Below are 50,576 nucleotides of genomic sequence, written 5' to 3' on the forward strand. Positions count from 1 at the left end.
GTCTGACGCCGTCGCGGGCCCGGACTCGGCTGTGCCCGATGTACCGGTCGTGTCTGAGGCGTCCGCTGCCTCTGCGGGGCTCGCTGCGTCCGGGGTGCCTGTCGTCCGAGCTGCGTCTGACGCTGTGGTGGGTGGGGATTCGGCTGTGCCCGATGTACCGGTCGTGTCTGAGGCGTCCGCTGCCTCTGCGGGGCTCGCTGCGTCCGGGGTGCCTGCCGTCCGAGCTGCGTCTGACGCCGTCGCGGGCCCGGACTCGGCTGTGCCCGATGTACCGGTCGTGTCTGAGGCGTCCGCTGCCTCTGCGGGGCTCGCTGCGTCCGGGGCGCCTGCCGTCCATGCCGCGCCCGGTGCCGCGGGTCGGGGATCCGACGTGGTCGGCGTGCCTGCGACTTCGCGTCCCTCGTGTCGGCGTCGCTGGGTGCGTCGGGCTGTCGGTGGGGTGGTTCTTGTGGTGCTCGCGGTGGTGCTGGCCCTGCTGGCCGCCGGGATCGCGCTGCGGGTGAACTACGCGGGGGAGCCGTCCGACGGTACGTACACGCGGAACCAGGACGCGATCTGGCTCGGGCACGCCTGGGTGGACGGGCGGAAGGGCGACGCCGATGTCGCGGCGCTCGCGCGGCGGCTGCACGGTACCGGCATCCGTGATCTGTATGTGCACTCCGGGCCGCTGGAGCACGACGGCACGCTGCCCAAGTCGGCCCATCCGAGGGCGAGTTGGCTGATCGACGCCGTGCACCGCGCACTCCCCGGTGTCCGCGTCCAGGCATGGCTGGGCGATGTACTGGCCACCGAGGGCCCCGACGGGCTGCGCCTGGAGCGCGCCGAGACCCGAGCGGCGGTCGTCAGCAGCACCCGGCGGATCCTCGCCGCCGGGTTCGACGGCGCCCACTTCGACCTGGAGCCGCTGCACTCCGGCGACCGCGACTACCTCTCCCTGCTGGACGACCTGCGCCGCGTCACCCGCCGGCACGGCGCCGTGCTCTCCGTCGCCGCCCACCAGATCGACCCGCTGCCCGCCCTGCACTCCGTCTTCGGCGCGGTCGCCGGCCACCCCAAGTGGTGGTCGCAGGCGTACTTCGGTCAGGTGGCGCGCCGCGTCGACCAGATCGCCGTGATGTCGTACGACACCATGCAGCCGCTGGAGAGCCTGTACGGCGGCTATGTCGCCCAGCAGACCGCCCTGGCGCTGGAGGTCACCCCGGACTCCACCGACCTGCTGATGGGGCTGCCCTTCTTCCGGGAGAACCGCTTCGGCCACTGGGCGCACGCCGAGACCGTCCCGGCCGCCGTCCGGGGCGTCCGGCTGGGCCTGTCCCGCACGGACGCCGACCGGGTCCGCTTCGGCGTCGCCCTGTACGTGGACTTCGCCGCGACGGAGGCGGACTGGGCGGCCTACCGGTCGGACTGGGTGCGCTGACTCCCGGCGCTCCAGCGCTCCAGCGCTCCGGCGCTCCGGCGCTCCGGCCGAGCGAAGTCCGCTTCGGCCGCGCCCGAAGGGGCGCGGGGTTGTATAGATGTGCGGCTCCGCCGCGTGGGCTCGACCGGCCACGATGCTGCCGCGGCCGACCGACGGCGCCTCCCGGCCCTTGCTAGCCCTTCCCAGCCCTTCCCGTGGCGGGCTCAGCTCGCGCCGGTCCGCCGCCTGATCTTCGAGCCCAGCCACACCAGCGGGTCGTACTTGCGGTCGACGGCCCGCTCCTTCATCGGAATCAGCGCGTTGTCGGTGATCCTGATGCCCTCGGGGCACACCTCGGTGCAGCACTTGGTGATGTTGCAGTAGCCGAGGCCGTGCTCGTCCTGGGCCGTGGCCCGGCGGTCCAGGCCGGCCTCGGCGGCGGCGTCCAGCGGGTGCATGTCCAGCTCGGCGACGCGCATCAGATAGCGCGGACCCGCGAACGCCTTCTTGTTCTCCTCGTGGTCGCGTACGACATGGCAGGTGTCCTGGCACAGGAAGCACTCGATGCACTTGCGGAACTCCTGCGGGCGGTCCACGTCCTCCTGCATCATCCGGTACTCGCCCGGACCGAGGTCCGCGGGCGGCACGAACGACGGAACCTCCCTGGCCTTCTGGTAGTTGAAGCCGACGTCGGTCACCAGGTCGCGGATCACCGGGAAGGCACGCAGCGGGGTGATGGTGATCGTCTCGTCGCGGCCGAAGACCGACATGCGGGTCATGCACAGCAGGCGGGGCTGCCCATTGATCTCGGCGGAGCACGAACCGCACTTGCCCGCCTTGCAGTTCCAGCGCACCGCCAGATCGGGCGCCTGGGTGGCCTGGAGGCGGTGGACGATGTCCAGGACCACTTCGCCGTCGTTGACCTCGACCCGGAAGTCCTCCAGGCCGCCGCCCTCGGCATCGCCCCGCCACACCTTGAAACGGGCCTCGTAGCTGCTCACTCGTACAGCTCCTCTTCGGCGAGGTACTTGACCAGCTCCTCCTTCTCGAAGAGGGCGAGCAGGTCGGGGCGGATGGGCTCGGTGGTCTCGCGGGTCAGGGCGATCCGGCCGCGCGCCGGGTCCGGGTCCGGGTCCGCGAGCCCGTCGGCGGGGCGGGCGAGCGCGCACAGCAGGTTGACGTTGCGCCACGCCCGGTCCATCGCCGGACGGTCCTCGCGGGTGTGCCCGCCGCGCGACTCCGTGCGCTCCAGCGCCGCGCGTGCCACGCACTCGCTGACCAGCAGCATGTTCCGCAGGTCGAGGGCGAGGTGCCAGCCCGGGTTGAACTGCCGGTGCCCCTCGACGCCGGCCCGCCGCGCCCGCGTCCGCAGCTCGGCCAGCTTCTTCAGGGCCTGCTCCATCTCCTGCTCGCGGCGGATGATGCCGACCAGGTCGTTCATCGTCTGCTGCAGTTCCTGGTGCAGGGTGTACGGATTCTCCGGCGGGCCGTCCGCCGCCTCGCCGTCCGCCGCCATCGCGCCGCCGCCCGCGGAGAACGGCCGCAGCGCCTCCGCCGCCGCCGCGTCGACCTGCTCGTCGGACACCCGCGGGCGGTCGTCCGCCGACGCCGCCGCGTGCTCCGCCGCGTGCAGGCCGGCCCGGCGCCCGAAGACCAGCAGGTCGGAGAGCGAGTTGCCGCCGAGCCGGTTGGAGCCGTGCATGCCGCCGGCCACCTCACCGGCCGCGTACAGGCCGGGCACGCCGCGTGCCGCCGCCGTGTCGGAGTCGACCGCGATGCCGCCCATCACGTAGTGGCAGGTCGGCCCGACCTCCATCGGCTCCGCGGTGATGTCGACGTCGGCCAGTTCCTTGAACTGGTGATACATGGACGGCAGTCGGCGCCGGATCACCTCGGCGGGCATCCGGGTCGACACATCCAGGAACACCCCGCCGTGCGGGGAGCCGCGGCCCGCCTTGACCTCGGCGTTGATGGCGCGGGCGACCTCGTCGCGGGGGAGCAGCTCGGGGGGACGCCGGTTGTGGTCCGGATCGTCGTACCAGCGGTCGCCCTCCTCCTCGGACTCGGCGTACTTCTCCTTGAAGACATCGGGGATGTAGTCGAACATGAACCGCTTGCCGTCGGAGTTGCGCAGCACGCCGCCGTCGCCGCGCACCGACTCGGTGACGAGGATGCCCTTCACGGACGGCGGCCAGACCATGCCCGTCGGGTGGAACTGCACGAACTCCATGTTCAGCAGCGGCGCCCCGGCGAGCAGCGCGAGCGCGTGCCCGTCGCCGGTGTACTCCCACGAGTTCGACGTGACCTTGAAGGACTTGCCGATGCCGCCGGTGGCGATCACCACGGCGGGCGCCTTCAGGACGAAGAAGCGGCCGGTCTCGCGGTCGTAGGCGAAGACGCCCGAAACCTCCCCCCGGCCTTCGGCCGGGGGGACCCCCATCTCGCTTCGCTCCCCGTCCTTGAGAATCCTGGTGACCGTGCACTCCTGGAAGATCTTCAGCCGGGACTCGTAGTCGCCGGTGACGCGGTGGTCCTCCTGCTGGAGGGCGACGACCTTCTGCTGGAGGGTGCGGATCAGCTCCAGGCCGGTGCGGTCGCCGACGTGCGCGAGGCGCGGGTACTCGTGGCCGCCGAAGTTGCGCTGCGAGATCTTCCCGTCCTTCGTACGGTCGAACAGCGCGCCCCAGGTCTCCAGCTCCCACACCCGGTCCGGGGCCTCCCGCGCGTGCAGCTCGGCCATCCGCCACTGGTTGAGGAACTTGCCGCCGCGCATGGTGTCGCGGAAGTGCACCTGCCAGGTGTCGTTCTCGTTGACGTTGGCCATCGCCGCCGCGATGCCGCCCTCGGCCATCACCGTGTGCGCCTTGCCGAACAGCGACTTGCAGATCACCGCCGTACGGGCGCCGCGCTCCCGCGCCTCGATCGCGGCGCGCAGCCCGGCACCGCCGGCGCCGATCACGACGACGTCCCACTCCTGTCGGTCGACCACGGACATCAGTAGGCCCTACCCCAATCTAGAAGAAGCGCGGATCGTCGAAGGCGCCGGAGGCGAGCAGGTACACATAGAAGTCGGCGAGCGCCACGCTCATCAGCGACGCCCAGGCCAGCTGCATGTGACGGGCGTTGAGCCGGCCGACGAACTGCCACGCCCGATAGCGCACCGGGTGCTGGGAGAAGTGTCTGAGCTTGCCGCCGACGATGTGCCGGCAGGAGTGGCAGGACAGGGTGTACGCCCAGATCAGCACGATGTTGGCCAGGAACACCAGGGTGCCGAGACCCATGTGGCCCCACCGGTAGTGCGCGTCGCGGAAGGACAGCACGGTGTCGTAGGTGAGGACCCCGGCGACCAGGAGCGCGGCGTAGAAGAAGTACCGGTGGAGGTTCTGCAGGATCAGCGGGAAGCGGGTCTCGCCGGTGTACTTCTTGTGCGGCTCGGCGACCGCGCAGGCCGGCGGGGACGCCCAGAAACCGCGGTAGTACGCCTTGCGGTAGTAGTAGCAGGTCAGGCGGAAGCCGAGCGGGAAGATCAGGATGATGATCGCGGGGGAGATCGCCCACCAGCTGCCGAAGAGGTCGGCGTTCGGGCCGGCGTGCATCGTCGTGCAGTTCTCCGCCAGGCAGGGCGAGTAGAACGGCGAGACATACGGCGCCGCGTAGTAGTCCGCGTTGGCGAAGGCCCGCCAGGTCGAGTACACGATGAAGGCGAGCAGGCCGGCCGCGGTGCCGGCCGGGGCCAGCCACCAGCGGTCGGTCCGCAGATGCGGTGCGGCGATCGCGGCGCGCGTACGGGTGCGTACGCCGCCGCCGGTGCTGGGAGGTTCCGTACCAGTGGCCAATGGATGACTCCGGTCGGGTTCGGATGGCGGGGCCCGCGGTTGCCTCCCGGGGGAGGCGGTGGCGGTCGCGCCTAGGGGGCGTGGCGGTCGCGGGCGCCGAGACCTTCGTCGTCCGAGTCCGTCCACAGGCTGACGTCGTACGGTGCGTCGGAGATGGTGACGAGATCGGGGCGGCGCGGCTGGGAGCGCCCGGGGGCCGCCTCCCGCAGCAGTGCCACGCTCTCGCGCAGGTGATCGGCGTCGGCGCGGACGCGGCGCATCTCCAGTCCGCCGCGCCCGAGCTGCTGCTCCAGGCGGCCGACGGACCGGAACAGCTCGTCGAGGCAGCGCTGGACCGACGTCAGGTCGTCGTTCATGGACATGACGTGACCTCACTTCCACGGACCTCTCGGTCCCAGGCGGCAACGTTCATGCGCCTGCGAGTGTTGCGCGTCACACCTGCCGATGTGAAGGCGTGTGCAGCGATTGGCGAATCGTGGCCCATCACCGCACGCCCGCACGCGCTCTGTGCGCCGGGGCGCGTGTTGCGCCGCACGGGTGGCTTGGCAGCCCGCGCCGCCGTGTCGCCCCCGGCCGACGAACCCTTTCCTCTTCAGTGGGTCCATAGATCTGATCAGCTCCAAAATACCGCCAAACGTGATCAGAACCCACCTTTGTCACCGGGCTCCCCGGAGGTAGCACGATGTCCCATGTCGGCGTCGGACCGCACGCGATCATGCGCTCGGCCGCCTTCCTCACCGCGGGCACGCTCGTGGTGTCCGTCCTCGCCGGTTGCGGCTCCGACGACGAGGCGAGCAGTCCACTGGCCGCACAGGACATCGCCGCCGTCTCCCGCGACAAGGTCACCGACGGCGGCACCCTGCGCTGGGCCGTGGACGCGCTGCCCGAGACCCTGAACACCTTCCAGGCCGACGCCGACACGGGCACCAACCGGGTCGCCCAGGCCGTCCTGCCGTCGATGTTCCGCCTCGACGCGAACGGCAGCCCGGTCCGCAACCCCGACTACCTGGAGTCCGCCAAGGTCATCGAGACCGAGCCCCGCCAGGTCGTCCTCTACAAGCTGGACCAGCAGGCCGTGTGGAGCGACGGCCGGGAGATCGGCGCCGCCGACTTCGCCGCCCAGTGGCGCGCCCTGTCCGGCAAGGACACCGCCTACTGGACCGCCCGCAACGCCGGGTACGACCGCATCGAGAAGATCGAACGCGGCGCCAACGACCTGGAGGTCCGGGTCACCTTCAGCCGCCCGTACGCCGACTGGAAGTCACTGTTCTCGCCGCTGTACCCGAAGGACGTCATGGGCACCCCCGACGCCTTCAACGACGGCGCGCGCCGCGGGCTCAAGGTCACCGCCGGGCCGTTCCGGCTGGACAAGGTCGACACCCAGGCCCGGGACATCGTCCTCACCCGCAACCCGCGCTGGTGGGGGCACCCCGCGAAGCTGTCCGAGATCGTGCTCCATACCGTGCCCCACGACCAGCGGGCCACCGCGCTGGCCAACGGCACCGTGGACCTCGCCGACATCGACCCCGCGGACGTCGAGCGGATCAGAAGCGCCGGGCAGGGCAGCGGCGGCGCCCCCCTCCAGGGCGCCGGACGCACCTCCGCGAAGAAGCTGCGCGAGCAGGACGCCCTGATGAGCGACATCGAGGTCCGCAAGTCCCTGGAGCCCGCCTACACCCAACTCGCCCTCAACGGCTCCGAGGGTCCCCTCGCGGACGAGCGGGTGCGCCGTGCCGTCGCCCGCGCCCTCGACCGCAAGGGGCTCGCCAAGGTGGTGCTCGGCCCCCTCGGCCTGCCCGCCGTCCCGGTCGGCAGCCACCTCGCCCTGTCCGGCCAGCCCGCCTACGCCGACGGCAGCGGCTCCCTGGGCAGCCAGGACACCGCGGAGGCGCAGTCCCTGCTCGCGGACGCCGGGTGGGTGCCCGGCGGTCCGATCACGGAGAAGAAACCGGACAAGGCGGCCGGCGCCCAGGCGGACAAGGAGTCCGAGGGCGGCGAGGAGGGCACCTACGTCGTCGGCGATGACGACAAGCCGCCGCACGGGGCCACGGGCGACAACAAGCCACCACACCGGGCCGCAGGGGACGACGCGAAGGACCCCGAGGTCCCCCAGGTCCCCGCGGAGCGTGCGGAGAAGCGCAGCGTGACGGAGCCGGGCGGCGAGGGCGGCGAGCGCCTCGTCCAGGACGGCGGACAGCACCCCGACAAGCACCCGCCGCAGGGCGGGGCGCCCGGTGCGTACGCCCCGCGGGGCACCGCCGCGCCGGCCGCCGCGTCCGGGCCGCTCGCCAAGGACGGCAAGGCGCTCACGCTCCGCTTCGTGCTCCCCTCGGGCCCCGGCTCGGAGTCCCTGCGGGCCGTCGCCGACCGGATCTCGCAGATGCTGGACAAGGTCGGCATCGTCACGGAGATCACCAAGGTCCCGGACGAGAGCTACTTCAAGGATCACATTGCCTCCGGCCAGTACGACCTCGCCCTGTACTCCTGGCCGTCCTCCGCCTTCCCCGCCACCGACGCCCGCCCGATCTACGCCAAGCCGGTCCCGGCCGCCGACGGCTCGGTGAACGTCGAGCAGAACTACACCCGGATCGGCACCGACCAGGTCGACCAGCTCTTCGACCAGGCCGTCGCCACGCTCGACGAGGACGAGTCGCGCTCGCTGATCCACAAGGCCGACTCCCACATCTGGGCCGCGGCCGGTTCCATCCCGCTCTACCAGCGCCCGCAGCTCACCGCCGTACGCAAGAACCTGGTCAACGCGGGTTCCTTCGGGTTCCAGACGCCCCTCTACGAGGACATGGGATTCCTGAAGAAGGGGGCGAAGGCGGCGCCCGGACCGTCCGGTGACTGAGACCCCCGGGGCTGAGGAGGTCCCCGCCCGCGGCGGCACGTAACATGGGGTGAGGCCGTGGCGTGTCAAGCCCGGCAGGGCCCGCGCCGCACCAACCGGCGCGAGGGCCTTCCTCACACCCCGGGAGTACGCCGCACTATGGCTGTGACCACGACGCGTCACGACATCCGCAACGTCGCCATCGTCGCCCACGTCGACCACGGCAAGACCACCATCGTCGACGGCATGCTCAAGCAGGCCGGCGCCTTCGCCGCCCACCAGCTCGACCAGGTCGACGATCGCGTCATGGACTCGAACGACCTGGAGCGTGAGAAGGGCATCACGATCCTCGCCAAGAACACGGCGGTGAAGTATCACCCCAAGGACGGCGGGGACCTGATCACCATCAACATCATCGACACCCCCGGCCACGCCGACTTCGGCGGCGAGGTCGAGCGCGGTCTGTCGATGGTCGACGGTGTCGTGCTGCTCGTGGACGCCTCCGAGGGCCCGCTGCCGCAGACCCGCTTCGTGCTGCGCAAGGCGCTCCAGGCCCGGCTGCCCGTCATCCTGTGCATCAACAAGACGGACCGGCCCGACGCCCGCATCGACGAGGTCGTCAACGAGACCTACGACCTGTTCCTGGACCTGGACGCGGACGAGGAGCAGATCGAGTTCCCGATCGTCTACGCCTGCGGCCGCGACGGCATCGCCTCGCTGACCAAGCCGGACAACGGCACCGTCCCCACCGACTCCACCAGCCTGGAGCCGTTCTTCTCCACGATCCTGGAGCACATCCCGGCCCCCACCTATGACGAGGAGGCCCCGCTCCAGGCCCATGTCACCAACCTGGACGCGGACAACTTCCTCGGCCGTATCGCGCTGCTCCGGGTCGAGCAGGGCGAGCTGCGCAAGGGCCAGACGGTCGCCTGGATCAAGCGCGACGGCTCGATCGGCAACGTGCGCATCAGCGAGCTGATGATGACTGAGGCGCTCACCCGCAAGCCCGCCGAGAAGGCCGGGCCGGGCGACATCTGTGCCGTCGCCGGCATCCCCGACATCATGATCGGCGAGACCCTGGCGGACCCGGAGAACCCGGTCGCGCTGCCGCTGATCACGGTGGACGAGCCCGCGATCTCCATGGTCATCGGCACCAACACCTCTCCGCTGGTCGGCCGCGGCGGCACCGGCAAGGGCGCCGAGAACAAGGCGGCCGTCAAGGACCGCAAGGTCACCGCCCGCCAGGTCAAGGACCGCCTCGACCGCGAGCTGATCGGCAATGTCTCGCTGCGTGTGCTGGAGACCGAGCGTCCGGACGCCTGGGAGGTGCAGGGCCGCGGTGAGCTGGCGCTGGCCATCCTGGTCGAGCAGATGCGCCGCGAGGGCTACGAGCTGACGGTCGGCAAGCCGCAGGTCGTCACCAAGGACGTCGAGGGCAAGGTCTACGAGCCGGTCGAGCGCATGACGATCGACGTGCCCGAGGAGCACATGGGCGCGGTCACCCAGCTCATGGGCGTCCGCAAGGGCCGGATGGACAACATGTCCAACCACGGCTCGGGCTGGGTCCGTATGGAGTTCGTGGTGCCCTCGCGCGGCCTGATCGGCTTCCGTACGGAGTTTCTGACCCAGACCCGCGGCACGGGCATCGGCCACTCCATCCACGAGGGCCACGAGCCCTGGTTCGGCCCGCTGCAGACCCGTAACAACGGCTCGCTGGTCGCCGACCGGGCCGGTGCCGTCACCGCGTTCGCCATGACCAACCTCCAGGAGCGCGGCGTGCTGTTCATCGAGCCGGGCACCGAGGTGTACGAGGGCATGATCGTCGGCGAGAATTCGCGCTCCGACGACATGGACGTGAACATCACCAAGGAGAAGAAGCTCACCAACATGCGGTCGTCGACGGCCGACGTGGCCGAGTCGATCGTGCCGCCGCGCAAGCTGTCGCTGGAGCAGTCGCTGGAGTTCTGCCGCGACGACGAGTGCGTCGAGGTGACCCCGGAGGCGGTCCGCATCCGCAAGGTGAACCTGGACGCCCGCGAGCGGGCCCGCGCCGCGAGCCGCGCCAAGCACGGCTGAGTCCGGACGCGGTCCACGGGTCCTGAGCCACGAGAGGGCCGGGCCTCCCTCGGGGAGCGCCGGGCCCTCTCGCCATGTCCTGACCTTCTACGGCCCCCTGGTGTCCCCGTTGTCCTCTGTTGCGCTCTGTTGTGCTCTAGGGAAAACCCTTGGATCCGCTCGGGAGTCGGCACGGCGTGACCGACTCCCACTAGTCTTTGGCCGCTGTGCCTCCGGCGCGCGCCGGACGGCCTCGGGGCCTCGGCGTCATGCCCGTTGTCCGATTCGCACGGTGTGCGGGTACGCCGGATGGACCCCGCACGAAGCAGAGTCTCACCGCAACCGGATTTCCGGTCCGAGCGTCCGGAATGCGGACACTCGGAGCCGATAGATGTGTAACAAGTCCGTTTCGCAGGGATCTTTCAGCAAACCCTTTGTCCGGATTTTGGAAGATGTTCGCGCCAGGTGTGATCGAACCGAGACCTTACGGATGTGGTTCGGTCTTCGCCCATGGCAGATAGTTAGGCGCGTAGAGCTCGAATCAACGGGTCATGCGCTGGAGGCGGCGCCGACCTGCGAGCGCGGGGAGTGCACCTCATGGTTTCAGGCGCCGGTGACGGCGAAGTGTCGTGTGCTTCCTTCTGCGGTGAATCAATGGACTCATGAGGAGGAGCCCCATGCGTGGTGCCAAGAGCGCCAAGTGGGTTGCGATAGCCGCCGTTGTGGCGCTGGGCGCGACGGCCTGTGGCGGTGGCGGGGACGACGGCAGCTCGGGCAGTGGCAAGGGCAAGGGCAACGGCGTCGTGTCGGTGGAGATCGGCGAACCGCAGAACAGCCTGGTCCCCACCAACACGTACGAGACCGAGGGCGGCCAGGTCATCAACGCCCTCTTCACGGGTCTGACCAAGCTTGGCGCCGACAACAAGGTCGCCAACGCCATGGCGGAGTCGATCGAGTCCAAGGACAACAAGGTCTGGGTGATCAAGCTCAAGTCGGGCTACACGTTCCACAACGGCGAGAAGGTCACCGCCCAGTCCTTCGCCGACGCCTGGAACTACGGCGCCAACCAGACGAACGCTCAGCAGACCAACCCGCTGTTCAGCCACATCCAGGGCTATGCGGACCTGAACCCGGGCGAGGGCAAGAAGCCCAGGACCGACAAGCTGTCCGGTCTGAAGGTCGTCGACGACAACACCCTCCAGGTCACCCTGAACGGTGCGTTCTCGGCGTTCCCGGCGCAGCTGTCGTTCTCCGGGTTCGTGCCGCTGCCCAAGGCGTTCTTCAAGGACCCGAAGGGCTTCGGCGAGGCCCCGATCGGCAACGGTCCCTTCAAGATCAAGGGCACGTTCAAGCACAACGAAGGGATCGACACCGCGAAGTACGACAAGTACCCGGACGCCTCGAAGATCGAGGTCAAGGGTGTCCACTTCAAGATCTATTCGAACCTGGACACCTCCTACAAGGACCTCGTCGCCGGTAACCTCGACGTCCAGATCGTCATCCCCAACTCGGGCCTGCCGACGTACCACAAGGACCTGCCGGGCCGTTACATCGACGAGGCCGACTCCGGTGTCGGTTACATCGGCTTCCCGATCAAGTACAACAAGGCCTTCCAGAACGCGGACCTCCGCAAGGCCATCTCCATGTCGATCGACCGCAAGACGATCACCTCGAAGATCTTCCTCGGCGCCCGTACGCCCGCGGACGACTACATCAGCCCGATCGTCGACGGCTACCGCAAGGGCGCCTGCGGCGACGCCTGCACGCTGAACCCGGCCAAGGCCAAGGAGCTCTACAAGGCGAGCGGGGGCCTGCCGGGCAACACGCTGGAGATCGGTTACAACGCGGACGGTGACCACAAGGCGTGGGTCGAGGCGGTCGCCAACCAGATCCAGCAGAACCTGGGCATCAAGGTCACGGCCAAGCCGTTCGAGCAGTTCCAGACCATCCTGAACGACCTGGACGCCAAGAAGTACCAGGGCGCGTTCCGTATGGCATGGAACATGGACTACCCGGACGCGGAGAACTACCTCCGCCCGATCTTCTCGAAGGAGGCCATCGCCAACGGCTCCAACTACTCGGGTTACATCAACGAGGACTTCGAGAAGCTGCTCGTCCAGGGCGACCAGGCTCCGACGCACGAGGAAGCGGTGAAGAAGTACCAGGAGGCGGACGACATCCTGTTCAAGGACATGCCGTACATCCCGGTGTACTTCTACACCCTGAACTCCGGCTTCAGCGACAAGATCAAGTCGATGAAGATCGCCGGCCACAACATCTTGTGGGACACGGTAAAGCTCAGCTGACCAGGATCTGAGCATTCCTGACACAGCGTCACGGGGTGAGCAGGGGGAGGAATGGCCTTCCGCTGCTCACTCCTGCTGCCGTCTCCCGTCCGACCGTGCCGATCCCCTCCGGCTGCGGTCGGGCCGAGTCCCCCCTCTGGAGTACCCATGGGCCGATACGTCGTGCGCCGCCTCCTGCAGGTGATCCCTGTGGTGATAGGCGTCACGTTCATCATCTTCTGCCTGGTCTTCGCTCTGCCCGGCGACCCGATCCAGGCACTGGCCGGCGACAAGCGCGCCGATCCCAACATCGCGGCGATCCTTCGCGCGCAGTACCACCTCAACGAACCGCTTTACCAGCAGTACTGGCACTACATCAGCGGCGTCTTCACCGGTGACCTCGGCGAGACGTACAACGGACGTGCCATCTCGGACATCGTCTCCCAGCGGTTCCCCGTCACCCTGAAGCTGGGGCTGACCGCGTTCGCCATCGAGGCCGTCATCGGCATCGTCGCGGGCATCTTCTCCGCCCTGAAGAAGGGCAAGTTCATCGACAACGTCGTGCTGATCTCGACGCTCGTCCTGATCTCGATCCCCGTCTTCGTGCTCGGTAGCGTGCTCCAGCTGGAGTTCGGCGTGAAGCTCAAGTTCACTCCGGTCGCCGGCATCGACAAGGGCTGGCCGCAGAGTTACATCCTTCCCGCCATCGTGCTCGCCTCGACCTCGATGGCCTATATCGCCCGCCTGGTGCGGACGAGCATGACGGAGTCGGTCCGCGCGGACTACGTCCGTACGGCGATCGCCAAGGGTCTGCCGCAGCGGCGCGTCATCGGCGTGCACGCGCTGCGCAACTCCCTCATTCCGGTGGTCACCTTCCTGGGCTTCGACCTCGGTGCTCTCATGGGTGGTGCGATCATCACCGAGCGCGTGTTCAACATGCCCGGCATCGGCGGCCAGCTGGCCCAGTCCGTCTATCTGCGCGAACGGCCCGTCGTCGTCGGTCTGGTGACCCTGCTCGTCCTGATCTACCTGGGCGCCAACCTCCTCGTAGACCTGCTGTATGCCGTGCTCGACCCGAGGATCCGCTATGAGTGAGAACACGATAGAGCGGCCCACCACCGACGAGGCCGCCATCGCCAAGGAGATCGAGGCCGAGGAGAAGGCCGCGGCCCGGCAGGCGAGCCTGCTCAAGGACGGCTGGGCGGATCTGCGCAAGCGGCCCATGTTCCTCGTGACGGCCTTCATCATCGTGTGCCTGCTCGCCCTGGCGATCGCGCCCAGCCTGTTCACGGGCCGCTCCCCGTTCTCGGACGGCTTCTGCCAGCTCCAGAACTCCATGAACGGACCGTCCTCCGGGCACCTCTTCGGCTACGACGTCCAGGGCTGTGACATCTACACGCGTACCGTGTACGGCGCCCGCAACTCGATCGTCGTCGGCGTGGTCACGACCGTGGCCACCACGCTGCTCGGCGGTCTGCTGGGCATGCTGTCCGGTCTGGTCGGTGGCTGGATCGACGCGCTGCTGTCCCGTATCACCGAAGTGTTCTCCGCCCTGCCGCTCATCGTCGGCGGTCTGCTGATCATGTCGATCTGGGGCGGCGGCGACGTCTGGTCGGTGTCGTTCATCATGGCGATCCTCGGCTGGCCGCAAGTCTTCAGGATCATGCGCGGCGAGGTCATCGGCAACAAGTACAACGACTATGTGATGGCTGCCCGGGCGCTGGGCGCGGACTCGGGGCGGATCGCGTTCCGGCACATCCTGCCGAACACGCTCGCCCCGGTCATCGTCGTCACCACGATGAACCTGGGTGTCTACATCGCTGCTGAGGCCGCCCTGTCCTACCTGGGCATCGGCATCCAGTACCCGAACATCTCCTGGGGCGTCATGATCAGCGACGCCCAGGACCGGTTCCTGACCAGCCCGCACGCCCTGCTGTTCCCGGCAGGTGCCCTGTCCATCACCGTGTTGGCGTTCATCGTGCTCGGCGACGTGGTTCGCGACGCCTTCGACCCCAAGACGCGCTGAGGGAGGCGTACGTGACCATCATCGACCCGACGGACGCCGTCCCGGCTCCGCGCCCCGGCGACCCCGACCGGACCGGTCCGCTGCTCGAAGTGCGTGATCTGCACGTCGAGTTCCAGACCCGTGAGGGCGTGGTCCGCGCCGTCAACGGCGTCAACTACTCCGTGAATTCCGGCGAGACACTCGCCGTGCTCGGCGAGTCCGGCTCCGGCAAGTCCGTGACCGCGCAGGCGATCATGGGCATTCTCGACATGCCGCCGGCCCGTATCCCCAAGGGGGAGATCCGCTTCTACGGCCAGGACATGCTCACCATGTCCGGCGAGGAGCGGCGCAAGCTGCGCGGCGCCCGAATCGCGATGATCTTCCAGGACGCCCTCTCCTCGCTGAACCCCGTGCTCTCCGTGGGCTTCCAACTCGGCGAGATGTTCCGCGTCCACCAGGGCCTGTCCAAGAAGGACGCCAAGGCCAAGTCCATCGAGCTGATGGAGCGGGTCAAGATCCCGGCCGCAGCGGCCCGCGTCAACGACTACCCGCACCAGTTCTCGGGCGGTATGCGCCAGCGCATCATGATCGCCATGGCGCTCGCCCTGGAGCCGGACCTGATCATCGCCGACGAGCCGACCACGGCCCTCGACGTGACGGTCCAGGCCCAGGTCATGGACCTGCTCGCGGAGCTCCAGCGTGATTACCAGATGGGCCTGATCCTCATCACCCACGACCTCGGCGTCGTGGCGGACGTGGCCGACAAGATCGCTGTGATGTACGCGGGCCGGATCGTGGAAACGGCGCCGGTGCACGAGTTGTACAAGCGCCCCGCGCACCCCTACACCCGCGGTCTGCTCGACTCCATCCCGCGCCTGGACCAGAAGGGCGAGGAGCTATACGCGATCAAGGGCCTACCGCCCAACCTGCTGAAGGTGCCGAGCGGCTGTGCCTTCAACCCGCGCTGCGAGAAGGCACAGGACATCTGCCGTACCGAGCGTCCGCAGCTGGTCCCGGTGACCGAGGCCGACGGCACGGAACTGCCGGGCCGCGCCAGCGCGTGCCACTTCTGGAAGGAGACGATCCATGGCTGAGTCGACCAAAGCCGACGAGCCGACAGGCGCGACGTCGAACGTCTCCGACGTGGAGGTCGCGGACGTGCACACCGAGGACGAGGCGGTCGCCGCCCTCGACACCCCGGTGGACCGGGGCGAACCGATCCTCCAGGTGCGCAACCTCGTCAAGCACTTCCCGCTGACGCAGGGCATCCTCTTCAAACGTCAGATCGGCGCGGTCAAAGCCGTAGACGGTGTCTCCTTCGACCTGTACCAGGGCGAGACCCTGGGCATCGTGGGTGAGTCCGGCTGTGGCAAGTCGACCGTCGCCAAGCTGGTGATGAACCTGGAGCGCGCGACGGCCGGCGAGATCTTCTACAAGGGCCAGGACATCACCAAGCTGTCCGGGCGCGCCCTGAAGGCCGTACGGCGCAACATCCAGATGGTCTTCCAGGACCCGTACACCTCGCTCAACCCGCGGATGACGGTGGGCGACATCATCGGCGAGCCCTTCGACATCCACCCCGAGGCGGCCCCCAAGGGGGACCGGCGCCGCAAGGTGCAGGAGCTGCTGGACGTCGTCGGCCTCAACCCGGAGTACATCAACCGGTACCCGCACCAGTTCTCCGGCGGCCAGCGGCAGCGCATCGGCATCGCCCGCGGCCTCGCGCTCAACCCGGAGATCATCATCTGCGACGAGCCGGTATCGGCCCTGGACGTGTCCGTCCAGGCGCAGGTCATCAACCTGATGGAGCGGCTCCAGGACGAGTTCAACCTGTCCTACATCTTCATCGCGCACGACCTGTCGATCGTCCGGCACATCTCGGACCGGGTCGGGGTGATGTACCTCGGCAAGGTGGCCGAGATCGGCACCGACGAGCAGATCTACGACCACCCGACGCACCCCTACACCCAGGCGCTGCTGTCGGCGGTCCCCGTGCCGGACCCGGACGCCCGCGAGAACCGCGAACGGATCATCCTCACCGGTGACGTACCGTCCCCGGCCAACCCGCCGTCGGGCTGCCGCTTCCGCACCCGCTGCTGGAAGGCCCAGGACAAGTGCTCCCAGGAGGTCCCGCTGCTGGCGGTCCCCGAGCGTTTCAAGGGCTCGGACACTCCGGCGGCCCACGAGTCGGCCTGTCACTTCGCCGAGGAGAAGGACGTCGTCCACGCGGCCTGATCCGTACGCGGCACGCCCCCCGTTCCCGTACGCGGCACGCCCCCGGTTCCCGGCACCCGCCCAGGTGCCGGGAACCGGCGTTTTCCGGCGAAGGGGTTCGCCCCTTGGGCGTCAGGCGGTTGCCTGTGCGCGGGCCCAGTGGCAGGCGGCCTGGGGTGTGCGGTCGGCGGCGAGTGGTCCGGGGTCGTCGGTGTGGCAGCGGTCGGCGAGGCCCGCCTGCCGGGCTCTGCCGTCGGCGAGGACCGGGCAGCGGGCCCGGAAGCGGCAGCCGGTCGGGATACGGGAGGGGTCCGGGGGTTCACCGGCCAGGACGACCGGTTCGCCCGGCGCCTCCGGCAGGACCGACAACAGGGCCTGGGTGTACGGGTGCCGGGGCGCGGTCAGCACCTCTTCGACCGGGCCCGTCTCCACGATCCGGCCCAGGTACATCACCGCGACCCGGTCGGCGATGTTCCAGGCCAGCCCGAGGTCATGGGTCACGACCAGGGCGGCGAGCCCCAGTTCGGTGCGCAGCCGCAGCAGCAGGGCCAGGATCTCACCGCGGACGGAGGCGTCCAGCGAGGCCACCGGCTCGTCGGCGACGAGGAGTTCGGGTTCCAGGACGAGCGCGCCCGCGATCACCACCCGCTGGCGCTGGCCGCCGGACAACTCGTGCGGATAGCGCAGGAAGAAGCGCTCCGGCGGCCGCAGTCCCGCCCGGGACAGGGCGTCGGCGACCGCCGTGCGTTCGTCTCCCGGATGCCCGTGGATGCGCAGTCCCTCGGCCACCGCGTCGTACACGGTGTGCCGTGGGTTCAGTGATCCGCTGGGGTCCTGGAGCACCAGCTGGACCCGGCGCCGGTACGCCCGCAGGGCCCGCGACGAGTACTCCAGCGGCTTCCCGTCGAACCGCACGCTTCCCGAGGCGGGCCGTTCCAGACCGAGCAGCGACCGGGCCAGCGTCGTCTTGCCGCAGCCCGACTCGCCGACCAGTGCCACGATCTCGCCGGCCCGGATGTCCAGTTCGACACCGTCCACGGCCCGTGCCTCGGGGGCACCGTGCCGCCCGGGGAAGGTCACCCGCAGCCCCTGGGCGCTGAGCAGGGGAGACGCTGGTGTCGTCATGCGGTGCTCCTCGTGTCCGCCGCCCCGGCGGCCGGTGCCGGTCCCGGGACGGGCGCGGGGATGTGTACGCAGGCGGCCCGCCGTCCCCCGGTCACCTCGCGCAGCTTCTGGTCCTCGGTGGCGCAGCCGTCCAGGGCGACCGGGCAGCGCGGATGGAACGCACAGCCGGAGGGCAGCGCGAACGGATCGGGCGGGTCGCCGGGCAGCCCCTGGGGGGCGAACCGGGAGGCCGGATCGCCGATGTGCGGGAACGCCGTGGACAGCGCCTTGCCGTACGGATGCCGGGCGTCCTCGTGGACCGTGCGGGCGGGGCCCTCCTCGACCACCCGGCCCGCGTACATCACCGCAAGCCGGTCGCAGGTGTCGGCCAGCACCGCCAGATCATGGCTGATCATGATCAGCCCCAGGTCCTGCTCGGTGACGAGCTGTTCGATCAGCCGCAGGATCTGCGCCTGGATCATCACGTCCAGGGCCGTGGTCGGCTCGTCGGCGATGACCAGCCGCGGGTCGCAGGCGAGCGCCATGGCGATCATGACCCGCTGCCGCTGGCCGCCGGAGAGTTCGTGCGGGTACGCCGCCGCCCGGGCCGCGGGCAGGCCGACCTGTTCCAGGAGTTCACCGGTCCGCTTCCGTGCCGCGGCGGCGGTCGCCCTGCCGTGCAGCAGGATCGGCTCGGCGATCTGGTCGCCGACCCGGTGCACGGGGTTGAGCGAGTGCATGGCGCCCTGGAAGACGATCGACGCGCCCGCCCAGCGCACCGCCCGCACCCGCCCCCAGCGCATCGCCAGGATGTCCTCGCCGTCGAGCAGGATCTCCCCGCCCACCCGGGTGCCGGCGGGCAGCAGCCGCAGCAGCGCCAGCGCCAGCGTGGACTTGCCGCAGCCCGACTCGCCGGCGATCCCGAGTTTCTGCCCCGCCGCAAGCGACAGGTCCACGCCGCGCACGGCGGCGGCCCCGCCGGCATAGGTCACCGTCAGGTTCCGGACGTCGAGGAGCGTCAACGGGTCACCCCCAGCCTGGGATTGAGCACGGACTCCACCGCGCGCCCGCACAGTGTGAACGCCAGCGCGACCAGGGCGATCGCGATGCCGGGCGGCACCAGGTACCACCAGTCGCCGGCGCTGACCGCGCCCGCCTCCCGCGCGTCCTGGAGCAGCCCGCCCCACGAGACGACCGTCGGATCGCCGAGGCCGAGGAAGGCCAGGGTGGCCTCGGCGAGGATGGAGGAGGAGACCATCAGCGTGGTCTGGGCCAGCACCAGCGGCATCACATTGGGCAGCACATGCCGGGTCATGACGTGCCAGTGGCCGCCGCCGAGCGCCCTGGCCCGTTCGATGTACGGACGGGACTCCACCGCCAGCGTCTGCGCCCGCACCAGCCGCGCGGTCGTCGGCCAGGAGGTGACACCGATGGCGAGGACGACCGTGCCCAGGGAGCGGGACATGACGGTGGCCAGCGCGATCGCGAGCACCAGCGTCGGCATCACCAGGAACCAGTCCGTGATCCGCATCAGCACGGTCCCGTACGCGCCCCGGAAGTGACCGGCGCAGATCCCGACCACCGCGCCGATCGCCACCGACAGCACGGCGGCGAGCAGCCCGACCAGCAGGGAGACCCGCGAGCCCCAGACCAGCAGGCCCAGCAGATCGCGTCCGAACCGGTCCGTGCCGAGCGGGAACTGCCCGCTGGGCGCCGCGAGCGGACTGCCCGGCGCGTCGGTCACGTCGGTCACGTCGGAGCCGACCGTCAGCGGCGCGGTCAGGGCCACCAGCGCGAACAGGACGAGCGCGGCGAGGCCCAGCAGCCCGGCGCGATGGGTGCGGTACTGCCGCCAGAACCGTGCGGCGGAGCGGCGGCGCCGCTGCCGGGCCAGGGCTCGCGGGCCGGGCTGTGCCGCCTCGGCGCTCATCGGCCCACCCGCGGATCGAGCAGGGGATAGAGCAGATCGGCCAATGTGTTCATGACGATCACCGCCGCGGCGAAGAAGAGGAACAGGCCCTGCACCAGGGGCAGGTCGGGCACGCTCAGTGCCTGGTAGAAGAGTCCGCCGAGGCCCGGCCAGGAGAACACCGTCTCGACCAGGATCACACCGGCGACGGTCCGCCCGAGGTTGACGAAGACGAGGGTGACGGTGGGCAGCAGCGCGTTCGGTACGGCGTGCCGACGCCGTACCAGATCGTCCCGCAGGCCCTTGGCGCGCGCGGTCGTCAGATAGTCGCTGCCCATCTCGTCGAGCAGCGCCGAGCGGGTGACCAGCAGCGTCTGCCCGTACTCGACCGCGACCAGGGTGAGCACCGGCAGGACGAGATGGTGGGCGACGTCGAGGACGTAGGCGAAGCCCTGCTCGCCGCCCGATTCCATGCCGCCGGTCGGGAACAGTCCGGGCACGGGCCCGAGGCCCACCGAGAACACGATGATGACCAGCAGGCCGAGCCAGAACGACGGGACGGAGTACAGGGTCAGCGCCAGGCCGGTGTTCAGCCGGTCGCCGAGGCGTCCGTGCCGCCATGCCGCCCGGGTGCCCAGGTACATGCCGAGCGCGGTGTACAGCAGGAACGCGGTGCCGGTCAGCAGCAGGGTGTGCGGCAGGGCCTCGGTGATCTTGTCGATGACCGGGGTGCGGAACTGGTACGAGGTGCCCAGATCGCCGGTGAGCGCCTTGCCGCAGTAGTCGGTGAACTGTTCCCACAGCGGCAGGTCCAGCCCGAACTCCCGCCGGTATTCGGCCAGTTGCTCGGCCGAGACCTGTCGGCCGAGCGTCATGGTCTTGACCGGGTCGCCGGGGATCAGCCGGAACAGGAAGAAGCCGGTGACGAGGACGGCGAGCAGGGAGACGACGGCGCCGCCCACCTTTGCGGCCCCGTACCGCAGATAACCGGTCCAGGTGCCGGACCGCGGCCCGTGGGCCGTCGGCCCGGCGGGAGACGGACCGGCGGCCTCGGCCGGCGTCGATGTGATGTCAGCGGCCATGGCGGACCGCCTGCTGAGTCGGTGCGCTGATCGCGTGCATCGGCTATTCGCGGTCGTCGGCGGTGGCGCGGCGGCGGCGCGAGAGGAAGAGCCCGGCGCCGGCGAGGACCACGGCGCCCGCGACGACACCGATGACGACGCCGGTCGAACCGCCGCCGCCGGTCGAGCCGGAGTCATCGGCCGGGACCGCCGACCACCAGCTCCAGTAGCCGTCCTGGCCATAGAGGTTGCCCGCGGCCTTGGGCATCGTCGTGATCGACTCGATCTGGTCGGTGCGATACGCCTCGACCGCGTTCGGGTACGCCATGACGTTCATGTACCCCGTGTCGTACAGCCGTGACTCGGCCTGCTTGACGAGCGTGGCCCGCTTGGCGGAGTCGTACTCGGCCAGCTGCCGCGCGTACAGCTCGTCGTACGTCTTGTCGCAGATGAAGTTGTCGGTGGCCCCGGTGTCCTTCGGCGCGGTGGGCAGGGCCGCGCAGGTGTGGATGGACAGGACGAAGTCCGGGTCGGGGTTGACGGACCAGCCGTCGAAGGCGAGGTCGTACTTTCCGGCGAGCCAGGGGTCGGTGACGTTGTCGAGGCAGTCGAGCCGCATGCCGATGCCCAGCTCGCCCCACCACTCCTTGAGGTACTGGCCGACCGCCTTGTCGTTCGGGTCGGTGGCATGGCACAGGACGCGGTAGTTCAGCGGCTTGCCGTCCTTGCCGACGCGCTTGCCGTCGCCGTTCTTCCGGTAGCCCGCCTGGTCGAGGAGCCGGGCGGCCTTCGCGGGGTCGTGGGCGAGTTGCTGACTCGCGGACGGTGTGAAGAAGTACGGGGCGAAGCGGGGCGGGATGTAGCCCTGGCCCTCGACCGCGTGGCCCTGGAAGACCTTGTCGACGAGGGTCTTGCGGTCGACCGCCATGAACAGGGCGTTCCGCACCCGTTGGTCGAGCAGGGAGGGATCGCCGTCGCCGAACTTCTCGCCGTTCTTGGCCTGGGCGCCCGGGTTGGTGGCGAGGGCGTAGAAGCGGCGGCCGGGGGCGTCGTTGACGCGGACGTTCTTCTCGCCCTTGAGGGAGGCGGCCTGGGCGGGCGTCAGGGAGGGCGAACCGGCGACGAAGGAGACCTCGCCCTTGCGCAGCGCGGCCACCGCCGCGTCCTGGTCCTTGTAGTACTTGAAGACCAGCTCGTCGAACTTGGGCGCACCGCGCCAGAACGTCTTGTTGGCCTTCAGCCGCACATAGCTGTCGGGCCGGTAGTCGGTGAGTACGAACGGTCCGTCGCCGACGACCGGGAAGGTCTTGTCGTTGGTGAACTTCGAGAAGTCCGTGACCTTCTCCCAGATGTGCCGGGGCACGATCGGCACGTCCAGCGCGGTCATCGTGGCCTGGGGCTTCTTCAGCTCGATGACCAGCTTGGTGGGGCTCGGGGCGGTCACCTCGCGGAAGTTGCCGACGAAGCTGCCGTTCGCGGTGGCGGCCGCCTGGTCGGTCATCAGCTTGTTGAACGTCCACGCCGCGTCCTGCGCGGTCACCTGCTGCCCGTCCGACCACTTCGCGTCGGAGCGGATCGTGTACGTCCAGGTGAGCTTGTCGGCGGACGGCTTCCAACTGGTGGCCAGGCCGGGCACCGGGTGGGCGTCCGCCGGGTCGTAGTCGGTCAGGTATTCGTAGGTCAGCCGCAGGATGCTCGTACTGACCAGACGCACCGCCAGAAAGGGGCTGAGCGAGTCGACGCTCTGCGCGACGGCGACGGTGAGGACCTTCTTGTCCGGGGCGGCCTCCGCCTGCCGGGGCGCCGGGTCCAGTGGGGTCGCGAGGCCCGCGGTGAGCGTCACGGCGAGGGCGCCGGCGGCGGCGACGAGCCGGGGCGTACGGGATCGTGGGCTTCTCGGTAGTGAACGCCTGCTGCCGTGCCGGTCTTGCGTGCTCATGAATCGTGACCTCGCGTCATCGCTCGCACAGGGACACCCTGTTGGGACTTCAGCGTTGGGACTTCAGCGGATTCAGCCTGGTGGCGCCGGGCGGGTGATGAGTGTGTCTATCAGCGGCGGTCTGCGCGCGTCAACGGCCCGTGTCCAGCACCTTTGGCCTGCGGAAACGGCGAGTTGACGGACGATGAGCCAAACATTGGTGTAGACCGGTGAAGGGGCCCTGGTGGCGCGCTGGCGCCGCGTTGGCCGCGGTCAGCGGGCGGGCGTTGCCACGGTGATGATCTCGGCGCTGTCCTGCGTCAACGGCCCCTGTCCCCAGTCGCCGTACCGCACCTCGACGTCAAGTCCCGCCTCACGGAGGAACCGTGTCAGTGCGTCGGGTCCGAGGAAGCGCAGGGTGCGGCGGCCGACCCGCGGCCGGTCCCAAGCCTCCCCGTCGAACGTCTCCTTGAGCCGCACGCGGTAGCCGACGGGCGGTCCCTCGACCTCGTGCCACACCCGTACGGCGCGGCCGTCCGCGTCGCCGACGGAACGTACGTGCTCCGGGCTCCACCTCGTCCAGGCGCGGGCCGCCGGATTCCGGGTCTCGAACACGAATCGTCCGCCGGGTGACAGGGCGGCCCTGACGGCGCGCAGCGCCAGCCGCAACTCCTCGTCGTGGACGAGGTGTTGGATGGTGTGCCCGGTCATCACGACCAGGTCGAACCCGCCGTTCCACAGCCGGGTCCGCAGGTCGCCGAGCACCCATGCGACGCCGGGTTCGCGGCGCCGCGCCTGGACCAGCATCGCGGCGGCCGGATCCAGCCCCATGAGCCGGCCGTCGTGTCCGGCGCGCCTGGCCCGCGCCAGCAACCGGCCCGTACCGCACCCCACATCGAGCACCGACCGGGCCGACATCACCAGGTCCAGATAGAAGTCGTCGCCAGGCCCCCAGGGATGAAGGGCGTCGTACAACGAGGCGAGCGAAAGATCCTTGAACGAGCGATCGACCACCGCGGCAGTGTGCCACACACCGGGCCACCGTCCCGCCTCGTTCAGCGCACCCCCTCGACGTGCCCCCTTGGCGTGACACATCGCTGTGCCCCCTCGGCGTCACGCCTTCGATGTCACCCTTCGTACGGGTGGACTGTTTCGCAGAAGAGTGTCTTTCATGGCTTTATGAGCATTTTGCGGTGGTATGAGCGGGTGATCGATCGATGTTCAGGGGGTGGCGTCACCGTGCGTACCCGCGTGTTCCAGAGGAGGCACTCCATGCGTCGGGCCAGACAGGTCACCTGGGCCGTGTGCACGACGGCGGTGGTGCTCGCGGCGGCCGCCTGCGGCGGCGGAAGCGGCACCGGCGCGGAGAGCGGCTCGGTGTTCAGCGCCTCCTGGGGCGATCCGCAGAACCCACTGGAGCCGGCCAACACCAACGAGGTACAGGGCGGCAAGGTGCTCGACATGATCTTCCGCGGTCTGAAGCGGTACGACCCGAGGACCGGCCGGGCCAAGGACATGCTCGCGCGGAAGATCGACACCACGGACTCCCAGAACTTCAGGATCACGCTCAGGGACGGCTGGACCTTCTCCAACGGCGAGAAGGTGACCGCCAGATCCTTCGTAGACGCCTGGAACTACGGCGCGAGCCTGAAGAACAACCAGAAGAACGCCTACTTCTTCGGCTACATCGACGGCTACGACAAGGTCCACCCGGAGAGCGGCCCGCAGCGCGCCGACACCCTCTCCGGGTTGAAGGTCGTGGACGACCGCACCTTCACGGTCCGGCTCAACCAGAAGTTCTCCAGCTTCCCGGACACCCTCGGCTACGCGGCCTTCGCCCCGCTGCCCCGGGCCTTCTTCACCGACCATGCGGCCTGGCTGGCGCACCCCGTGGGCAACGGGCCCTACACGATCGGCTCCTACACCAGGGGCTTCCAGATGGCCCTGAAGAAGTGGGACGCCTACCCCGGCCCCGACAAGGCCCGCAACGACGGCGTGAACCTCACGGTCTACACCGACAACAACACCGCCTACACCGATCTGTTGGCCGGCAACCTCGACCTGGTCGACGACGTTCCGGCCGCGCAGCTCAAGAACGTCCAGAGCGACCTCGAAGGCCGCTACCTCAACAGCCCGGCCGGCATCATCCAGACCCTCGCCTTCCCGTACTACGACAAGGACTGGAGCAAGCCCGGCGCGGAGAAGGTCCGCACCGGCCTGTCCATGGCGATCAACCGCAGACAGATCACCGAGACGATCTTCCGGAACACCCGTACCCCGGCCACCGACTGGACCTCGCCCGTGCTCGGCGCGGCCGGCGGCCACCAGGCCGGTCTGTGCGGCAGGGCCTGCGACTACGACCCCGCCCAGGCCAGGAAGCTGGTCCAGGAGGGCGGCGGCCTCCCCGGCGGCCAGGTCACGATCACCTACAACGCGGACACCGGTTCGCACCGGGAGTGGGTGGACGCCGTGTGCAACTCCATCAACAACGCGCTCGGCAACGACACGGCCTGCATCGGCAACCCGGTCGGCACCTTCGCCGACTTCCGCGACCGGATCGGCCGGCACAAGCTGACGGGCCCGTTCCGGTCCGGCTGGCAGATGGACTACCCGCTCATCCAGAACTTCCTGCAGCCGCTCTACTACACGGACGCCTCCTCCAACGACGGCAAGTGGTCCAGCAAGGACTTCGACCGGCTCGTCGACCGGGCCAACGCCGAGACCGACACCCGCAGATCGGTCGCCACCTTCCAGCAGGCCGAGGGGGTCGTCCGGGACGCCATGGCGGCCATCCCGCTCTGGTACCAGAACGGCAGCGCGGGCTACTCGCGGCGGCTGTCCGACGTGGCGCTCAATCCCTTCAGCGTCCCCGTCTACAACGAGATCAAGGTCGGCTGAGCCGTCATGGGGCGCTATGTCATGAGGCGGCTGCTCCAGATGATCCCGGTGTTCATCGGGGCCACGCTGCTGATCTTCCTGATGGTGAACGTGATGGGCGACCCCGTCGCCGGCCTGTGCGGCGAGCGGCAGTGCGACCCGGCGACGGCCGCCCAGCTCAAGCGGGATCTCGGCCTCGACCAGCCGGTGTGGCGGCAATACCTGACCTATATGGGCAAGGTCTTCACCGGCGACTTCGGCACCGCGTTCAACGGTCAGCCGGTCACCGAGCTGATGGGCACGGCGTTCCCCGTCACCGTCCGGCTGACCATCGTGGCGATCCTCTTCGAGATCGTCGTGGGCATCGCGCTGGGCGTGCTGACCGGGCTGCGCCGCGGCCGGCCCGTCGACACGGGCGTACTGCTGACCACCCTGGTCGTCATCTCCGTACCGACCTTCGTCACCGGTCTGCTGCTCCAACTCCTGCTCGGCGTCCAGTGGGGCTGGATCAGACCGTCGGTGTCGCCGGACGCCGCCTTCGGCGAACTGATCGTGCCGGGCCTCGTCCTGGCCTCGGTGTCGCTCGCCTATGTCACCCGGCTGACCCGCACCTCCCTCGCCGAGAACCGGCGCGCCGACTACGTCCGCACGGCGATCGCCAAGGGCCTGCCCCGGCGCCGGGTGATCACCCGGCATCTGCTGCGCAACTCGCTGATCCCCGTGGTCACCTTCATCGGCGCCGACATCGGCGCCCTGATGGGCGGCGCGATCGTCACCGAGCGGATCTTCAACATCCACGGCGTCGGCTACCAGCTCTACCAGGGGATCGTGCGGCAGAACACCCAGACCGTGGTCGGCTTCGTCACCGTCCTCGTGCTGGTCTTCCTGGTCGCCAATCTGCTCGTCGACCTGCTGTACGCCGTACTCGACCCGAGGATCCGCTATGCCTGAGCAGCACGAGCCCGACGGCGCGATCTCCCCGGCCGGCATGGGCGGCGCGATGGACCTCGCGACCAGCGAGGGGGCCACGCTGGAGCGGACGCCCGGCGGGCCCGTGGGAACCGGCCCCCGGGACCGGCCGCGCAGCCTCTGGTCCGACGCCTGGCACGACCTGCGCCGCAACCCCGTCTTCCTGGGCTCCGGCCTGGTGATCCTCTTCCTCGTCCTGATCTCCCTGTGGCCCTCGCTGATCGCCTCCGGCAACCCCCTCACCTGCGACCTCTCCAAGGCCCAGGAGGGCTCCCAGCCCGGCCACCCCTTCGGCTACGACGGCCAGGGCTGCGATGTCTACACACGGACCGTGTACGGCGCCCGGGCGTCCGTGACGGTCGGGGTCTGCGCCACGCTGGGGGTGGCCCTCCTCGGCTCGGTCCTCGGCGGTCTGGCCGGCTTCTTCGGCGGGGCGTGGGACGCGGTCCTGTCCCGGCTCACCGATGTGTTCTTCGCGATCCCGGTCGTGCTCGGCGGGCTGGTGCTGCTCTCCGTGGTGACCACCAACACGGTCTGGCCGGTCGTCGGGTTCATGGTGCTGCTGGGCTGGCCGCAGATCTCCCGCATCGCGCGCGGCTCGGTCATCACCGCCCGGCAGAACGACTACGTCCAGGCGGCCCGGGCGCTCGGCGCCTCCCCGGCCCGCATTCTGCTGCGGCACATCGCGCCCAACGCGGTCGCGCCGGTGATCGTGGTGGCGACCATCGCGCTCGGCACCTATATCGCGCTGGAGGCGACCCTGTCGTACCTGGGCGTCGGCCTGAAACCGCCGAGCGTCTCCTGGGGGATCGAGATCTCCGCCGCCTCCCCGTACATCCGCAACGCCCCGCACGCGCTGCTGTGGCCCTCCGGTGCCCTGGCGATCACCGTCCTGGCGTTCATCATGCTCGGCGACGCGGTGCGCGACGCCCTCGACCCGAAGCTGAGGTGAGCCGACATGCTGCTCGAAGTGCGCGATCTGCACGTGGAGTTCAGAACCCGGGACGGCATCGCGAAGGCCGTCAATGGGGTCACCTGCGAGGTGGCGGCGGGGGAGACCCTGGCCGTGCTCGGCGAGTCGGGCTCCGGCAAGTCGGTGACCGCGCAGGCCGTGATGGGAATCCTGGATATGCCGCCCGGCCGGATCACCGGCGGTGAGATCCTCTTCCGCGGCCGTGACCTGCTGAAACTGAAGGAGAATGAGCGACGCGGGGTCCGCGGCGCCGAATTGGCCATGATCTTCCAGGACGCGCTGTCCGCCCTCAACCCCGTGCTCAGCGTGGGCGACCAGCTCGGCGAGATGTTCGTGGTGCACCGCGGCATGTCGAAGAAGGACGCCCGGACCAGGGCGGTCGAGCTGATGGACCGGGTGCGCATCCCCGGCGCGGCGCAGCGCGTGCGCGACTATCCGCACCAGTTCTCCGGCGGCATGCGCCAGCGCATCATGATCGCCATGGCGCTGGCCCTGGAGCCCGCCCTGGTGATCGCCGACGAGCCCACCACCGCGCTGGACGTCACGGTCCAGGCCCAAGTCATGGATCTGCTCGCGGAGTTGCAGCGCGAGTACGCCATGGGACTCGTCCTGATCACCCACGACCTCGGTGTCGTCGCGGACGTCGCCGACCGGATCGCCGTGATGTACGCCGGCCGGATCGTCGAGTCGGCCCCGGTGCACGACATCTACAAGGCCCCCGCGCACCCCTACACCCGGGGGCTGCTGGACTCCATCCCGCGCCTGGACCGCAAGGGCCGGGAGCTGTACGCGATCAAGGGCCTGCCGCCGAACCTCATGCACATCCCGCCCGGCTGCGCCTTCCATCCGCGCTGTCCGATGGCGCGGGACGTGTGCCGGACGGACGAACCCCCGCTGTACCCCGTCGACGAGGACCGCGGCAGCGCCTGTCACTTCTGGCGGGAGTGCCTGCATGGCTGAGCCGATCCTGGAGGTCAGCGGGCTGGTCAAGCACTATCCGCTCACCCGCGGCATCCTGTTCAAGAAGCCGGTCGGCGCGGTGAAGGCGGTCGACGGCGTCGACTTCACGCTGGCCAAGGGCGAAACCCTCGGCCTGGTCGGCGAGTCGGGCTGCGGCAAGTCGACGGTCGCCCGGCTGCTGTGCAACCTCGAACGGCCGACGGCCGGTTCGATCCGGTTCAAGGGCGAGGAGATCACCCGGCTCTCCGGGCGCGCCCTGAAGGCCGTACGGCGCAACATCCAGATGGTCTTCCAGGACCCGTACACCTCGCTCAACCCGCGGATGACGGTGGGCGACATCATCGGGGAGCCGTTCGAGATCCACCCGGAGGCGGCCCCCAAGGGCGACCGGCGCCGCCGGGTCCGGGAGCTGCTGGACGTCGTCGGGCTCGACCCGGAGTACGCCAACCGCTATCCGCACCAGTTCTCCGGGGGCCAGCGCCAGCGCATCGGCATCGCGCGCGGGCTGGCGCTGCGCCCCGAGATCATCGTCGCCGACGAGCCGGTGTCGGCGCTGGACGTGTCGGTGCAGGCGCAGGTGATCAACCTGCTGGAGCGGCTCCAGGCGGAGTTCGACCTCAGCTATGTCTTCATCGCGCACGACCTGTCGATCGTGCGGCACATCGCGGACCGGGTCGGGGTGATGTACCTCGGGCGGATCGTGGAGATCGGCAGCGACACGGAGATCTACGACCATCCGACCCACCCCTACACCCAGGCGCTGCTCTCCGCGGTGCCCGTGCCCGACCCCGAGGCGCGCGAGCACCGCGAGCGGATCATCCTGACCGGCGATGTGCCGTCGCCGACGGACATCCCCTCCGGCTGCCGGTTCCGCACCCGCTGCTGGAAGGCGCGGGAGCGGTGCGCGCTTGAGGTGCCGGCGCTCGCGGTCCCGGAGGCGTTCCGGCACACCTCCGGTCCGGCGGCCCATGACTCGGCGTGCCACTTCGCGGAGGAGAAGCAGGTGGTGCCGGTGGAGGAGCACGGAAACGGGCCGGGGTGACATGGCGCACCCCGGCCCGGTCCCGGCACCCGCACGCTGCTCAGCGTCCGCGTCCGTATATCCGCATATCCATGTATCCGTATCTCGCTGCCGCTGCCGCTGCCGCTGCCGCTGCCGCTGCCGCTGCCGCTGCCGCTGCCGCTGCCGCTGCCGCGAAGTTGGCGGTGGGTTACGGCAGTTCGCGGGTGCCTGCCCCGCCGGCCCGGCTACGCCAGGGAGCGCTTGAGGAAGTCCACCTGGAGCAGCAGCAGGTTCTCGGCGACCTGCTCCTGCGGGGTCATATGGGTCACGCCGGACAGCGGCAGCACCTCGTGCGGGCGGCCCGCGGCCAGCAGCGCGGAGGACAGCCGCAGCGCGTGCGCGACCACCACGTTGTCGTCGGCCAGCCCGTGCACGATCATCAGCGGGCGGTGCGGCTCGGCCGGTGCCGAGAGGCCGTCGTCGGTGACGAGGGAACTGCGGGCGTACGCCTCCGCGTCCCGCGCCGGGTCGCCGAGGTAGCGCTCGGTGTAGTGGGTGTCGTACAGCCGCCAGTCGGTGACCGGGGCGCCCGCGATGCCCGCGCGGAAGACGTCCGGGCGGCGCAGTACGGCGAGGGCGGCCAGCCAGCCGCCGTAGGACCAGCCGCGGATCGCCACCCGGTTCAGGTCGAGCGGATGGGTCCTGGCGAGGTCCTGGAGCGCCTCGATCTGATCGTCCAGACAGACGGTGAAGTCGCGGTGCACCGCCTTCTCCCAGGCCGGCGAGCGGCCGGGGGTGCCGCGGCCGTCGGCGACGACCACCGCGAAGCCCTGGTCGGCGAACCACTGCGAGGTCAGATGCGCGTTGTGCGCGGCGACCACGCGCGGTCCGTGCGGGCCGCCGTAGGGGTCGAGGAGCACGGGCAGAAGCGTGTCGGAGGGGTAGTCCCGTGGCATAAGTACGGCGCACGGAATTTGGCGTGCGCCCCCCTGGGTGAGGGTCATGCGCGGGGACAAACCGGGATCTTCGGCGTGCGACAGGACAGTCGCCGACGGTTTTCCGTCACGCAGCACCTGGCACCGGGCGCCGGGCCGGTCGAGCGTGGCCGAGGCCAGCACCGTGACGCCACCGGCGCGCACCGCCGTATGCACACCGGGCTCCTGGGACACCCGCTCCACGCCCAGTTCGTTCACCCGGTAGACATGCACCTCGCCGATCTCGGCCGCCTCGGCCGCCTCGGCCTCCTCGCCGGCCGAGGCCGAGACCAGCACGTCGTCGGCGCTGACGTCGAGCACCGCACGGATGTGCAACTGGGCGCCCGTCAGGGGGCGTTCCCCCACTGCAAGGACCCGCGCGCCCCCTTCGTCGGCGATCCGGACGAGCTGTCCCGACGGACTCCAGCAGGGCACTCCAGGGAAAAGTTCAAGCCAATCTGGATCTTCGTCGGCGTGCACCATGCGGGTCGCCCCCGACTCCGGGTCGACGGCCAGGAACAGCTGGCTGCGCTGGTCCCGCGGCTGCACCAGAAGCAGCGGAGCACCCGCCTCTGACCAGTGCACACGCGCCAGATACGGATAGCGCGCCCGGTCCCAGACGACCTCCGTGCGGGCCCCGTCCAGACCGATCACGAACAGCCGTACGTCCGCGTTCGCGGTGCCCGCCGCCGGATAGGCGACGTGGTGTGGCTCACGTTCCGGCCGGGCGGGGTCCGCGATCCACCACCGCTGCACCGGCGTGTCGTCCACCCGCGCCACGAGCAGCCGGTCCGCCTCCGGCGCCCACCAGAAGCCCCGCGCCCGCCCCATCTCCTCGGCCGCCACGAACTCGGCCAGCCCATAGGTGACCCCGTCCGACTCCGGCTCCGCCAGCGCCCGGTCGTGCCCGCCCGCGGCGTCCACCACCCTGAGCGCGCCCTGCGCCACATATGCGACATGCCGCCCGTCGGGTGCGGGACGGGGGTCGATCACCGGGCCGGGAACCGGGAGTTCACGCGCCGTACCGGCCCGCAGCTCCGCCACGAAAAGCCGCCCTGACAACGCGAAAGAGGCCAACTCCAGGGCCGTGTCGGTGGCGTAGCCGACGATGCCGGCCCCGCCCTCACGGCTGCGTTCGCGGCGCGCCCGCTCCTCGGCCGACAGATGCTCCGTGGCACCGCCCAGCAGGGTGCGCGGATCGGCCGCAAGGCGCTCCCGGCCGTCCGCCGTGTCGAGCACCCACAGGGAGTTGGCCCGGTCCGTACCGGACCTCGAACGCAGGAACGCGACACGGGATCCGTCGGGCGCCACGCTGAACGCGCGCGGCGCGCCGAGGGTGAACCGCTGGGTCCGGGCGTGCCGTCGGGGGAAGGAGTCAGGCTCGGTCGTCATGCCCTGACCATATTGGCCATGCGCCCCCTTGTGCGGCCGTGCGCCGACCGATGCGCGAGCACGGATCGTTATGATCACTACCGCTGAGTGGGTATGAACCTGCTGGCTCCTGCATGGATTTGCTGTTCCGATCTACAACCCCCATAGTCCGACCCCCCGTGTCCCTGGGATTTTTGGAGGTGAGCCGCCGTGGCACTCTCGATTTCGGCGGTGGTGCTGCTGGCGATCATCGTCTTCCTGCTGATCAGGAAGTCAGGGCTGAAGGGCGGCCATGCGGTCGTCTGCGTCCTGCTCGGCTTCTATCTCGCCTCTTCCACCATCGCGCCCACGATCAGTGAGCTGACGACGAACGTGGCGAGCATGATCGGCGGCCTCAAGTTCTGACCGCGCCTCGGCGGGGACAGTCGGTGTGGACCGCCGGACGCTGACGCGACCGGCGGTCGGCCGTCACCTGTGCTGTTGTGCTGCTTCGTGGCCCCCGGCTCCGTAACATGGGCGGATCCAGGTGGACGAAGGGCTGGAGCGGGGGCGCGTGGACGGACACAACACCGGTGATCGGCTTCGAGAGCTGGCGAAGGCTTCGCCCAACTTCGGGCGTCTCTACCCGTACCAGCCTCTTCTGGCCATCTACGGATCGCAGGCGGAACTCACGGTCTTCACCAATCCCAACGCCGCGTACGTCAGCGCGGGGCAGTTCGGTGAGGTACTGGCCGAGGAGTTCGTCACCCGTACGGGCACGCGCGTCCAGGGCACGACCCAGTTCGACCGCCTCAATGCGCTCACGCGGGCCGGTGTGCTCGTCGGTTGGAGCCGTGAGGCGTTCGACAAGCTGCGCCGGGGACGCAACGACGCCGCGCACCACCACCTCTTCGACACCACGAAGGCGCTCGAAGCGCTGGAGTTGTGCTGGCGGCTGGGCGATCTCTTCGACCGGGCCATGGGCGGCAAACGGACCGTGGCCGCGTTCGTCCCGCCGACGCTTCCCGTGGACGTGCAGCCCGTCGACCCCGAGGAGATCTCGGAACTCCAGGAGGCACTGGAGGGACATCGCCGCGCGCTCGCGGAGTCACGCGTCAAGCTGTCCGAGACCAGCGACCGCCTTGAGGCCGAGCGCAGGGCCCGTACCGAGGCCGAGGAACTCATCGCCAGCGCCCAGCGCGCGAAGTCGGCCTACGCCGCCCAGATCGAGGACCTGAGAGCCCAGGTCACCGAACTGCGCGCGGCCCACCAGCAGCGGTACGACCGTGAGCGCGTCCAGCCCCGCAGGATCGCCTCCAAGGCCCGCGAAGCGATCGTCGAGCGCGCGCAGCTCCCCGCGCCGCTCAACGAGGTGCAGGCACGCAAGAAGATCGACGCGATGCTGACGAAGTCGGGCTGGCTGATCCAGAGTAAGGCGGACGCGAACCCCCTGGCGGGCAAGGGCGTCGCCGTCGAGGAGTTCACGCTGGCCACGGGGCGTGCCGACTACGTCCTCTACGTCGACGGGAAGATCGTCGGAGTCATCGAGGCCAAGCGCGAGGGCACCGCACTCGCCGGCGCCCTCGCCCAGAACGAGCGGTACGCGGCCGGTGTGCTCAAGGAGCACGCGATGGCCGTATGGCGCCGCGACGAACCCTTCGCGTTCCGCTACGTCAGCACCGGCGCGGAAACGTACTTCCTGAACCGCGTCGACCCCGAAGCCCGCTCCCGCGAGGTATTCGCCTTCCACCGCCCCGAGACCATCGCCGCGTGGATGAACCGGGCGGACGAGGAACCGGACACGCCCACCTTCCGCGCGGCCCTCCGCACCAGCATGCCGCTCCTGGAGACCCACGGCCTGCGCATGGCCCAGGTCGACGCCATCACGGGCCTGGAAGGCTCGCTGGCGGCCGACCGGCCGCGTGCCCTCATCCAGATGGCCACGGGCGCCGGAAAGACGTTCACAGCCGTCACGGAGACCTACCGCCTCCTCCGTCACGCGGGCGCCCGCCGGGTCCTCTTCCTCGTCGACCGCAACAACCTCGGCCGCCAGGCCCACGCGGAGTTCGACAAGTACCGCACACCCGACGAGAACCGGAAGCTCACCGACCTCTACAACGTCGACATGCTGGGCCGGAGCGGGCTCCAGGACACGTCGGCGGTCGTGATCTCCACGATTCAGCGGATGTATGCCCTCCTCAAGGGCGAGGAGTTGCCGGAGGGGCCGGACGCGGACGAACCGGAGACGAACGAGGTGGCGGCGGAGGGGGCGGCCACAGGGGAGGCCGCCACGGGGGAGGGCGTGAACGCCTCGAACCTGGACGAGACCTACGCGGCGGACGAGCCGATCACCGTCGAGTACAACCCGGACGTCCCGATCGAGTCGTTCGACGTGATCGTGATCGACGAGTGCCACCGCTCGATCTACGGTCTGTGGCGCGGCGTCCTGGAGTACTTCGACGCCCACTTGGTCGGCCTGACGGCCACGCCCACCCGCCAGACCCAGGGCTTCTTCGACCACAACATGGTGGCCCAGTACACGTACGAACAGGCCGTGGCCGACGGCGTCAACGTGGACTTCGACATCGTGCGCCTCAACACCACGATCCGGGAGGACGGCGGCGCGAAGATCGAGGCGGGTACGACCGTCCGCATCCGCGACCGCCAGACCCGGGCCCAGCGCTACGAGGAACTGGACGAGGACTTCGAGTACAGCGTCTCGCAACTCGGCCGCACGGTGATCACCGAGGACGAGATCCGGGCCGTGCTGACGACGTACCGGAACAACTGGCAGCGGTGGTTCCCGGGCCGCGCGGAGCTTCCGAAGACCCTCGTCTTCGCCGCAGGCGACGACCACGCCGAGGAAGTACTGAAGCAGGCCAAGGAAGTCTTCGGCCGGGGCGACGAGTTCGCGAAGAAGATCACGTACCGCTCCCGGCAGAACGGCGACGATCCGGACACGTTGATCAACGACCTGCGCAACTCGCCCCGCCTCCGGGTGGCGGTCACGGTCGACATGATCGCCACGGGTACGGATGTGAAGCCGCTGGAGTGCGTGATCTTCCTGCGTGCCATCAAGAGCCCGGTGCTCTTCGAGCAGATGAAGGGCCGGGGCGCCCGCTCGATCGACGCGGACGAGCTGAAGGCCGTGACTCCGGAGGCGGCGCCTGATCTGACGAAGGACCGTTTCGTCCTGATCGACGCGGTGGGGGTGACCGACTCGCCACTGGTGGACGCCCGGCCGCTGATCCCGGCGGGGGAGAAGAGCGTCTCGCTGGAGAAGCTGTTGGACAAGGCCGGTACGCGGTCACTGACGGCGGACGAGGCGGAGACGCTGGCGCGCCGACTGGCCCGTATCGACCGGCAGTTGGGGGCGGAGGAGCGGCGGCTGTTGGCCCAGACCTCCGGGGGCGTGAGCCTGGCCGACCTGGCGCGGCGGATCACGGACGCGGTGGACGTGGACACACAGGATCGCGCGCGGCACGAGGGCGGCCCCGAGCTGGCCAAGAAACTCGTCCAGGACGCGGTGGCGCCGCTGACCTCACGGCCCGAACTGCGGCAGCTGATCCTGAAGATCAGACACCAGCAGGACCTGACGTACGACGAGACGACCGAGGTCCGCGTCACCGAGATGCGGGAGATACCGCGCACGGAACGGGCGGCCAAGGAGCTGGCCGAGTGGAACTCGTTGCTCACGAAGGAGCAGCGGGACGAGAACGTGGCGATCCGCGTGGCGCTGGGAAGCGGCGCGAGGGTCAGCCCGCGTGAGGCGCGTGATGCGCTGAGGGAGCTGGCGGGCCGTATCCGGGCGACGAACCGCGCGTGGACGACGGGTGTCCTGTGGGACCACTACGAGCAGCTCGGCAAGGCGGCGGCCGGCCCCGGCAAGGAGGCGGGCCTGGGCGACCTGATCCGCCTCATCCGCTACGAGCTCGGCGCCGACGACGAGCTGCGCCCGTACCGTACGGTGGTCGAGGAGCGCTTCGAGGGCTGGCTGCTGCGGCAGCGGCAGGCGGGTGTGGAGTTCACCGACGACCAGCTGTGGTGGCTGGAGCGGATAAAGGACGCCATCGCCGCCGACGTCGGCATAGAGCCGGGAGACTTCGCAGTCGCGCCGTTCACCGAGCGCGGCGGAGGCCGGGGCTTCATGCGGGCGTTCGGAGACAAGGACGCGGCGCTGGAATTGTTGGATGAGCTGAATCGGGAACTGGGTTGAGCGTGGATGAGGAGAGGGCGCTGCCGGTTGGATGGGCTTGGGTCCGTTTGGATCAGGTCTGCTACGTGACCGGGGGGATTCAGAAGCAGGCCAAGCGTCGTCCTGTGAAGAATAAGTTCCCATTTCTGCGTGTTGCCAACGTGGGGCGTGGTGCCCTGGATCTGACCGAGGTTCATGAGGTCGAGCTGTTCGAGGGGGAACTGGAGAAGTTTCGACTCAGGGCTGGTGACCTGCTTGTGGTCGAAGGGAATGGCAGCCCGGATCAGATTGGCCGTGCCGCGATGTGGCGAGGCGCCATCGATGACGCGGTGCATCAGAACCACTTGATTAAGGTGCGACCCACTTCGGCTGTCGACCCTCGGTTTCTTGAGCTGCTGTGGAATTCTCCGGCTGTCTCGTCTCAGTTGCTGAGGGTTGCCCAGTCGACCAGTGGCCTTTATACGCTGAGCACCTCGAAGCTCAACCGTGTGGAGTTCGCGCTGCCGCCGCTCGCGGAGCAGGGCCGGATTGTTGAGGTCCTCGAAGAGCAATTGTCGTGTTTGGATGCCGGAGTTGCGACACTGCAGCAGACGCAGATGCGGCTTGACGGACTCCGGAAGAGGATTTTGATCTCATCCGTTCCAGAGGAACTTCCGGACTCTTGGCGACTGGCCACCGTTGAGCAGGCGGGCACCCTCGAACTCGGGCGTGCGCGTCACCCCGACTGGCATCACGGTCCGGAAATGCGCCGGTATCTCAGGGTTGCCAATGTCTTTGAGGATCGCTTCGACATCACGGACGTCATGGAGATGGACTTCTCCGGAGTGTGGGAAAAGTATCGCCTGGAGCCGGGAGATGTGCTGCTCAATGAAGGGCAGAGCCCGTATCTCGTAGGGCGCCCCGCGCTTTACCGAGGATTTCCTCCAGACGTCGCTTTCACGAACAGCCTGCTTCGTTTCAAGGCTGGCAATGAAGTGCTGCCCGAGTGGGCTTTGCTTGTGTTCCGGAGGCACTTGCATGCGAAGCGGTTCATGCAAGAGGTTCGAATTACCACAAACATTGCCCACCTTTCCGCGAAGCGTCTTAAAACCATTGAGTTTCCGATTCCTCCTCTTGAGGTCCAGAAGGAACTCGTCCAGCGCTGCGACGAACTGTTGAGTGGCGTGTCTGCGATGCGATCAGAGATCAGCAACGGCTTGAAGCGTGCGAACGGCTTGAGGGCTGCCCTCCTGGGCCGTGCCTTCACCGGCCGCCTGGTTCCGCAGAACCCGATCGAGGAGTGCGCTCAGGTTGCCTTGACGCGCATCGCAGCCGAGCGAGCCGCGCAAACGGGAGCGAAGCGTACCCGCAAGGTCCCGGCCAAGAAAGTCGCCGTTCCCCGACCCGCCGCGCCTGCCGATCCGGCCCCCCAGCCAACCCCCGCCCCCGCCCACGCCGTACAGCAGGAGTTCGACCTGTGACCGCCCCCGTAGCCGACCAACAGCAGCCCGCGAACGAGTCGGCCGAGAAGTCAGCGAAGGCCGTCGCGCAGACGAACACGCTCGTCGCCAAGCTCTGGAACTACTGCAACGTCCTGCGCGACAACGGCATGTCCACCATCGAGTACGTGGAGCAGCTCTCCTACCTGCTCTTCCTCAAGATGGTTGACGAGATCGAGAACGATCCGTGGGACGGGCAGGACCTCAGTGCCATCGTGCCCGCCGACTACAACTGGAAGTCGCTCGTCGGCAAGCGCGGCCCGGGGCTGGAGAAGCACTACCGGGACGTTCTCGAACACCTTGGCCAGCACCCCGACACCACCATCGGCACGATCTTCGCCGACGCCCAGAACCGCATCACCAAGCCGGCCCTCCTGGAGAAGCTGGTCATCGAGCTGATCGGCCGCCAAGAGTGGACGATGACCGGCACCGACCTCAAGGGCGACGCCTACGAGGGTCTGCTCAACAAGGGCGCCTCCGACACCAAGACCGGCGCCGGTCAGTACTTCACGCCCCGCGCTCTGATCGATGCGATGGTGGATGTCGTCCAGCCCGGCCCGGACGACACCATCACCGACCCCGCCTGCGGTACCGGCGGTTTCCTCATCGCGGCCCACTCCTACATCCGCGACCACCACATGAAGAAGATGTCGCTGGAGGAGCGGAAGGCATACGACGAAGGCCGCAAGATCTGGGGCAACGAACTCGTCACCGGCACTGCCCGTTTGGCCGCGATGAACATGCTCCTTCACGGCATGGGCAAGAGCGACGGGCCCAGCCTCATCCACGTCGGCGACGCCCTCGCCGACAAGCCCAGCGGCAAGCACGCCACCCTCGTCCTCGCCAACCCGCCCTTCGGCCGTAAGTCCGCGATTACCGTTATCGGCCAGGACGGGGAGGTCGAGAAGGAGGACATCCAGTACGACCGTGACGACTTCACCGCCACGACCACCAACAAGCAGCTGAACTTCCTGCAACACATCATGTCGCTCACGGCGGTTGGCGGTCGTGCCGCAGTCGTCCTGCCCGACAACGTGCTCTTCGAGGGCGGCGCCGGTGAGAAGGTCCGCCGCAAGCTGCTGGACGAGTTCGACCTGCACACCATCCTGCGCCTGCCCACCGGCATCTTCTACGCCGGTGGCGTCAAGGCCAACGTCCTCTTCTTCGACAAGAAGTCCCCACGCGCCGACGGCAAGGCCCACACCACCGAAACGTGGGTCTACGACTTCCGCACCGGCCAGCACTTCACGCTGAAGCAGCGCCCGCTGACCCGAGCCCACCTCGACGACTTCGTGACGGCCTACCGGCCCGACGAGCCCCGCTCCTCCCGCGTCGAGTCCGAGGACGACAACGGGCCCTTCAAGAAGTTCAGTTACGAGGACCTGATCGCCCGCGACAAGGTCAACCTCGACATCACCTGGATGAAGGACCCCGCCCTCGACGACGCCGACAGCGGCCTGCCGCCCGAGGTGATCGCCGAGGAGATCGTCCGCGACCTTCAGGCCGCCCTGAAAGAGTTCACGGCCATCGCCCGTTCTCTCGGCGGCGAGGTGGACGTACCGGAGGCCGAGGCCGAGTAGCCGACCGTCAGTCCTGGGACACGTACGGTACGAAGTCGGCCCATGCCTTGGGCGAAAGCGCGAGGCGGGGGCTGACATCCGCGTGCTTGGAGTCGCGGACGTGGATGGTGGTGGGGGTGGTGGCTATTTCGACGCAGTCGTTCGGGTTGCTGCTGTCGCTGTAGCTGCTCTTGAACCACGCCAGCTCGGACGCGTCCCCAGCAGTCGCCTTGCGGATCATGTTTCTCCTACCAGTTGCTCGATGAAGGCCCGTGACTCTCGTGCAGTCAGAGCCTCCGCCCGGATGATGCCATAACGCAGTTCGAGGATCCGGAGTTGCCTGGGATCGGAGACGGGACGCCCGTTGAACTCGTCGTCCATGCGCCCAACCGCCGTGCCGTCGCCGAACTTCAGCACCTGCACTCGCCCTGCCGTTCCAGGGTGGTCCCAGCGGTCCATCGGCATCACCTGCAGTTCGACGTTCCGCAACTCAGCCACCTGGAGCAGGTATTCGAGCTGCTGGCGCCACACCATCTTGCCTCCGACCGGGCGCCTCAGCGTCGTCTCTTCCAGGACAAAGCTGAGTTCAGGGGCCGGTGAGCGCTCATAGATCGCCTTCCGGGCCATGCGTGCCGCCACTGCGTGCTCCAGTTGGTCTTCCGGAGGTACTGGCCGTCGAGTCCTCAGCAACGCCCACGCGTACTCCTCTGTCTGGAGCAGGCCATGCAGGTTGTGATTGCCGTACGAGAGCAGCTCTACGGCCGTGGCTTCCATCTTCGCCAGGTCCCGAACCTGCTTCGGGTACTGGACCTTCGCCACGTCCTCCTTCATGGCGGCGATCAGCCCATCCGCCCCCAACACGTCGTCGGCCTTGTCCAGATACTCCGGCCGCGGAATCCGCTTTCCGCCTTCGACCTTGTACACCAGGTCCTCGCCGTACCCGACCGCCACACCGAACTCGGCGGCCCGCATCCCCGCGGCCTCCCTGCGCAGTTTCAACTGCCGTCCCACGGTTGCGACGACCGCCAGTGCCCAGTCGTCGTCCGGATCCACCTCCCAACCCGGCTCGTCCTCCTCGCTCTTGAGCTGCCCCGTCACCACTTCCGTGCTCATCCCGCGCCCCTCCGTAGTACAACCGTCCGCGACGACGCCCTACGCGTACGACCGCTCTTGACGGCCGGACAGTCACCGTACGCAACTGTCTTGTCACACTTCACGGTAAGCGTTCCCGCCACTCTGCGTGACGAGATTCGCTGAGGACGGCTTCAGTCCGCCTGCCACCGGAACCCGGGCGCCCATGCTTCGGTGGGAGGGGTGCTCTCTTTCCCAAGGACCAACACGGCGGAAAAGGACCCTTCCAAGCCCCACCCCTCCCGCCCGCCGCTCAATCTCACTCACGCGAGTGAACATCGCGAACTCGACTGGATTCGTGGCCCCTTGGCTGCCCTACGCTCGGCCCAACACAACCGCAGACATGCGACGGCCCCCGCCGGGACGGCAATCCCAGTGCGAGGGCCTGACCACCGAGGAAGAACGGACCTTCCCGATGGATACGCAGAACCCTAGCGCGCCCTCGCGCGCCCAGGCCCGTGTTGCCGGGAACAACCACCCGAAGCGGCACACCGGTTCCCCATCCGGCGGGGGCCTCATCCACGACAACACCCGCCACACCGAGCGCTTCGCGGTGATCGGCAACCACCTCACCCAACACCCGGAGCTGTCCCTCCTCGCGATCGGACTGGGCTGTCACATCCAGTCGTTGCCCAAGGGCGCGCGCGTCGACATCAAGTCCCTCACCGCCCGTTTCCAGGAGGGCGCGACCCGGATCGCCGCAGCGTTGCGCGAGCTGGAGGCCCATGGCTACTTGCGCCGTGAACGCGAACGCGTGCCCGGCGGCCGTATCGTCACCCGGACCGTGTCCTGCAACCAGCCGACGGCGGAACGCCGGGAGCCCCGATCCCCTGCCTGCCCGCCGCTACGGCAACCGGCGGCGGCACCGAAACCGAAGGCACCCCGCAGGCCCCTGCCCGCCGTACCGCGGCCCTCGCAGCCCCATGCCAAGCTCCTCCAGGCGGCCGCCGACCTTCTCGCCGACCTCCGCCTCGACGATCCCCGCCTGCTCCTCTCCGCCTGCGACACGGCCCATCTCGCTCCCGGCGTGGCCGCCTGGCTGGAGCGTGACGTCAGCCCCGCCGCCGTACGGCACGCCCTCACCGCGGACCTGCCGCCCGAGGGGCAGCTGCGTCGGCCGGCGGCCCTGCTGGCCCATCGACTCGCCGTCCAGCTGCCACCCCCGCCGCCGTTCCGGGCCTCGGCTCCACCGCCTGCCGTCAGGGCTTCGCTCCAGAACTGCGACGGCTGCGACCGTGCCTTCCGCTCTCCGAAACCAGGACGCTGTCATGACTGCCGTACTTCCGTTGCCACCGCCGCGTGAGACCGCTCTGCCCGGTTCCTTCGACCCGGGCCGGATAATCTGGCCAGGGCACCCTCTGGAGGACACCATGGGCACTCAGGCCGACCACGGAAACGAGTTGATCCCCCGTCCCGAGCTGACTCCGGATGCCCTTCGTGCGGCCCTCGCCGTCGTCGCTCCGGGGCGCCTTGACGAGATGCAGGCCATGAAGGACGAGGCATTCGCCAAGGCCGTCGAGTGGCAGTCGCTCAGCCCGGTGCAGAGCTGGGTCCTGATCTGGGCCAAAGAGATCGAGATCGCCCGTCGACCGGACCTGTCGGCCCGCTACGCCCAGGCGGAGAGGAACCTGGAGCACGACGATCCGGCCATCGCGCAGGAGGCCCTTCGCGAGCTGAGTGCGGTCCTCGAAGAGGCGCTGAAGGCAGTGCGGGAGTGAGCTGGAAATGGGAGTACGCCTTCGGGGCCGAAGAGGCCGCCCGCACCGCTCCGGCGGCCTTCTTGGCCGCTGTTTCACGCCGGGCTGACGAACTGGTCAGGGCGGCTGAAGCCCTTCACATCCACGGCCGGGCCTATGAGGGGATCGACCCGAAGGGCAGCGAAATCATCGTCTCCGGCGGCTGGTTCAGATATCAGGTCGTCGTACGGAGCGAGCGTGTCTACGTCGTCCAGATCACTTATCTGGGCTTCTGACGGTCCATGGCGACCAGAGCGGCGCGATCCGGAAGCGGAGGGGGCAGAACAGGCCACTTTGACCGGAGCGGGTACGGCTCGGCTTGACCGACCCCGGTACGGCTCGGGGATCGTGATCCCGAAGATCGTGACGGAGAGTCGTACGGGAGTTACCCATGGCCGTTCCCAGACCGCAGACGCATCAGTTCGAGGCGTTCATGACGAACCTGTCGTACGCCCGGCGCATGGTCGAAGCGGGCCGGATGCTGACCCCCTTCAAGTCCCCGACGATCGACATCGACGACTTCTACCGGGCGGCCTGGGTGCAGGCGGTCGCCGCCATCGACCACTGGCTGCACGAGGAGGTGCTGCGCCGGGTCGCCGAACTGGCGGCCAAGGACAGTCCCGACATGCCCTACCAGCTCCGTGTCTACGAGTTGCCACTGCACACCGTCGAGGCGGTGCGGAAGGGCGACGTCACCCTTTCCGACGCCGTGGTCGAGCATCTGCGGGACAAGCTCGCGGCCCAGTCCCTCCAGCACCCCGGAAAGATCTCCGAAGTGCTCAAGCTGGTCACGGACAGGAAGGTCTGGTATCTGTCCGCCGGATGGATCAACAAGACGTTCTTTCACGGGCGTACGTCCCTGAACGAGAAGACACTTCGCAGCCGCTATCTGGAGATCACTCAGCGGCGTAACAAGATCGCGCACGACGCCGACCTGATCGACGGGGACCTGAAGCAGCGCCGCCCCATCGACGAGTCGTCCGTGAACGACGCCATCGACTGGATCGAGCGGATTGCGCTGGCCATCGCTCACGTACTGGACGAGGAAGGGTGACGGTCGGGCGGGGAGGTGACCGAGGTGGGGCTTGGGCAGGCCGGTGTAGCGGGTCCGGCGGATGCGGCTGCGCGCACTGCCTGGGAGATCGCGCCCTCCACGCCGACGCGGATGCTCGGTCCGGTACGAACCCCGGGCAGTGACGATGTGCGCGGCGGTGACATATCCGGCGTCAGCATCGTGCTCGTCGGAGCATAACTCCCGTACGGCCATGCCTTGGTGGCTGCGTGGCGGGGTGACATGTGGCGTGAATGAGGCGGTTCGGCCGTGTTCAGGTGGTGTTTCGGTGCGATGGATTGCGTGAGGTCGCCAAATTTTCTTCTGTCCGTCCGGAGGAGACTCCAACGATGACCACCGACCGAACCGCCCCGTCACCTGAGCCCGAGCCTGTGCCGGGCGACAGTGCCGGGCAGGTTTCCAGCGTCACCCGGCGCCGCGTCCTGCAAGGCGCCGGCCTCGCCGCCGGCGCCCTGGCCCTCGGCGGGCTCGCCGGGCCGGCCGGCCGGGCAGTCGCCGACGGCTCGGACGAGTACGTCCTGCCCGCGGGCTTCCACGGCGACATGTCCGATCTCAAGCACGTCGTGATCCTGATGCAAGAGAACCGTTCCTTCGACCACTACTTCGGCCAGTTCCCCGGCGTCCGCGGCTTCGGTGACAAGCAGGCGCTCACCTTCCAGGACGGCACGAACGTCTTCCAGCAGAAGGACAGCACCGGGAAGATCGTCACGCCGAAGGTCGACGACGGTCCCTGGGGCAACGACCACGGGGCGTGGGGTGACGTCAACCACCGCAAGTGGGACCTGTGGGTGCAGCACAACGGCGCCAGCTGCATGAACTACCACTCCGCCGGCTACATGAGCTTCTACCACTCGATGGCCGCGCAGTACACGATCTGCGACCAGACCTTCTGCTCCGAGTTCGGGCCGACCGACCCCAACCGCAAGTACCTGTGGAGCGGTACCGCCAACACCGAGACCGGCAACACGGACGAGTCCAACTACAGCCGTCCGTGGATCACCGTGCCCGAGCAGCTCCAGAAGGCCGGTATCGACTGGCGCCTCTACTCGGACAACAGCGGCAACGGGCGGCAGGGCTACGTCAGTTCCTGGGTCGGCGACTACGGCGACAACGAGCTGAAGTACTTCAAGGGGTTCGACCCGAAGGGGCTCAGCCCCGACGACCCGAAGCTGCAGCCCGGCACCGGCCTGATCTGGCGCGGCAACTGCACGTACTACTCCGGCATGTCCTCGCCGAACAACGACTCCGAGCAGAACCTCGACGTCGTCCTGAAGGACTTCCATGACGCGTGCCAGCCGGGTGCGGAGTTCCCGCTGCCCGCGGTCTCCTGGATCGTCGCGCCGTACGGCTGGAGTGAGCACCCGGCCGCCGACACCCTGCACGGCGAGCGCTACGTCAAGCGGGTGATCGACATCCTCCAGAGCAACCCCGAGATCTGGAACCACACGCTTTTCATCCTCAACTACGACGAGAACGACGGGAAGTTCGACCATGTGCTGCCGCCGTGGCCGGAGGCGGGCACGGTGGGCGAGTACGCCGGCTCCTACCCGCTCGGCTTCGGTCCGCGGGTGCCGATGGTGCTCGTCTCGCCCTGGACTCGCGGCGGCTACGTCGCCTCGGAGGTCTTCGACCACGTCTCGCCGATCAAGTTCCTGGAGAAGTGGGCCGCCCACCTCGGCAAGCCGTTCACCTGCCCCAACATCACCGAGTGGCGGCGTTCGATCGCCGGCGACCTGACCAGCGCGCTCGACTTCGCGCATCCGCAGGTCGACCCGGTGACCTTCCCGAACCCGGCCGACGAGCAGCCGGTGTCGGTCCCGGCCGGCCACATGAAGCCACGGCCGCTCTCGTTCCACCCGCACGCCACGCTGTCCGAGGACCGGGTCACCGGCAAGGTCACCGCCACCATGACGCTGGCCGGTGGTCCCGACGGCAAGGCCGTGAGCTTCCAGGCATTCCCGGACAAGTACCGGGCATTCTCCAGCTCGCCGTTCACCGTCAGTGCGAGCGCGCCGCGCACGTACACCTGGGACAGCTCGACCACGGACGGCAAGTACGCGTTCTCGATCTACTGCAACGACGGGTTCGTACGCTCGTTCGCCGGACAGCTCGTGCCCGCGGGACAGCAGGACCTCGGCATCCCGCGTGTCGACGTCGACCTGAAGATGGCCGAGCACGGCGAGGAGGGCAAGGTCAAGGTCAGGCTGCACAACGACGGCACCGAGCCGGTGCGCTACGAGCTGAGCGCGCACGACTACCTCGGCGGTACCCAGGTCGTACACCTCGCTGGCGGCAAGTCCAAGGTCGTTCCCTGGCCGACGAAGGACGGGTACTACGACCTCGTCATCACCGCCGACACCGGCACCGGCTGGACCCAGCGGTACGCCGGCCGTGTCGGGGCGACCGGAAAAACCGAGTCCCGATGATCCGCACGCTCCGCACGCTCCGCACGCTGCGCACCCGCGCCGCCGCCGCGCTGACGGCGGTGGTCGCGCTCCTCGTCGCACTTCTGGTCGCGGCACCAGCCGCACCGGCGTCCACTGCCGAGGCCACTGCCGAGGCCACCGGGGCCCTGAGCACCCCGACCACGACAGTGGCCGCCGATGCCCCGATCACCTTCAACTACTCCGCTCCCGCCGACCGAGTCTCCCGCACCAACTGGATCGGCTTCTACAAGCCCGGTCAGAAGCCGGGCCAGGTCGGGTCGACGTACTGGGTGTACACAGCGAACAACAGCCAGACCGTGCCTGGTACGGCGATCGCCAGTGGCACCCTCCAGTTCCCGGGCGTGGCTGCCGGAACCTACGAGGTCTACTTCCTCTACAACGACGGCTACACGGCCATCGGCTCGAAGATCACCATGACCGTGGTGAACGCCCCGCTCGCCACGGCACAGACGACCGCCGTGGTGGGTACGCCGGTGTCCCTTTCCTACAAGGCGCCCGCCAACCAGCTGAGCACGAGCAACTGGGTCGGCTGGTACCGCGGAAAGACGACCTGCGGCGCGGCGTCGACGTACTGGCAGTACACCCAGACCGGTACGCACAACTACCCGCCCACCGGTTCGTCCCCCGTCGCCGGCGGCACGCTGACCTTCACCGGCATGACCGTCGGGTCGTACGCCGTCTGCCTGCTCTACAACGACGGGTACACGGTCATCGGATCGCCCCTCATCATCAACGTCGTTCACCCGACCAACACGGTGAGCGTGACCTCCTCCGGCCACGGCACCGCCTCGGCATCGTCCAGCGCGGTGACGCCGGACGACAAGGTCACGCTGACCGCGACACCCGACAGCGGCTACAAGTTCGCCGGTTGGCACGTGACCAGCCCGGACGACCTGACGATCGCGGCCGACGGCACCTTCACCATGCCGAACGCGGCGGTGACCGTTCAGGCCACGTTCGTCCCTGACTCGGCGACCGTGCACTTCGACGGCAACGGCGCCGACGGCGGGACCATGGCCGACCAGCCGGTCCAGTACGACGTTGCCGAGCCGCTGAGCGCCCATGGCTACACCCTGAGCGGCTCCGACTTCGCAGGCTGGGCCACCAGCCCCGCCGGGCCTGTCCGCTACGCCGATGGCGCCGACTTCACCGACCGCGTCCCGACCGATGGTGCGTCGATCACGCTGTACGCCCGCTGGCGCGCACACGGGCAGTACCTCGTATCGATCGATGACGCCGACCACGGAAGCGGTACGGCGTCGGTCCGCTCGGCCGCACCCGGTGACTTGGTCAAGCTCACGCCAACGGCCGAGACGGGCTACCACCTCGACGACTGGCAGACGTCGACGCCGTCCGGTCTCACCGTCGACGCCGCGGGCAGCTTCACCATGCCGACGGCCGATGTCGTGGTCGTGCCGCGTTTCGCGGCCAACACGTACAAGGTCGTCTTCGACGGCAACGGCGCCGAGGCCGGTACGACGGACGCCAGTACGTTCACCTACGACACCGCGGCCGCGCTGGCGCCGGGCGGTTTCGTCCGGGACAACTACCGCTTCGCCGGCTGGAGCACGACTCCGACCGGAGCGGTCGAGTACAGCGACCAGGCATCGGTGAAGAACCTGACCGACAGGGACGGCTCAGTCGTCACTCTGTACGCCCAGTGGGCCAAGCTCTCGGTTCAGGCCGGCAACTGGCCGAGCCTGCCCAAGGGCTTCGTCAGCGACACGTTCAAGGTTCCGGCGGTGCCCGCCTCCGGGGCCGTCAGCCAGCCGCTGCCGGGCTTGTGGAACGGCGCGGCGCCGACCTCGTTCACCAAGGTCTCGGGTGATGCGTGGCTCGACGTGACCGCCGATGGCACCGTCACCGGAACCGCGCCGGACCGCCGGCAGAAGAACGCCGGAGAGATCACGGTCTCGGCCACCAGCGGCGGTACGACCTCGACGATCCTGGTCGAGGTGCCGGTCGCGGCCCCGGGCACGTCGCCGGACTTCAAGGCGGCAACCTGGAACGCCTGGAACGCGGGCAGCAAGGTCACTGACGCGACGGGCAAGAACCTCGCTGTCATCGCCGCTCGCGGTGTCGGAGTCATCGGCTTCCAGGACGGCGGCCATGCGATGGCGCAGTCCGTCGGCGCCGCCCTGGGCTGGTCCGTGCACGGAATCGGTGATCTCGGCATCGTGTCGTCGTACCCGACGACTCCCGATACGAAGACGGTCTTCCCGACCGCGTCGGCTCCGGCTGCCGCGCAGACGGTCAGCGTCGGCGGCAAGCCGGTACGGATCTGGGACGTCCACCTCGACGAGTCGAACTACGGTCCGTACGGCATCTGCTTCGACGGCGACGGTGTCGCGTCCGTGGTCGCCAAGGAGACGTCGACGGTCCGGTACGCCCAGGCGCGGGCTGTCGCCAAGGCCATGGCCACCGACCTCCGGTCGGGTACGCCGCTCGTCCTGCTCGGCGACCTGGCGTCTCCGTCCGGGAAGGACTGGACCACCGCCACGTCGGCGTCCCACTGCAAGGCGGGTGCGGTCGACTGGCCGGTTCCCGCTGTGTTCCGCGCGGCGGGCCTGCTGGACTCCTACCGGACCGCGAACCCGGACCCGAGCGCCAAGCCCGGCAACACCTGGTCGCCGGTCATCGACACCAACGCCAACGGGAAGCCGGAGCCGCAGGACCGGATCGACTACGTCGATTACACCACCTCCGGCAGCCTGGAACTGATCTCCTCCGACACCCTCTTCGTCGGCCGCCCGTCGGCGAACGACCCCTCGGCCAACTCCTGGGCCAGCGACCACGCCGCAGTAGTGACCAGCTTCCGCCTCACCACCAAATCCCACTGAGCACCAATCCTCGAAGCTCGAAGTGGGGGGCGTAGCCCGCGGCTACGCCTCCTACAGCTCGCGGCCCAGTCTCTCCAGCACCCCGGAAAGAACTCCGAGGTGCTCAAGCTGGTCACGGACAATCGCTCACGTACCGGACGAGGAAGGGTGACGGTCGGGCGGGGAGGTGGCCCGGCGGCGGGGGCCGCCTCGTAGGGTGGGGCACATGACGGAACAGCCTTCCCGCCGTCTGCTGCTGGTGCACGCGCACCCGGACGACGAGTCGATCAACAACGGCGCCACCATGGCCCGATACGCGACCCAGGGAGCGCAGGTGACGCTGGTCACCTGCACCCTGGGGGAGCGGGGCGAGGTCATTCCGCCGCGGCTGCGGCATCTGACCGGGGCCGCGCTCGGCGCGCACCGGCTGACCGAGCTGCGGGCCGCCCTGCACGAGCTGGGCGTCGCGGACGTCCGGCTGCTCGGCGGCGCAGGCCGCTACGGCGACTCCGGGATGATGGGCCTGCCCGACAACGACGACCCCGACTGCTTCTGGCAGGCCGACCTCGACCAGGCCGCCGGCCGGTTGGCCGAGATCGTCACCGAGGTACGTCCCCAGGTCCTGGTCACCTACGACGACCACGGCGGATACGGGCACCCGGACCACATCCAGGCCCACCGGGTCGCCATGCGCGCCGTCGAACTGGCCGCCGACGCAGGCTGGAGCGTCCCCAAGGTCTACTGGAACCGCATCCCGCGCTCCGTCGCCGAGGCCGCCTTCGCCCGGCTCCGGGACGAGCTGCCCGGCCTCCCCTTCGCCAAGAGCGGCTCCCTCGACGATCTGCCGGGCGTGGTGGACGACGACCGGATCACCACCGCCGTCGACGGCACCACGCACACCGCGGCCAAGGCCGCCGCGATGCGCGCCCACGCCACCCAGATCGAGGTGGCCGAGCCCTGGTTCGCGCTCTCCAACGCGCTGGCGCAGCCGCTGTTCACCACCGAGTACTACGAGTTGGTGCGCGGCCCACGGCCGGACACGCGCGAGACCGACCTGTTCGCCGGGCTCGACCCCGCGGAGGCGTCATGAGCGCGGCGGGCCGGGAACGACACGGATCGATGCTCGCCCAGCCGCTGCACCGCCCCTCCGCCGGGCGGATCGCGGCCTACGTCGGGCTGTTCGTGCTCGGTGCCGTGGTCGCGCAGGCCGGGGCGCTGGTGCAGAGCGGCTGGTTCCCGGGCGGGCTGCTGCTCGCGCTCGCGGGCACGGCCGGACTGTTCCTCGGCGGGGCGCGCGCCACCGGCACCCGCGCCGGGGCGGTCGCGCCGGCCGCCGGCTGGATCGTCGCTGTCATGCTGCTCACCGCCAGCCGCCCGGAGGGGGACTTCCTGTTCGGCGCCGGAATCGGCTCGTATCTCTTCCTGCTCGGCGGGATGGCCGTCGCTGTGATCTGCGCCACCCTTGGGCCGGGGCGGCAACCGGACGGCGGCACCGGCCGACTTGGCAAGTGACGTACCGCTTCGCCGCGCGGCGCACGTGCGGGTCCGGTGACGGTTTCCCCCGTGGTCATGGGATACGCGCCCGAGGCGGCCAGTATGGTGGTGCGCGCCGCCGAGCCTCCCCCAAACCCCCGACTCCGCTCGTGCCGGGGGACCCCCACACTGAGGTTGTCATGGGCGGTGGAGCCAACCGGGAGAACCTGCCTTGAGTCGTGAAACTGACACTCCGTCCTCCGGGCCCGACGGGCGCGGCGGAGCCGCATACCCCTCGGGGACGCCGCCGTACGGGACCCCCGTGGCAGCCGACGGCGGCGCGGACGCGGGCGGTTCGGCCAAGCGGCCGGAGGAGCGCAAGACCGAGACGACGCTGACTACCCGGATCCGGATCAACATCCCCGGGTCGCGGCCCATTCCGCCGGTCGTCGTGCGTACGCCCGTTGCGGACGCCGAGGGCCCCGACGAGGGTCCTGGCGCCGACGCGCAACCGACTCCGGCCCAGCCGTCCACCGGCGTCGGCGAGGCCCCGGCCGAACCCGCGGCCGCGCAGAAGGAGAAGACGAGCGACTGGTTCGCCCCCCGTAAGTCCGGCCCGGCCAAGGGCGGTCCGGGCAGCGGCGGCACCAACGGGGCCTCGGCGCCCGGCGGTTCGGCCGGCGGCGGGGCGGCCAGTGGCGGTTCAGCCACCGGTGGGTCGGCCCCGGGCGCGCCCGGCGCGCGGCCCGGTGGTGGCGCCCGGCCCGGTGGAATCGTCGGCGCGATGGGCGTATCGGGTGGCGCCAGGACCGGTGGCGGCGGCACCAACGGGGCGGGGCTGCCCGGCGCCTTGGACCTGCGGGTCACCGAACTGCTGGACGGACCGGCGGACCCCGCTCGGGCCCGGGTGCCGCGGCCGGCCAGGGTCCGTGCCCTGCCGGGCCCTG

General features: G+C 69.2%; 38 protein-coding genes and 1 pseudogene. 26 read left to right on the forward strand and 13 right to left on the reverse strand.

Annotated elements, in window-relative coordinates:
• Positions 1-379: 379 nt before the first annotated feature.
• Positions 380-1,417 (forward strand): hypothetical protein, encoded by a 1,038-nt coding sequence (locus ACWEKM_RS25750; RefSeq protein WP_451623591.1) that lies wholly within the window; start codon positions 380-382, stop codon positions 1,415-1,417.
• 203 nt (positions 1,418-1,620) lie between these two features.
• Here the strand turns inward: ACWEKM_RS25750 and ACWEKM_RS25755 are convergent, their stop codons facing one another.
• The 4 genes from ACWEKM_RS25755 to ACWEKM_RS25770 form a co-directional block, all read right to left on the reverse strand.
• Positions 1,621-2,397, reverse strand: coding sequence for a succinate dehydrogenase/fumarate reductase iron-sulfur subunit (locus ACWEKM_RS25755; protein WP_451623592.1), 777 nt, complete (start codon positions 2,395-2,397; stop codon positions 1,621-1,623).
• Entirely contained in the window at positions 2,394-4,391 is a 1,998-nt protein-coding gene (locus tag ACWEKM_RS25760; RefSeq protein ID WP_451623593.1) for a fumarate reductase/succinate dehydrogenase flavoprotein subunit, read from the reverse strand. The genes ACWEKM_RS25755 and ACWEKM_RS25760 overlap by 4 nt, the downstream gene beginning before the upstream one ends.
• A 19-nt stretch (positions 4,392-4,410) precedes the next feature.
• Positions 4,411-5,232, reverse strand: coding sequence for a hypothetical protein (locus ACWEKM_RS25765; protein WP_451623594.1), 822 nt, complete (start codon positions 5,230-5,232; stop codon positions 4,411-4,413).
• A 71-nt stretch (positions 5,233-5,303) separates the two neighbouring features.
• Entirely contained in the window at positions 5,304-5,594 is a 291-nt protein-coding gene (locus tag ACWEKM_RS25770; protein WP_451623595.1) for a hypothetical protein, read from the reverse strand.
• Positions 5,595-5,914: 320 nt separating this feature from the next.
• Between ACWEKM_RS25770 and ACWEKM_RS25775 the strand changes: the two genes are divergently transcribed.
• From ACWEKM_RS25775 to ACWEKM_RS25805, 7 genes are all read left to right on the forward strand, one after another.
• A complete protein-coding gene (locus tag ACWEKM_RS25775; protein ID WP_451623596.1) occupies positions 5,915-8,083 on the forward strand; it encodes an ABC transporter substrate-binding protein in 2,169 nt (722 codons plus the stop codon).
• 138 nt (positions 8,084-8,221) lie between these two features.
• Complete coding sequence (gene typA / locus ACWEKM_RS25780) at positions 8,222-10,138, forward strand: translational GTPase TypA (RefSeq protein WP_451623597.1); 1,917 nt, start codon at positions 8,222-8,224, stop codon at positions 10,136-10,138.
• A gap of 656 nt (positions 10,139-10,794) precedes the next feature.
• Positions 10,795-12,423, forward strand: a complete 1,629-nt coding sequence (locus ACWEKM_RS25785; protein WP_451623598.1) for a peptide ABC transporter substrate-binding protein — start codon at positions 10,795-10,797, stop codon at positions 12,421-12,423.
• Between the two features lie 147 nt (positions 12,424-12,570).
• A complete protein-coding gene (locus ACWEKM_RS25790; protein WP_451623599.1) occupies positions 12,571-13,497 on the forward strand; it encodes an ABC transporter permease in 927 nt (308 codons plus the stop codon).
• On the forward strand, positions 13,490-14,428 hold the full coding sequence (locus tag ACWEKM_RS25795) for an ABC transporter permease (RefSeq protein ID WP_451623600.1): 939 nt from the start codon (positions 13,490-13,492) through the stop codon (positions 14,426-14,428). Before ACWEKM_RS25790 ends, ACWEKM_RS25795 begins: the two co-directional genes overlap by 8 nt.
• An 11-nt stretch (positions 14,429-14,439) precedes the next feature.
• Positions 14,440-15,501, forward strand: coding sequence for an ABC transporter ATP-binding protein (locus ACWEKM_RS25800; protein ID WP_451623601.1), 1,062 nt, complete (start codon positions 14,440-14,442; stop codon positions 15,499-15,501).
• The gene (locus ACWEKM_RS25805) at positions 15,494-16,642 is read left to right on the forward strand and encodes an ABC transporter ATP-binding protein (RefSeq protein WP_451623602.1); all 1,149 of its coding nucleotides are present in this window, start codon (positions 15,494-15,496) and stop codon (positions 16,640-16,642) included. Before ACWEKM_RS25800 ends, ACWEKM_RS25805 begins: the two co-directional genes overlap by 8 nt.
• A gap of 111 nt (positions 16,643-16,753) precedes the next feature.
• Here the strand turns inward: ACWEKM_RS25805 and ACWEKM_RS25810 are convergent, their stop codons facing one another.
• From ACWEKM_RS25810 to ACWEKM_RS25835, 6 genes are all read right to left on the reverse strand, one after another.
• Complete coding sequence (locus ACWEKM_RS25810) at positions 16,754-17,746, reverse strand: ABC transporter ATP-binding protein (protein WP_451623603.1); 993 nt, start codon at positions 17,744-17,746, stop codon at positions 16,754-16,756.
• Positions 17,743-18,747 (reverse strand): ABC transporter ATP-binding protein, encoded by a 1,005-nt coding sequence (locus tag ACWEKM_RS25815; protein ID WP_451623604.1) that lies wholly within the window; start codon positions 18,745-18,747, stop codon positions 17,743-17,745. Before ACWEKM_RS25815 ends, ACWEKM_RS25810 begins: the two co-directional genes overlap by 4 nt.
• On the reverse strand, positions 18,744-19,655 hold the full coding sequence (locus ACWEKM_RS25820; RefSeq protein WP_451623605.1) for an ABC transporter permease: 912 nt from the start codon (positions 19,653-19,655) through the stop codon (positions 18,744-18,746). The genes ACWEKM_RS25815 and ACWEKM_RS25820 overlap by 4 nt, the downstream gene beginning before the upstream one ends.
• Entirely contained in the window at positions 19,652-20,716 is a 1,065-nt protein-coding gene (locus ACWEKM_RS25825) for an ABC transporter permease (protein WP_451623606.1), read from the reverse strand. Before ACWEKM_RS25825 ends, ACWEKM_RS25820 begins: the two co-directional genes overlap by 4 nt.
• 43 nt (positions 20,717-20,759) lie before the next feature.
• Positions 20,760-22,634: an ABC transporter substrate-binding protein gene (locus ACWEKM_RS25830; RefSeq protein ID WP_451623607.1), complete on the reverse strand. Its 1,875-nt coding sequence runs from the start codon at positions 22,632-22,634 to the stop codon at positions 20,760-20,762.
• A 252-nt stretch (positions 22,635-22,886) separates the two neighbouring features.
• Positions 22,887-23,627: a class I SAM-dependent methyltransferase gene (locus ACWEKM_RS25835; protein WP_451623608.1), complete on the reverse strand. Its 741-nt coding sequence runs from the start codon at positions 23,625-23,627 to the stop codon at positions 22,887-22,889.
• Positions 23,628-23,885: 258 nt separating this feature from the next.
• Between ACWEKM_RS25835 and ACWEKM_RS25840 the strand changes: the two genes are divergently transcribed.
• From ACWEKM_RS25840 to ACWEKM_RS25860, 5 genes are read left to right on the forward strand one after another with little or no spacing between them, the layout of a single operon-like run.
• Positions 23,886-25,511, forward strand: coding sequence for a peptide ABC transporter substrate-binding protein (locus ACWEKM_RS25840; protein WP_451623609.1), 1,626 nt, complete (start codon positions 23,886-23,888; stop codon positions 25,509-25,511).
• Between the two features lie 6 nt (positions 25,512-25,517).
• Positions 25,518-26,441 carry an ABC transporter permease gene (locus ACWEKM_RS25845; protein ID WP_451623610.1) on the forward strand — a complete coding sequence of 308 codons (924 nt, stop codon included), beginning with the start codon at positions 25,518-25,520 and terminating at the stop codon, positions 26,439-26,441.
• Positions 26,434-27,411 (forward strand): ABC transporter permease, encoded by a 978-nt coding sequence (locus tag ACWEKM_RS25850; RefSeq protein ID WP_451623611.1) that lies wholly within the window; start codon positions 26,434-26,436, stop codon positions 27,409-27,411. Before ACWEKM_RS25845 ends, ACWEKM_RS25850 begins: the two co-directional genes overlap by 8 nt.
• Positions 27,412-27,417: 6 nt before the next feature.
• Entirely contained in the window at positions 27,418-28,392 is a 975-nt protein-coding gene (locus ACWEKM_RS25855) for an ABC transporter ATP-binding protein (RefSeq protein ID WP_451623612.1), read from the forward strand.
• Positions 28,385-29,434, forward strand: coding sequence for an ABC transporter ATP-binding protein (locus ACWEKM_RS25860; RefSeq protein ID WP_451623613.1), 1,050 nt, complete (start codon positions 28,385-28,387; stop codon positions 29,432-29,434). The genes ACWEKM_RS25855 and ACWEKM_RS25860 overlap by 8 nt, the downstream gene beginning before the upstream one ends.
• A 206-nt stretch (positions 29,435-29,640) precedes the next feature.
• On the opposite strand, the gene ACWEKM_RS25865 is transcribed toward ACWEKM_RS25860, so the two are convergent.
• Entirely contained in the window at positions 29,641-31,761 is a 2,121-nt protein-coding gene (locus ACWEKM_RS25865) for a prolyl oligopeptidase family serine peptidase (protein WP_451623614.1), read from the reverse strand.
• A gap of 189 nt (positions 31,762-31,950) precedes the next feature.
• On the opposite strand from ACWEKM_RS25865, the gene ACWEKM_RS25870 reads away from it, so the two are divergent.
• The 4 genes from ACWEKM_RS25870 to ACWEKM_RS25885 all read left to right on the forward strand — a co-directional run bounded on the left by ACWEKM_RS25870 (position 31,951) and on the right by ACWEKM_RS25885 (position 38,972).
• The gene (locus ACWEKM_RS25870) at positions 31,951-32,145 is read left to right on the forward strand and encodes a hypothetical protein (RefSeq protein WP_451623615.1); all 195 of its coding nucleotides are present in this window, start codon (positions 31,951-31,953) and stop codon (positions 32,143-32,145) included.
• Positions 32,146-32,293: 148 nt separating this feature from the next.
• Positions 32,294-35,935, forward strand: coding sequence for a DEAD/DEAH box helicase family protein (locus tag ACWEKM_RS25875; RefSeq protein ID WP_451623616.1), 3,642 nt, complete (start codon positions 32,294-32,296; stop codon positions 35,933-35,935).
• Between the two features lie 2 nt (positions 35,936-35,937).
• Entirely contained in the window at positions 35,938-37,374 is a 1,437-nt protein-coding gene (locus tag ACWEKM_RS25880) for a restriction endonuclease subunit S (protein WP_451623617.1), read from the forward strand.
• Complete coding sequence (locus tag ACWEKM_RS25885; RefSeq protein WP_451623618.1) at positions 37,371-38,972, forward strand: type I restriction-modification system subunit M; 1,602 nt, start codon at positions 37,371-37,373, stop codon at positions 38,970-38,972. The genes ACWEKM_RS25880 and ACWEKM_RS25885 overlap by 4 nt, the downstream gene beginning before the upstream one ends.
• Positions 38,973-38,979: 7 nt before the next feature.
• Here the strand turns inward: ACWEKM_RS25885 and ACWEKM_RS25890 are convergent, their stop codons facing one another.
• Together ACWEKM_RS25890 and ACWEKM_RS25895 are read right to left on the reverse strand one after the other, a co-directional pair.
• Positions 38,980-39,192: a DUF397 domain-containing protein gene (locus ACWEKM_RS25890; RefSeq protein WP_451623619.1), complete on the reverse strand. Its 213-nt coding sequence runs from the start codon at positions 39,190-39,192 to the stop codon at positions 38,980-38,982.
• Positions 39,189-40,064 carry a helix-turn-helix domain-containing protein gene (locus ACWEKM_RS25895; protein ID WP_451623620.1) on the reverse strand — a complete coding sequence of 292 codons (876 nt, stop codon included), beginning with the start codon at positions 40,062-40,064 and terminating at the stop codon, positions 39,189-39,191. Before ACWEKM_RS25895 ends, ACWEKM_RS25890 begins: the two co-directional genes overlap by 4 nt.
• Positions 40,065-40,497: 433 nt before the next feature.
• Here ACWEKM_RS25895 and ACWEKM_RS25900 point away from each other — a divergent pair, with 433 nt between their 5' ends.
• The 9 genes and pseudogenes from ACWEKM_RS25900 to ACWEKM_RS25940 all read left to right on the forward strand — a co-directional run.
• Positions 40,498-41,385 (forward strand): helix-turn-helix domain-containing protein, encoded by an 888-nt coding sequence (locus ACWEKM_RS25900; RefSeq protein WP_451623621.1) that lies wholly within the window; start codon positions 40,498-40,500, stop codon positions 41,383-41,385.
• A gap of 67 nt (positions 41,386-41,452) precedes the next feature.
• Positions 41,453-41,800, forward strand: a complete 348-nt coding sequence (locus ACWEKM_RS25905) for a hypothetical protein (protein ID WP_451623622.1) — start codon at positions 41,453-41,455, stop codon at positions 41,798-41,800.
• Positions 41,797-42,054 carry a hypothetical protein gene (locus tag ACWEKM_RS25910; RefSeq protein WP_451623623.1) on the forward strand — a complete coding sequence of 86 codons (258 nt, stop codon included), beginning with the start codon at positions 41,797-41,799 and terminating at the stop codon, positions 42,052-42,054. Before ACWEKM_RS25905 ends, ACWEKM_RS25910 begins: the two co-directional genes overlap by 4 nt.
• A 155-nt stretch (positions 42,055-42,209) precedes the next feature.
• Positions 42,210-42,872, forward strand: a complete 663-nt coding sequence (locus tag ACWEKM_RS25915) for a hypothetical protein (protein ID WP_451623624.1) — start codon at positions 42,210-42,212, stop codon at positions 42,870-42,872.
• Positions 42,873-43,219: 347 nt separating this feature from the next.
• On the forward strand, positions 43,220-45,316 hold the full coding sequence (locus ACWEKM_RS25920) for an alkaline phosphatase family protein (RefSeq protein WP_451623625.1): 2,097 nt from the start codon (positions 43,220-43,222) through the stop codon (positions 45,314-45,316).
• A complete protein-coding gene (locus ACWEKM_RS25925; RefSeq protein ID WP_451623626.1) occupies positions 45,313-48,177 on the forward strand; it encodes an InlB B-repeat-containing protein in 2,865 nt (954 codons plus the stop codon). Before ACWEKM_RS25920 ends, ACWEKM_RS25925 begins: the two co-directional genes overlap by 4 nt.
• Positions 48,178-48,382: 205 nt before the next feature.
• A complete protein-coding gene (gene mshB / locus ACWEKM_RS25930) occupies positions 48,383-49,246 on the forward strand; it encodes an N-acetyl-1-D-myo-inositol-2-amino-2-deoxy-alpha-D-glucopyranoside deacetylase (protein WP_451623627.1) in 864 nt (287 codons plus the stop codon).
• Positions 49,243-49,668 carry a DUF6113 family protein gene (locus ACWEKM_RS25935; RefSeq protein WP_451623628.1) on the forward strand — a complete coding sequence of 142 codons (426 nt, stop codon included), beginning with the start codon at positions 49,243-49,245 and terminating at the stop codon, positions 49,666-49,668. The genes mshB and ACWEKM_RS25935 overlap by 4 nt, the downstream gene beginning before the upstream one ends.
• A 193-nt stretch (positions 49,669-49,861) precedes the next feature.
• A pseudogene (locus tag ACWEKM_RS25940) lies at positions 49,862-50,576 on the forward strand (hypothetical protein); the annotation flags it as partial.

The organism is Streptomyces sp. NPDC004752 (assembly GCF_053601275.1).

Excerpts from the sequence above, each read along its gene's own strand:
- ACWEKM_RS25790 (WP_451623599.1), top strand. The coding sequence starts at position 12,571 with ATGGGCCGATACGTCGTGCGCCGCCTCCTGCAGGTGATCCCTGTGGTG.
- ACWEKM_RS25865 (WP_451623614.1), bottom strand. The coding sequence starts at position 31,761 with ATGACGACCGAGCCTGACTCCTTCCCCCGACGGCACGCCCGGACCCAG.
- ACWEKM_RS25805 (WP_451623602.1), top strand. The coding sequence starts at position 15,494 with ATGGCTGAGTCGACCAAAGCCGACGAGCCGACAGGCGCGACGTCGAAC.
- ACWEKM_RS25775 (WP_451623596.1), top strand. The coding sequence starts at position 5,915 with ATGTCCCATGTCGGCGTCGGACCGCACGCGATCATGCGCTCGGCCGCC.
- ACWEKM_RS25900 (WP_451623621.1), top strand. The coding sequence starts at position 40,498 with ATGGATACGCAGAACCCTAGCGCGCCCTCGCGCGCCCAGGCCCGTGTT.
- mshB (WP_451623627.1), top strand. The coding sequence starts at position 48,383 with ATGACGGAACAGCCTTCCCGCCGTCTGCTGCTGGTGCACGCGCACCCG.
- ACWEKM_RS25795 (WP_451623600.1), top strand. The coding sequence starts at position 13,490 with ATGAGTGAGAACACGATAGAGCGGCCCACCACCGACGAGGCCGCCATC.
- ACWEKM_RS25855 (WP_451623612.1), top strand. The coding sequence starts at position 27,418 with ATGCTGCTCGAAGTGCGCGATCTGCACGTGGAGTTCAGAACCCGGGAC.
- typA (WP_451623597.1), top strand. The coding sequence starts at position 8,222 with ATGGCTGTGACCACGACGCGTCACGACATCCGCAACGTCGCCATCGTC.
- ACWEKM_RS25785 (WP_451623598.1), top strand. The coding sequence starts at position 10,795 with ATGCGTGGTGCCAAGAGCGCCAAGTGGGTTGCGATAGCCGCCGTTGTG.
- ACWEKM_RS25840 (WP_451623609.1), top strand. The coding sequence starts at position 23,886 with ATGCGTCGGGCCAGACAGGTCACCTGGGCCGTGTGCACGACGGCGGTG.
- ACWEKM_RS25920 (WP_451623625.1), top strand. The coding sequence starts at position 43,220 with ATGACCACCGACCGAACCGCCCCGTCACCTGAGCCCGAGCCTGTGCCG.
- ACWEKM_RS25820 (WP_451623605.1), bottom strand. The coding sequence starts at position 19,655 with ATGAGCGCCGAGGCGGCACAGCCCGGCCCGCGAGCCCTGGCCCGGCAG.
- ACWEKM_RS25915 (WP_451623624.1), top strand. The coding sequence starts at position 42,210 with ATGGCCGTTCCCAGACCGCAGACGCATCAGTTCGAGGCGTTCATGACG.
- ACWEKM_RS25925 (WP_451623626.1), top strand. The coding sequence starts at position 45,313 with ATGATCCGCACGCTCCGCACGCTCCGCACGCTGCGCACCCGCGCCGCC.
- ACWEKM_RS25850 (WP_451623611.1), top strand. The coding sequence starts at position 26,434 with ATGCCTGAGCAGCACGAGCCCGACGGCGCGATCTCCCCGGCCGGCATG.
- ACWEKM_RS25860 (WP_451623613.1), top strand. The coding sequence starts at position 28,385 with ATGGCTGAGCCGATCCTGGAGGTCAGCGGGCTGGTCAAGCACTATCCG.
- ACWEKM_RS25845 (WP_451623610.1), top strand. The coding sequence starts at position 25,518 with ATGGGGCGCTATGTCATGAGGCGGCTGCTCCAGATGATCCCGGTGTTC.
- ACWEKM_RS25760 (WP_451623593.1), bottom strand. The coding sequence starts at position 4,391 with ATGTCCGTGGTCGACCGACAGGAGTGGGACGTCGTCGTGATCGGCGCC.
- ACWEKM_RS25825 (WP_451623606.1), bottom strand. The coding sequence starts at position 20,716 with ATGGCCGCTGACATCACATCGACGCCGGCCGAGGCCGCCGGTCCGTCT.
- ACWEKM_RS25890 (WP_451623619.1), bottom strand. The coding sequence starts at position 39,192 with ATGATCCGCAAGGCGACTGCTGGGGACGCGTCCGAGCTGGCGTGGTTC.
- ACWEKM_RS25935 (WP_451623628.1), top strand. The coding sequence starts at position 49,243 with ATGAGCGCGGCGGGCCGGGAACGACACGGATCGATGCTCGCCCAGCCG.
- ACWEKM_RS25830 (WP_451623607.1), bottom strand. The coding sequence starts at position 22,634 with ATGAGCACGCAAGACCGGCACGGCAGCAGGCGTTCACTACCGAGAAGC.
- ACWEKM_RS25810 (WP_451623603.1), bottom strand. The coding sequence starts at position 17,746 with ATGACGACACCAGCGTCTCCCCTGCTCAGCGCCCAGGGGCTGCGGGTG.
- ACWEKM_RS25770 (WP_451623595.1), bottom strand. The coding sequence starts at position 5,594 with ATGTCCATGAACGACGACCTGACGTCGGTCCAGCGCTGCCTCGACGAG.
- ACWEKM_RS25905 (WP_451623622.1), top strand. The coding sequence starts at position 41,453 with ATGGGCACTCAGGCCGACCACGGAAACGAGTTGATCCCCCGTCCCGAG.
- ACWEKM_RS25895 (WP_451623620.1), bottom strand. The coding sequence starts at position 40,064 with ATGAGCACGGAAGTGGTGACGGGGCAGCTCAAGAGCGAGGAGGACGAG.